Origin of the sequence: Streptomyces sp. NPDC088810 (assembly GCF_044750305.1) — a bacterium.
GTDB lineage: Bacteria > Actinomycetota > Actinomycetes > Streptomycetales > Streptomycetaceae > Streptomyces.
The window spans coordinates 69,113-125,437 of the sequence record NZ_JBIVJQ010000004.1; the positions used below are offsets into that span (position 1 = coordinate 69,113).

Sequence of the window (56,325 nt, forward strand, 5' to 3'; positions counted from 1 at the left end):
GCCTTCCAGGAACTGGTGACGGACGAGGAGATCCGGGTCTGCCTGCGCGCCGCCCGCGCGGCCCTGACGGACGGGGGACACTTCGTCTTCGAGACCCGCAACCCGGGCGCCCGCGCCTGGGAGCGCTGGACCCCGGACCGGGTGCACGAGATCACCGACACCGACGGCACCCCGGTGCAGGCGTGGCACGAGGTCCGAGGCGACGGCCCGGACCGGGGCCGGGTGCACTTCACGGAGACCTACACCGCCCCCCACTGGCCCGCCCCCCGGGTCGTCCCCGGCGTCCTCCGCTTCCTGGACGCCGACACCCTGAACACCTTCCTGGCGGAGGCGGGCCTGACCGTCGTCGAGCAGTACGGCGACTGGGACGGGTCCCCGCTGACCCCCGACTCCCCGGAAATCATCACGGTGACCCGCAGGGCCTAGGGGGCGGCCAGTGGGGGCCGGCCGAGCCGTGTCCTAGCCCTGGTCCTCCTCCAGTGCCGTCAGCGCCGGGTCCAGGATGATGTCCTCCTCGCGGGCGGTGGTCGGGTCCTCCGGGAAGTGGCAGGCCGTCAGGTGGCCGTCCCGGTTGCCGGAGAGCCGGAGCAGCGGGGGTTCCTCGGCCGCGCACCTGTCCTGTGCCTTCCAGCAGCGAGTGCGGAAGCGGCAGCCGGACGGCGGGGAGATGGGGGACGGCACGTCGCCGGCGAGGCGGATGCGCTCGCGCGAGGGCGCCTCCCCCTCCGTCAGAGTCACCTCGGGGACCGCGGACAGCAGGGCGTGGGTGTAGGGGTGGCGCGGGCGGGTGTAGATGGAGTCCCGGTCGCCCACCTCGATGATCTTGCCGAGGTACATGACGGCGACGCGCTGGGAGAAGTGCCGTACGACGGCGAGGTCGTGGGCGATGAAGAGGAACGCGATGCCCAGTTCCCGCTGCACCTGCTGGAGCAGGTTGACGACCTGGGCCTGGATGGAGACGTCCAGGGCGGAGACCGGCTCGTCGGCGACGATGAGCTTCGGTTCCAGGGCGAGGGCGCGGGCCACGCCGATGCGCTGGCGCTGGCCGCCGGAGAACTCGTGCGGGAAGCGGTTGTAGTGCTCCGGGTTCAGGCCCACGATCTCCAGCAGTTCGCGGACCCGCTTCTCCCGGCCGCCCTCCGGACTGATGCCGTTGATCTCCATCGGCCCGGAGATGATCTTGCCGACCGTCTGTCGCGGGTTCAGCGACGAGTACGGGTCCTGGAAGATCATCTGGATCTCGGAGCGGATCGGCGCCAGCTGTCTGCGGGTGGCATGGCTGATGTCCCGGCCGCGGTAGGTGATCGTGCCGCTGGTCGGTTCCATCAGGCGGGTGATGAGCCGGCCCGTGGTCGACTTGCCGCAGCCCGACTCTCCGACCAGGCCGAAGCTCTCCCCCGCGTGCACGGTCAGGTCGAGGCCGTCGACGGCCTGGACATGGCCGACCGTGCGGCGGATGGGGAAGCCGCCCTTGACCGGGAAGTGCTTGACCAGCCCCGAGACCGTGAGCAGCGGCTCCGCAGCCGCGTCGTCGCCGGCCTCGCGGCCGGCGGGGAGGACGAGGTCCTCTTTCATGACGGGTCCTCCTAGCCCAGTCGGGGCCTGATCTCGTCGACGAAGATGGTTCGCTTCTGCTCCGCGCTGAGATGGCACGCCGAGGAGCGGTCCGGCGCCAGCAGGGGGCGCTCGGTGGTGCAGCGGTCGCCGCCGACCCGGTCCCGGAAGGTGCACCGGGGATGGAAACGGCAGCCGGACGGCGGGGTGAGCAGACTCGGCGGGGTGCCGGGGATGGGCGAGAGCGGGGTGCCGAGGTCGGAGTCCAGCCGGGGCATGGAGTTCAGCAGACCCCAGGTGTACGGGTGCTGCGGGGAGCGGAGGACCTCGTCCATCGTGCCGCGTTCCACCGCCCGGCCCGCGTACATGACCATGATGTCGTCGGCCATGTCGGCGATGACCCCGAGGTCGTGGGTGATGAAGACGATCGCCGTGCCGAACTCCCGCTGGAGGTCCTTGAGCAGGTCCAGGATCTGGGCCTGCACGGTCACGTCGAGGGCCGTGGTCGGCTCGTCGGCGATCAGCAGGTCCGGGTCGCAGACCAGCGCCATGGCGATCATCGCGCGCTGGCGCATACCGCCGGAGAACTGGTGCGGGTAGTCCCGGGCGCGTTCCTTGGGGTTGGGGATGCCGACCTTGGCGAGCATCTCCATGGCCCGCTCCCAGGCGGCCTTCTTCGAGGCGCCGGTGTGCTTCATGTACGGCTCGGCGATCTGCCGGCCGATGGTGTAAAAGGGCGACAGCGCGGTGAGCGGGTCCTGGAAGATCATCGCCATCCGGTTGCCGCGGAGCTTCTCCATCTCCTTCTCGGTGGCGGTGATCAGTTCCTTGCCGTCGAGGACGACCTCCCCGTCGATCGTCGTGAACAGCGGGTCGTGCAGCCCGAGGATCGTCAGGTTGGTGACCGACTTGCCCGAGCCCGACTCTCCCACGATGCCGAGGGTCTTCCCGCGGTGCAGATCGAAGGAGAGGCCGTCGACGGCCTTGACCGGGCCGTCCTCGGTGGAGAACGTCACCTGGAGATCGCGCACCGAGAGGAATGCGTCCGGCCCGGTCGGGGCCGGTGCGCCCTCGGCCTTGGTCACTGTGGTCACGATGGCTGGTTCTTCCTAGGAGAGCCGGATGCGGGGGTCGATCCACGCGTAGGTGATGTCGGTCAGGATGTTGATGACGAGGATGAAGAAGGCGCCGAACAGCATGACCCCCATCGTCAGCGGCAGGTCCTTGTTGACCGCGCCGTCCACGGCGAGCCGGCCGATCCCCTGCAGGGAGAAGGTCAGTTCGGTGACGACGGCACCGCCCAGCATGGAGCTGACGTCGATGCCGAGCACGGTGACGATCGGGATGAGCGAGCCGCGCCAGGCGTAGCGCAGGAAGACGTACTTGCGTGACATGCCCTTGGCCCGGGCGGTGCGCACGTGGTCCTCGGCGAGCTGCTCGATCATCGACGAGCGCGCCATACGGGTGTACTGCGCGGTGAAGATCGTGGCCATCACGCACACCGGGATCGACATCCCGACGAACCAGCCGGCGGGGTCCTGGGTGAAGGGCACGTACTTCGGGTCCTCCATCCAGCCGGTGCCGTAGACGAGGATCGTCAGCACGACCGGGCCGAGGAAGTAGATCTGGAAGGAACTGAGCACCATGGACGCGCCGGTGGCGACCTTGTCGACCATCGTGCCGCGCCGGTACGCGGCGATCATGCCGGCGCCGACGCCGACGAGGAGGAAGACGATCGCACCGCCGGCAGTCAGGGTGAGGGTCAGCGGGAACCGGTCCATGATGGTGCTCCAGACCATGTCCCCCGAGTAGAACGACACGCCCAGGCAGGGGGCCGAGCAGTGCCCGGTCGGGAAGTCACGGCCCGTCACGATGCCGGTCATGAATTCCCAGAACTGCTGGGCGAGGGGCAGGTTGAGCCCCAGGGCCTCCCGGATGTCCGCCAGCCGCTGGGGCGAACAGTCCTTGCCACAGGCCAGGGAGGCGTAGTCGGAGGGTGCGGCCACGAAGAGGAAGAAGGTCGCCGCCCCGATGAGGAAGAGCGTGACGAAGGCGCCGACCGCGCGCCGGATGATGAACTGAAGCATGGCGGGCTGGCTGCTCTCTGCGGAGACGGTGGGTGGGGTGCGCTCGGAGCGGGGGCGCGCCCGCGGTCCGGGCGCACCCCCGTCGTCAGCCGCGGATCACGACTTCAGGAAGAGCCTGTTGATGTCGATGAGGCTGGACACCGAGCCGTAGCGGGCACCGCCCACGTTGGAGCCGGAGATCTGGAACTGCTTCGTGTACCACAGAGGGGCCGCCGGGATGACGTTCTCCAGCAGGTAGTGCTGTGCCTCCCGCCAGGTCTTCGCGGCCTCGGCCGGCGGCTGCGTCAGCGCCTTCTTGATGAGGGCGTCGACCTTCGGGTCCTTGACGTGCGAGTAGTTCGCGGAGCCGTCGAAGACCTGCGAGCCGTCGTAGATCGGTGTGACGACCGTGCCCGGGGACGGCCAGTCCTGGCCCCAGCCGGTGATGTAGATGTCGTACGGGTTCTTCAGCTTGCCGATCTGCTCGTAGTAGCTCGCCCCGTCGACCTCCTTGGCGACGACGTCGAAGCCGACCTTGGTCAGCGCGTCCTCGACGGCGACCTTGCGCCGCTGGCCCTGCTCGCTGTTGGCGTAGGCGAAGACGAGCTTCTTCTCGGCGGCCGGGACACCCTTGAGGATCTCCTGCGCCTTGGCGATGTTGCCCTGCGGGGTCTTCAGACGGCCGTAGGGGTCGTAGCCGGGCTCGTAACCGGGCAGCGTCGGCGCGAAGTAGTTCGGCGCGACGTCACCGCCGTAGGCACCGCCCTCGCCGGCGATGAGGGACTTGGAGTTGACCGCGTAGGTGACGGCCTCGCGGACCTTCTTGTCCTTGACCCGGTCGAGGTTGAAGGTGAGCGTCATCACGTAGGGCTGGTAGCCCTTGACCGTGCGCTTGCTGGCCTCCGGGTTGCTGATGACGTCCTGGATCTGGGTGGCGTCGACGCCCCCGGTGAGCTGGATGGCGTTCTTGTTGTCGCCCTCGTCCGCGATCAGCCGCTTGGTCTGGGTGGACTCGGTGACGCCGAACTGGAAGGTGAATCCGTCGGCGTACTGGTGGCGCACGGAGTCGGTCTTCGGGTCCCAGTTGGTGTTCTTCACCAGCTTCAGGGTCTTGCCGACCTTGTTCTCGACGATCTTGTACGGTCCGGTGGCGACCGGCTTCTTCTCGTACCGCTCCTTGGTGTCGCCCTTCGCCGGGACGACGGCGTAGCCGGCCATGGCGAGCGTCTGCGGCAGGTCCGGGCGCGGCTGGTCGAAGTGGAAGACCACGGTCTTGTCGTCCGGGGTGTCCAGGACGGAGGCCGGCAGGTGCTTGCCGTCGAAGCCGCCGCCGGGCAGGGCCTTGCGGTAGTCGGCGCCGCTCAGCCAGGTCTGCAGATAGGTCGGGCCGTCGAAGATGAACTTGGCGTACTGGCGCTCGATGGTGTGCCGGATGTCGGCCGAGGTCAGGGGGTTGCCCTTCTCGTCCTTGATGCCGTCCTTCAGGGTGAAGGACCAGGTCTTGCCGCCGTCGGTGGACTTGCCGGAGTCGGTGGCGAGGTCGCCGACGACCGAGACGTTGCCCTTGTCGTCCTCCCGGAACTGGGTCAGCCGGCGGAAGAGCAGGTTGGCGACCTGGCCGGCGTCGGAGACGTAGATCTGGCCGGGGTCCAGGTGGGTGAGGCCCGGCTCCTGGTACACCGTGATCGTGCCGCCGGGTTTGGCACCGGGCACCTCCTCGGCGCGGCCGGTCGATCCCGCGGCGCCGACATAGGTGACCGGCTTCGACTGGACCGCCGCCTGCTTCTGGTCCTTCTTGGTGTCCTTGCCGGATTTGCCGCCCTCGTTCTTCGAGCAGGCCGTGAGAGCCAGGGAGCCGGCCGCGATGGCGATCACGACGACGCGCGCTCCGCGGGCGCGATGAGACATCATGTGGCGAATCCACCTACCTGTCGGTTGTTATCCGTGAGATCTGCCGGGCGCCGGCCGCGCGGGCCGGCGGGGGCGGCAGCCACCCCCCACCCAACGGACGTCCTATCGCCCGGACTTGGGGTCGAACGCGTCCCGTACGGAGTCCCCGAGGAGGTTGAAGCACAGGACGAAGATCACCAGCGCCACCCCGGGGAAGAACATGAACGCCGGGTCCTGCTCGGCGTACCGGGCGCCGGCGGCGAAGAGACGTCCCCAGTCGGGCGTCGGCTCGACGAACCCGACGCCCGCGAAGGACAGGAAGGCGATGCTGAGGATGGTGCTGGGCAGTTGGTACGTGAACTGCACCAGGATCGGGGTGACGACGTTGGGCAGGATCTCCTTGCGCACGATCCGCCACGGGGAAGCGCCCGAGACCTTGGCCGCCTCCACGAACTCCCGTTCGCGCAGGGACAGTACGGTCGACCGCACCAGCCGGGCCATGCCCATCCAGCCCAGCACCCACAGCACGATGAGCATGGCCAGGGCACGGAAGTAGGTCGGCGTCTCCTCGCGGGGATCCACGAAGAACGACGTCACGACGGGCATGAAGGCGATGAAGAACAGCTGTTGCGGAAAAGAGAGGAAGAAGTCGGTTCCCCGGCCGATCCAGTAGTCCGTACGACCGCCGAAGTAGCCCCCGATCAGGCCGATCACGACACCGGTGACCATGATGAGGACGGTGATGCCGAGCGCCATGAACAGCGAGGTCCGCATGCCGTAGAGCAGCATGGCGTAGAGGTCGCGGCCGTACTGCGGTTCGACGCCGAACCAGTGGTCGCCCGAGACGCCTCCCAAGTAGCCGAGCGGAAGCCCGAATTCATCGACCACGGGCTTGTCGGCATAGGTGGGATCCTGGCCGTACAGCGTGTACGGATCGGTGCCCGGCAGCTTGGCGAGCAGCGGCGCGAGCAGGGCGACGACGAAGTAGCCGATCACCACCACGGCGCAGATGACGCCCGTGCGGTCGCGTTTGAAGCGCAACCACATCAGCTGGCCGGGGGACCGGCCCGTGAGCGTGACGGCTTCGGTTCTCGCCTCCGGCCCTGGTGCGCCGTCGACGACGACCGAAGCCCCGCCGCCCTCTATGTCGATAGGACTTGTCACGGTTCGTCCGTTTCACAGGTATGAGTGTGAGAGGTGCCCGCGTACTCCGAGGACGCGCGTGACCGCAGTCGGACGCGCGTAGTTACTGGGGTTCCCTCCTCATGACTCCACGTGTTCACCAATGAGAGGGGGTTTCCGTCCACCCTCCGACACCCCTGACGGAGGGTCAGACACCCCCTGGTGCTCGCGAGTCGGCACTGTCCCCACAGTGCGAGACCCATTGACCCGAGCGCTACGCGGCTAACTATCTGCCATGGGTCGACTACCGACCACTGCCCGTAGATCTCAATTCAGTCACAGCTCGCGCCTGCACCTTCCAAAATCTGGACAAACTGTTCGTCAGAAGAAGGCGCGAAACGGACGTGTTACATGGCTATCGGGCAGCGATCTCCGCATGTCGGACATGCCGCCGCCGAAAACGGGTTGCAAAAAGCCCGGGTGTCCCCACCATGGGGACACCCGGGCTCAAGTGCCGGGAAATCAGCTGTGCTTGGCGCGGCTCGCGGAGCGAGCGCGCTCCCGCTGGTCGAGCACGACCTTGCGAATGCGAACGGCCTCCGGGGTCACCTCGACGCACTCGTCGTCGCGGCAGAACTCCAGCGACTGCTCCAGCGACAGCTTGCGCGGCGGCACGATCGCCTCGAACGAGTCGGCCGACGACGACCGCATGTTCGTGAGCTTCTTCTCCTTGGTGATGTTGACGTCCATGTCGTCGGAGCGGGAGTTCTCACCGACGATCATGCCCTCGTACACCTCGGTGCCCGGCTCCACGAAGAGCACGCCGCGCTCCTGGAGGTTCGTCATCGCGAACGCGGTGACGGCGCCGGAGCGGTCGGCGACGAGGGAGCCGTTGTTCCGGGTCGTCAGGTTGCCGAACCAGGGCTCGAAGCCCTCGTGGATGGAGTGGCCGATGCCCGTGCCACGGGTCTGGGTCAGGAACTCGGTACGGAAGCCGATGAGACCGCGCGAGGGCACCACGAACTCCATGCGCACCCAGCCGGAGCCGTGGTTCGACATGTTGTCCATACGACCCTTGCGGACGCCCATGAGCTGCGTGACGGCGCCCATGTGCTCCTCGGGCACGTCGATCGTCATGCGCTCGACCGGCTCGTAAACCTTGCCGTCGATCTCCTTGGTGACGACCTGCGGCTTGCCGACCGTCAGCTCGTAGCCCTCGCGGCGCATCTGCTCGACCAGGATGGCCAGCGCCAGCTCACCACGGCCCTGCACCTCCCAGGCGTCGGGGCGCTCGGTGTCGAGGACCCGCAGCGAGACGTTACCGATCAGCTCGCGGTCCAGGCGGTCCTTGACCTGGCGGGCGGTGACCTTGCGGTCCTTCACGGCAGCCTTGGCGTCGGCGCCCTTGCCGGTGCCGCCGCGGCCGACCAGCGGCGAGGTGTTCGTACCGATCGTCATCGAGATCGCGGGCTCGTCGACCGTGATCAGCGGCAGCGGGACCGGGTTCTCGGTGTCGGCGAGGGTCTCGCCGATCATGATGTCCGGGATACCGGCGACCGCGCAGATGTCACCCGGGCCGGCCTTCTCGGCGGGCTTGCGGGTGAGCGCCTCGGTCATCATCAGCTCGCTGATGCGGACGTTGCTGATCGAGCCGTCGCGCTTGATCCACGCGACCGTCTGACCCTTGCGCAGCTCGCCCTGCTCGACGCGGAGCAGCGCGATACGGCCGAGGAAGTTGTCGGCGTCCAGGTTGGTGACGTGGGCCTGGAGCGGCGCGTCCTCGTCGTAGGTCGGGGCCGGGATGTGCTCCAGGATCGTGGAGAAGAACGGCTCCAGGCTGTCGCTGTCGGCCGGGACCGTGCCGTTGTCCGGCTTGGTCAGCGAGGCGATGCCGTCACGGCCGCAGGCGTAGACGATCGGGAACTCGATCTGCTCCTCGTCCGCGTCCAGGTCGAGGAAGAGGTCGTAGGTCTCGTTGACGACCTCGTCGATGCGGGCGTCGGGGCGGTCCGTCTTGTTGATGCACAGGATGACGGGCAGCCGGGCCTGGAGCGCCTTGCGCAGCACGAAGCGGGTCTGCGGCAGGGGGCCCTCGGAGGCGTCCACCAGCAGCACGACACCGTCGACCATCGACAGACCGCGCTCGACCTCGCCGCCGAAGTCGGCGTGGCCGGGGGTGTCGATGATGTTGATGGTGATCGGGTCCCCACCGTCCTTGGGGTGGTACTTCACCGCCGTGTTCTTGGCGAGGATCGTGATGCCCTTCTCACGCTCCAGGTCGTTCGAGTCCATCATGCGGTCGTCGACCGAGTCGAGCTGGTGGGCGGCGAACGCGCCGGCCTGCTTGAGCATGCCGTCGACGATGGTGGTCTTGCCGTGGTCGACGTGAGCGACGATGGCGACGTTTCGGATGTCGTGGCGCGTGGCCATAAGCTGCCGTACTCCCGGAGTGGTGAGGATCGCCCTGCGCGTACGTCCGTGTCGCGCGGGCCCTGCCGGGCTGGACACGCCACGGCCTCACCCCATGGTACGTGGCCTTTTCAGCCGGGGCTCGCCGGGCCGCCTAGCCCTTGTGCGGACCAGGCGAAACCTTCGCCCCCTTCTTCAGGAATCCCATGTCCTCGTAGACCGGTGTCTGGAACCCGAACGCACCCGCGTTGACCAGGTTCTTCCGCGCTCCCACCAGCTGGGGCCGCTGGTACAGCGGGATGGAACCCGCCGCCGCCCAGATACGGGAATCGGCCTTCCGGATCAGATCCCGTGCCTCGTCCTCGTCCAGCGTGGTCGCGGCCTGGTCGAAGAGCTGGTCGACCTGGTCGGTGCCGACCCGGGTGTAGTTCTGCTCGACGTTCACCGAGCCGTCCGCCGCCGGGACCGGCTTGGCGTAGACCGGCCGGGCGTCGGTCGCCGGGAAGGCGGAGGACGGCCAGGAGTACAGGGCGAGGTCGTAGTCGCCGGCGGCGATGTGGTCCTTGAAGTAGCTCTCGTCCGAGACCTTGGTGATCGTGGTCCGGATGCCGACCTGCTCCAGCATCGCCGAGATCCGCTCGGCGACCGAGTTCAGGGTCTCCGAGCCGGGCCCGGAGGGCAGGACGAAGCGCAGCGCGAGCGGTTTGCCGTCCTTGGCGAGCGGTCCGGCCGGCGCGGCGGCCGGGGCGGCCGTGCCCTTCGGGGCGTACGCGCCGGGCGCGCCGCCGTGCTTGCCCTCCTGCGCGAGGTGCTGGTCGCCGTGCTCGCGCTGGTCGCCGGTCGGCTCGTGCTGCTTGCCCTTGCCGTCGCCGTCCGTGCCGCCGTGGTCCCCGCCCGGCCCGTCGTCGTGGCCCTTGTCGTCCTCCCCGACGATGTACTCGCCGTCGTCGCCGCCGTTCGACACGTCCTCGCCGTCGTGCCCGGTGCCGTGCCCCGGGCCGTGCTCGGGACCGGCCGCCTTCTCGCCCTTCTTCTGCTCCTTGAGCGGGCCGCCGCGCACCCAGCCGGCGTCGGCGAGCAGCGCCTGTGCCTCCTTGGCGTCCTGGCCCCCGATCGCGCCGCTGCTGTCGGCGTAGGCGGCCTGCCCGGACAGGGCGAGGTGGCTGCCGACCGGGACGGCGGGCAGTCCCAGCGGGGTGAGCACCAGCCGGGCCAGCTCCACCCGGTCCAGGGCGCGGGCGACGGCCCGGCGGACCCGTTCGTCGGCGAGCGGGCCGGCGGCGCCGTTGAGGGCGAGCTGGGTGTAGGCGGGCTCCAGGGACTTGCGGACCTCGATGTCCCGCAGCGCCTGCTGCTGCTCCAGGTAGCGGGTGATGGCCTTGCGGAGCTTCTTCTTGCCGGCGTGCGCCTGGTCGGAGTCGAAGCCGTGGGCGAGCGCCCAGGCGCGCAGTTTCTTCACGGAGGTCTTGCCCCCGGCGCCCTGCAGCGGGGTGCCGGTGCCCTTCTCGCGGTGGGCGAGGCCGATCCGCTGGGCGTCGGCGGAGTCGATCTCGGCGAGGTCCACGCTGCCGTCGGCGAGCGCGGCGGCCCGCTTGTCGTGGGTCACGGCGTGCAGCACGATCTCGTTCAGCTTGGCGGGCCTGCCCCACCAGCGCGGGTTGCGGGTGAGGACGACGTCCTTCGTGGCGGTGTCGACCTTCTCGACCTTGAAGGGCCCGGCGGTGACCTTCAGCTTGCGGCGGGCGCCGTCGTTGAAGGCGTCCGGGGTGCCCATGACGTCCTTCGGGTACAGCGGGGAGAACAGCGACCGCCAGTCGGCGTACGGGCGGGAGAAGGTGACCCGGACCTGGAGGTCGTTGGCGCCGCGCTCGATCTTGGCGATCCGGTCGTATCCGGCGTTGCGGGCCGTCCAGTAGGCGCTGTTCTTGCCGGACAGGGCGCGCCACTGGGCGACGAAGTCGGCGGCGCCGATCTCCCGGCCGTCGCTCCAGACGGCCTGCTGGTTCAGCTTGTACAGCACCACCTGGCGCGGCTCGGTCTCGATGACCTCGGCCGACTCCAGGTAGGCCGCATTGGGCACCGGCCGGCCGGCCGCGTCCAGCCGGAACATGGACGGCAGCACGGCCTGGGCGATCCGGCCGGTGCCGGCGTCGGCGTCGGCCTGGAAGGTGTTCAGGGTCTCCGGTACGGCGTCCACGGCCCACTTCAGGGTGCCGCCGTCGGCGACCAGGTCCCGGGCGACCGGGGCGATGTCCTGCGGAGCGAGCGGGGTGCTGGCCACCTCCTCGTCCGCGCAGCCGGCGAGCAGCGGGACGGCCAGCGCGCCGGCGCTCAGGAGGGCGAGGGTGCGCTGCACGTGCCGCCGACGGGGGTGCCGCGATGTGCCGTCGTGCGGCTGCGGGCGCGGGTGCGTCGTGGCTCGTCGCGCAGTTCCTCGCGCCCCTTCGGGGCGCTGCCCAACACCGTCGTAGGACATCTCTGCTACCTCCGGGAAGCCACGGGCCTTATGCTCACATTTGTCGGCATATGGAGCTGATCACGTTCGGCGGTATATGGAGCTGATCAGATCTATGCGGCCACTGAAGAGGAAAGGATCCGGCAACAGCGGGCGACACGGCGACGACGGCCGGTAAGCCCACCCGTGCGGCGCAACACACCGGGCGATGCACCCGTACGCCCCGGCCAATCGCTGCACATCCCTTCACACCGGCGGGCGAGAGGCGCAACACTCCAAGGCGCATGCACGTTGCCGCCCATGGCCCGCCGGACCCGCGGAAGCGAGGGCAAGTCATGTCCGTGCACGACGACATCAACGCCGTACAGCGCTGTCTCGACGATCTCCACCGGTCGCTGGGCCGCCTGGAACACCAGCTCGGCAGCTCAGGCCTGGAGATGCGCCGGGTCCGGCTGGACGCCGACCATCTGCGCGAGAGCGTGGCACTCCTGCGGGAGGCAGCCGCCGCCCCGATCGCGTCGCACCGGCCCGACCTCGTCACCATCTCCGACACGCCCTACGACATCAGCCTGTGGACGGACACGGACGACGAGGGACTGGGCGCCCGCGACCGCCGCGCCCCCTGACCCACCCCTACCGACCGGAGTCCTGACTTGGCCACTGGTACGGAACCCCAACAGAACAGCAGCGGTGGCGTGCACACCCGTACGCGCGCCGCGATCGCCGCCCCGCACCTGCGGACCGACCGCTGGTGGCTGGCGCCTGCCGTCACCGCGGCCGGTCTGTTCGCGTTCGTCGTCTACTCGACCTGGCGGGCCTTCGCCAACGCCCACTACTACGCGGCGCCGTACGTCTCGCCGTTCTACTCGCCGTGCCTGGCGGAGAACTGCCGGACCATGCGCGCCGGGCCGAACGCCGACCTGCTCGGGGGCTGGTGGGGCATCTCCCCCGCCATCATCATCCTGATCTTCCCGCTCGGCTTCCGGCTGACCTGCTACTACTACCGCAAGGCGTACTACCGCGCCTTCTGGGCCTCCCCGCCCGCCTGCGCGGTCGCCGAGCCGCACCGCACGTACAGCGGCGAGACCCGCTTCCCGCTGATCCTCCAGAACGTCCACCGGTACTTCTTCTACGCCGCCCTGCTGGTGGCCGGCGTGCTGACGTACGACACCGTGCTGGCCTTCCGGGACACGCACTACCGCTGGGGCCACATGGGCCTGGGCACCCTGGTCTTCCTGGCCAACATCGTCCTGATCTGGGCGTACACCCTCTCCTGCCACTCCTGCCGGCACATCGTCGGCGGCAAGCTCAAGCACTTCTCGAAACACCCGGTGCGCTACCAGGCGTGGCAGTTCGTGGGCAAGCTCAACGCCCGCCACATGCAGCTGGCCTGGGCGTCGCTGCTGAGCGTGGCGCTCGCCGACTTCTACGTCTACCTCGTCGCGTCCGGGGTCTTCGACGATCCGAGATTCTTCTGATGAGTGAGGCCTTCTGATGCCCGTGGTCGACCGGCAGGAGTGGGACGTCGTCGTGGTCGGTGCCGGCGGCGCCGGGCTGCGGGCCGCCATCGAGGCGCGCGAGCGGGGCGCCCGTACGGCGGTGATCTGCAAGTCGCTGTTCGGCAAGGCGCACACCGTGATGGCCGAGGGCGGCATCGCGGCCGCGATGGCCAACGCCAACGAGCACGACAACTGGCAGGTGCACTTCCGCGACACCATGCGCGGCGGCAAGTTCCTCAACCAGTGGCGGATGGCCGAGCTGCACGCCCAGGAGGCGCCGGACCGGGTGTGGGAGCTGGAGACCTGGGGCGCGCTGTTCGACCGTACGAAGGACGGCCGGATCTCGCAGCGCAACTTCGGCGGCCACGAGTACCCGCGGCTGGCCCATGTGGGCGACCGCACCGGCCTGGAGCTGATCCGCACGCTCCAGCAGAAGATCGTCGCGCTCCAGCAGGAGGACTTCAAGGAGACCGGGGACTACGAGTCCCGGCTGAAGGTCTTCCAGGAGTGCACGGTCACGAGGGTCCTGAAGACTGTGCCAGACAGCGGCTCCGCCGCGGGCTCACGGGTGAGCGGTGTTTTCGCCTACGACCGCGAGACCGGCCGTTTCTTCGTCCTCGAAGCCCCCGCCGTGGTCGTCGCGACCGGCGGCATCGGCAAGTCCTTCAAGGTCACGTCGAACTCGTGGGAGTACACGGGCGACGGCCACGCGCTGGCGCTCCTGGCCGGTGCGCCGCTGCTGAACATGGAGTTCGTGCAGTTCCACCCGACCGGCATGGTCTGGCCGCCGTCGGTCAAGGGCATCCTCGTCACCGAGTCGGTGCGCGGGGACGGCGGGGTGCTGCGCAACTCCGAGGGCAAGCGGTTCATGTTCGACTACATCCCGGACGTCTTCAAGGACAAGTACGCCGAGTCGGAGGAGGAGGCCGACCGGTGGTACGAGGACCCGGACAACAACCGGCGCCCACCGGAGCTGCTCCCCCGCGACGAGGTGGCCCGCGCGATCAACGCCGAGGTCAAGGCGGGCCGGGGCTCGCCGCACGGCGGGGTCTTCCTGGACGTGTCCACCCGGATGCCCGCCGAGGTGATCCGGCGCCGGCTGCCGTCGATGTACCACCAGTTCAAGGAGCTGGCGGACGTCGACATCACGGCCGAGGCGATGGAGGTCGGGCCGACCTGCCACTACGTCATGGGCGGCATCGCGGTCGACTCCGACACGGCGGCGGCCCGCGGGGTGCCGGGGTTGTACGCGGCCGGTGAGGTGGCCGGCGGCATGCACGGCTCCAACCGGCTCGGCGGCAACTCCCTGTCCGACCTGCTGGTCTTCGGCCGCCGCGCCGGCTGGCACGCGGCCGAGTACGCACAGGGGCTGGCGGGCCGACGGCCGCCGGTGGACGACGCCCAGGTCGACACGGCCGCGGCGGAGGCCCTGCGGCCCTTCTCCGCCGAGGCGGAGGGCGACGGCACGGCGGGCCCGCCGGAGAACCCGTACACGCTGCACCAGGAACTCCAGCAGGCCATGAACGACCTGGTCGGCATCATCCGCCGCGAGGGCGAGATGGAGCAGGCCCTGCACAAGCTGGCCGAGCTGCGGACCCGGGCCCGGCGGGCCGGTGTCGAGGGCCACCGCCAGTTCAACCCCGGCTGGCACCTCGCCCTCGACCTCAGGAACATGCTGCTGGTCAGCGAGTGCGTGGCCCGGGCCGCACTGGAGCGCACCGAGTCGCGCGGCGGGCACACCCGCGAGGACCATCCGGCGATGGACCGGGCCTGGCGGAACGTGAACCTGCTGTGCACCCTCGCCGACCCCTCCGGCGGCCTCGCCGCGACCGACCCCGCCCGGGGCCAGATCCGCCTCAGCCGCGAGACCACCGACCCCATCCGCCCGGACCTGCTCGCCCTCTTCGAGAAGGAGGAGCTGGTCAAGTACCTCGCCGAAGAGGAGCTGTACGAGTGAGCAGCTACGAAGCCCGCTTCAAGGTGTGGCGGGGCGACGAACAGGGCGGCGGCCTACAGGACTTCACGGTCGAGGTGAACGACGGCGAGGTGGTCCTGGACATCGTCCACCGCCTCCAGGCCACCCAGGCACCCGACCTGGCCGTGCGCTGGAACTGCAAGGCGGGCAAGTGCGGTTCGTGCTCGGCGGAGATCAACGGCCGCCCGCGGCTGATGTGCATGACCCGCATGTCGGTCTTCGACCGGGCGGAGACGATCACGATCACCCCGCTGCGCGCCTTCCCGGTGATCCGGGACCTGGTGACGGACGTCGGCTTCAACTACGAGAAGGCCCGGGAGATCCCGGCGTTCGTGCCGCCCGCCGGCCTGGGGCCCGGCGAGTACCGCATGTACCAGGAGGACGTGGACCGTCCGCAGGAGTTCCGCAAGTGCATCGAGTGCTTCCTGTGCCAGAACACCTGCCATGTGGTGCGCGACCACGAGGAGAACAAGCGGGCGTTCGCCGGGCCGCGGTACCTGATGCGGGTCGCCGAACTCGACATGCACCCGCTGGACGCGGCGGCCGACACCGGCCTGGACCGCGGGCGCACCGCCCAGGACGACCACGGCCTCGGCTACTGCAACATCACCAAGTGCTGCACCGAGGTCTGCCCCGAGGGCATCAGGATCACCGACAACGCCCTGATCCCGCTGAAGGAACGCGCGGTCGACCGCAAGTACGACCCGCTGGTGTGGCTGGGCTCGAAGATCAGGAGGCGGTCCGCAGCGGACCGAGCGCCCGCTGAAGATCGAACTCCGCGATCCCCCGCATGACGTCCGGCTCCGGGAAGTCGCCGTAGAGCAGCCGCAGCGGCCCGGCGACCAGGCCGAGGTGCATCGCGAGCCGGTACAGCTCCCTGCGGTCGTCGTCGAGGCCGGCGGTGCGCAGCACGTGCTCACTCGGCGTCGAAGTACATCCGCCCTTCGATGTCGGTGAGCGCGGGATCGCCGTCCGGGGTCACCAGGACGTGGGCGGGCCGAGTTCGCCGTGCACGAGGGAGGTGCGGGCGCGCGGCACGACGGCGGCCCGCAGCTCCCGCACCCGCTCCGTCAGCGCCCGGCGCACCGCGCGCACCCGGGGGTCGCGCTCGGCGGCGGCCGCGATGTCCCTGGCCGCCCGGTCGGCGACGACCTGCTCGCAGGAGCCGCCGTACGCCGTCCCGCCCTGCTCCACCAGGGCGGCCTTGCCGTGCCCGGCGGCCGTGCACTCCCGCAGCGCGCGGAGGTCGGGCTCAGGCCCGCCCCAGTAGTCCTCCTCGGGGGGATCAGACGTACGCCGCGGTGGGCGTGGGCGGGTGTCATGGCGTACGGACCCAGTCCTTCCGATAGGCGGCCCAGTCATCCTCGGTGGCGGCGAAGTCGACGTACAGGGCGACGCCGAAGGTGCGCCGGTCCGCGTCCGTGCGGGACAGGCCCAGCCGTACGCCCCGCACGGCCGCGGGGACGGTCTCGGCGTGCGCCCAGTGCCCGAACCGGTTCTCGTGGTAGAAGGGCAGGCCCATCAGGAGGTCGGTGCCGTCCGGGGTGACCTCCAGGGCGAGGCTGGTCTGCTGCGCCACATAGCCGCCGTACAGGCTCTGCAGCGGCTGCATGGTGTCGTACGACATGACGGCGATCTGGTCCACGCGGCGGGCCACCTGCCCGAAGTACGCCTGCGACCACCACTTGGGGTGGCCGGTGGTGGCACTCCAGAAGGAGTGGAACGCCGGCAGCGGGTCGATCTGGTGGGCGGCGACGGAGAGGACGGCGCCCCGGGCGTGGGTGAGCGCGCGCAGGTCGTCGAGGAGACCCAGGTAGTCGCGGTCGCCGGAGTGCAGCGGTTCGAGGTCGAAGTGGGCGCCCTGGAAGCCGGCGGCGAGGACGCTGCGGGTGGAGTCGAGGATCGCCGCGCGGGTGGCCGGGCGGCCCAGACGCAGGCCGTCGGGGCCCTCGCTGGCCAGCTTGTCGCCGAGCCAGGCCTGGACGCGGACGCCGGGCAGCTCCCGGTGGACGGCCGCCGTCAGCCAACGGGCCTTCCGGTACGCCGACGCGGGCAGGGTGCCGTCGTGTTCCAGGGGGCCGGAGTGGACGTACAGATCACGGATGCCGGTGCCGCGCAGCCGGTCGGCGAGGGCCTCGACGTCCCGGTCGCTCTTCCGCCCGTCCACCCAGGCATGCCCCAGCCAGAGGGCGTCCCGGTGCCGGGTACGGGTGCCGGGGGCCGGATCGCCGGTGTAGTTCAGCCGGAGGGCCGTCTCGGCGGTGAGGAGCGGGAGCAGGAGGACGGCGAGGAGGAGAGCGGCGATGCGGAGGGAACGGCGCTTGCGGGAGGGGGGCTGGGGAGAGGGGGGCTGGGGAGAGGGCGGCTCTGGCTGCACCGCTGCCTGCTCCCCCGTCGCGTTCTCGTCCATCCCGCCCCCCTGTCCGTCTGGTCCCCCACCCGTATCCGTCCCGCTCGCGGAGCCGTCTACCTGCCCATACGCTCCGAAATGTGACGTCCTCCCTGATCCGGGGCCGGCCCCGGCGTGCCACCGCGCACATACCGGTGCGGGTGACGCAAGCCGTGCTGGGTGCCCTGGCGGGAGCCGGGTGGCTGGTGTTGCCGGTGATGACGGTCGAGGCCCATGATCCGGTTCCCGTGGCCTCGGCCGGCGCGGTGGCGGGTGCGGCCGCCCCGCAGCAGGACGGGACGTCGGCCGCCGACCTGGTGCTGCCGCTCGTTGCCGGGGTGACGGCCGTGGCCCTGGCCGGGTACGGCTACCTGCGGCGCACCCGCCGGGCCCGGACCCGGACCACTCCGGGGACCGTCTCGGCGCAGCCGCCCGTGCCCACCCCGGCCGACTCCGAGCGTCAGGCGCGGGCGGCACTGCGGCTGGCCGACGACTGCGTGCGGGCCGGCAGGGAGGAACTGTGCCTCGTCCGGGAGCTGTTCGGGGAGAAGCAGACCGAGCCGTTCACGCATGCGCTGCGGGCCGCCGAGACCGAGCTGTCCGCGGCGTTCGCGATCTGGCGGCGGTACGAGGAGGGCGTACCGGAGGAGGCGAGCGCCCGGCGCCAGGCGCTGGTCGGGGTGATCGGCCGCTGTGCGGAGGCCGGCCGCCGGCTGGACGCGGAGGCGGCGGCGCTGGACCGGTTGCGCGGGCTGGACGGGGCGGAGGAGGGCGGCGACCGGGGGGTGGAGGCGGCACTGGTGGTGGCCGAGGAGCGGTTCCGGGAGCTGGCGGCGCGGGCGGTGACCGCCCAGGAGAAGCTGGCGACGCTCCGGGAGCGGTACGCGCCCTCGGCCGGCGGGCCCGTCGCCGGGTACGTCGAACAGGCCAAGGACCGGCTGCTGTTCGCCACCGCGCGGCTCAACGAGGCCCGCCAGGCCGCCGACGCGGGCGACCGGGGGCGGGCGGTCCGGCAGTTGCGGGCCGGTGAGGGGGCGGTGGTCCAGGCGGGGGTGCTGGTGGACGGGGTGGAGCGGCTCGCGGCGCAGCTGCGGGAGGCGGCCGCACTGGTGCCGGCCGCGCTGACCGGCGCGGAGGCGGAGCTGGCGGCGGCCCGGGGCGGTACGGAGCGGACCACCACGGCTGAGCCGCACGCGCGGCCGGCGCACGCCGACGTGGTGCTGGCGGCGGTCCGCGAGGAGCTGACGGGCGGGCCGTACGATCCGCTGGACGCGCTGCGCCGGATCACCCGGGCCGCCCAGCGGCTGGACGGGGCGCGCTCGGGGGTGCTGGACACCGCGGCGCTGCTCGTGGCGCGGAGTTCCGTCGCCGGCGCGGAGGAGTTCATCGCCGTGCACCGGGGGGCGGTGGGCGCGGAGGCCCGGGCCCGGCTGGCGGAGGCGGTGCGGGAGCTGGGCGCGGGGAACACCGCCCGGGCCGATGCGGCGGCCGGGGAGGCACGGGAGCTGGCCGAGCGGGACGTACGGGCGTACGGCACCCCCTGCCTCGGCACCGAGGCGGCCACGGCCGGTCTGGCCGGCGCCGTCCTCGGCGGGATCCTCCTCGCCGAAACCCCGGACGCCGGCCCCCCGGCAAGCTACGGCGGCCCCCGAACCCGCTCCCGCCGTCACGCCTAGCCCCTGCGTGGGAGTCGAGGCAGGTCGTGGGCGGGGTCAGAACAGGCTCAGCAGGGCTTCTGCCGGGTCGGTCAGGGTGCCCTCGCCGCCCGGGAGGGGTAGCTCGAACCACACCGTCTTGCCTCGGGGGGTGCGCCGGGAGCCCCAGGCCGCGCTGAGCAGGCCGACCAGTTGCAGACCCCGGCCGCCCTCGTCGGTGTCCCGGGCCCGTCGGCGCCGGGGCTGGACGAGGCCGGCGTCCCAGACCTCGCAGACCAGGGTGCGGTCCAGCAGCAGCCGGAGCCGGATGTCCCCCTCGCCATACCGCAGCGCGTTCGTCACCAGCTCGCTGACCAGCAGCTCCGTGGTGTCGACCAGCGGCTCCAGGTCCCAGGAGAGCAGCTGGCCACGGGCGTACTCACGGGCCCGCCCGACACTGCGCGGCTCGCGCGGCAGCGTCCAGTCGCCGACGGACTCGGCGGGCAGCCCCTGCACCCGGGCCATGAGCAGGGCGATGTCGTCCTCGCCGTGGTGGGTGTCGAGGGTGTTGAGGACGTGGTCGCAGACGTCCTCCAGGGGCCGGCCGGGCTCGGTGAGCGCGCCCACGAAGGCCTGCAGGCCCTCGTCCAGCGGGTGGTCGCGGGACTCGACCAGGCCGTCCGTGTAGAGCGCGAGCAGCGCGCCCTCGGGGAGTTCGACCTCCACCTCCTCGAACGGCTCGCCCCCCACGCCGAGCGGCATGCCGGGCGGCACGTCGAGCATCAGCGCCGCCTCGCCGGGCTCCACCAGGACCGGTGGCAGATGGCCGGCGTTGGCGAACGTACAGCGTCGGGTGACGGAGTCGTACACGGCGTACACGCAGGTCGCCAGGTACACCTCGGAGAGGTCGGCGTCCCGGGGCTGGCGGGCCGTACGGGTGGCCTGCTGGACGCCGCCGGGCGTGCCGAGGCCGCGCGCGATCTCGTCCAACGCCGAGAGGACTTCCGCCGGTTCCAGGTCCAGCAGGGCCAGGGTGCGTACGGCGGTGCGCAGTTCGCCCATCGCGACCGCCGCCCGCAGGCCCCGGCCCATGACGTCCCCGACGACCAGGGCCGTACGGTGGCCGGGGAGTTCGATGACGTCGAACCAGTCGCCGCCCACCTCCGTGGCCGCGTTGCCGGGCAGATAGCGGCAGGCGATGTCCAGGCCGGAGGCCTCGGGGTCGCCGGGCGGCAGCAGGGACCGTTGCAGTATCAGCGCGCGTTCGTGTTCCCGGCGGTACAGGCGCGCGTTGTCGATGCAGACGGCGGCCCGCGCGGCCAGTTCGACCGCGAGCTCCCGGTCGCGCTCGCCGAACGGCTCGCTGCCCTTCGTACGGGCGAACTGCGCGAGTCCCACCACCGTGTCGTGGGCGACCATCGGCACGGCCAGCGTGGACTGCACGAGCCCGCCCTCCTCGGCGGGCACGTGCTGCGGCCGGGCGGTGCGCAGGGCGTCCGCGCAGGGCGAGTTGAACGGGAAGTGGTGGACAGCGCCGACCTCGACGGACTTGCCGGAGCTGCTGAAGGGCGCGCCGGAGACTGCGCTGGCGAAGGCGACGCGGCGCAGTTCGGCGCTGCCGTCGGCGAGACCGGGCGGGGTCTCGTCGCCGGCCAGCAGGCCCTGGTAGAGGTCGACGGTGGCGAGGTCGCAGAAGCCGGGGACGACCACGTCGAGGAGTTCGCGGGCCGTGGTCTCCAGGTCCAGGGAGTTCCCTATGCGGGCGCCGGCCTCGTTGAGCAGCGCGAGGTTGCGCCGGGCGGCGGCGGCCTCGCGGGCGGCGGCCCGGCGGGCGGTGATGTCGGTGCCGAGCCAGGCGATGCCGATGGGCCGGCCGCTGCCGCTGTGCACGCGGTAGAGGTTGACGGACCAGTGCCGGCGTTCCTCGGAGCCCGGGACGAAGCCGGTGACGTGCATGTCGGTGATGGACTCGCCGGACTCCAGCACCCGCCGCAGCGTGGCCGAGACCCGCTCGGCCTCGCCGCGCGGCAGATAGTCGTGAACTCCCTTGCCCCGGTGGTCGTCCGGGGTTCCGCCGAAGATGGAGGCGAACCGCATGTTCGCCCGGCGGACCCGCAGGTCGACGTCGATCAGCAGGAAACCGAAGGGGGATTGACCGAAAATCGCCTGCGAGGCGGCGAGGTCGGTCTCGATGCTGCGCAGCGTGCGGACGTCCACGACGATGCAGACGGCGGCCTTCTCGCCCTCGGCGGTGCGCGTCGGCATGACGTAGACCTCGGCCAGACCCTCCTCGCCCCGGCTGCCGTCCGGACCGCCCGGCACCCGGAACGGCACTACTCCGGTCCACTCGCGCCCGTCGAGGATTTCGGCCATCTTCCGCTGGCCGCGCTCGCGCAGGTCGGGGTCGATGAAAGCCTCTATCGGGTCCATGCCGACGGCGCGTTCGGCGGGGATCCCGAAGAGCTGCTCGGCGCGCAGGCTCCACTGCTCGACCAGCCCGCCGGGACCGATGGCGAAGGACGCGACCTTGATGTAGTCATAGATCGAACCGGGCGGACTGCTCTGCCACATGGCGTCACCGGACGCCGCGGAAGCCTCCACGGCCTGACTCCTCGCGCCGTCCGACGGGTCCTCGGACTCCGTGGCCTTCGCTGGTATCTCGCTCACGCGAACCGTCCCCTCCAGCTCACCGCGTCCGGCACCGGTCACCGGGGGCGGCTGCCCGCAGTATCCAGCACTACGGCGCCGCACGACACGGTGTTCACGATCACAGCTCGGTCCAGGTGGTTTTCGGACCGGTCCGTGACAACACTTCCACTCTTCTAACCAGGGAACACACCGCCGAACCACCCCTCGCCGGACCGCGTGCGCCCCCGGCGCGCACGACGGACGGCACGCCGACTGCCGTACACCCCCGTGCCCCTGCGGCTGCTGCGGCGTCACCCGGGTACCGCCAGTTCGAACCAGACGGTCTTTCCGCCCGCGCCGGGCCGGGTGCCCCAGCGCCGTGAGGAGCCCGCCACCAGCTGGAGACCGCGTCCGCTCTCGTCCTCGGGCTGCGCGACGCGCTCCCGCGGCGGGTCGGGGAGCGGGTCGGAGACCTCCACACGCAGGATGTCGGCGGGCTCGGCGGGGCGGACCAGCCGTACACCGATGGGGCCGGTGGCGTGCCGCAGCGAATTGGTGACCAGCTCGCTCACCAGCAGGGCGGCGAGATCGGCGAGGCAGTCCAGGCCCCAGCCGTGCAACTGGCCCCGGACCGCCGCACGGGCGCTGCGCACGGCGCCCGGTTCCGCGGGAAAGGACCACTCGGCGCAGTCGCCACCCGTGTCGATCACGCCGATCACTTCCCAGGCCAGCGAGCCCACCCATGTCCGGTTTCATGGGGTTAATGGGCACATACCCGATATCCGGGTGGCAGTACCGCGTGAGAGGGCGCACTGTGGCACGAACGGGCGCGCTCCGCTCGGGGGCCGTGCGTCCAGGCCGTGGCGTTCGGATCGGGCCGGCCGCGAGGGACGGCGCCTCGGGGTCAAGCCGAGCGGGGCCTGGTGCGTACAGCTGCAAGACGGAGGAGGGCGCCGACGCGAGGGCGATCCCCCGCGCGAGCACAGCCGAGCGTGGGGGAGTTGGCAACCGACGGCAACACGGCAGATGTGTGTGCCAGGCCCCGCGACGCCGGGATGATCCGAACGACAGGGCCTAGGGGCTTGCGGGGCTGCGGCCCGCACCCCATCGGGCGGACACCTCCCGCACGGCCGGGACGTCCTGGTCGAGCCAGTCGACCTCCCAGATCCGGTCCGGGGTCAGCCAGCGCAGCTCGTCATGGTCCTGGAGGGGGCTCGGCGCGGGCGAGCCGGGGCGCAGGCGGGCGGTCCACACCTGGAGGACGTACGGCGCCCGAAGCGGCCACTGCCCCGGCACCCGCCGGACCGGCTCGGCGTCGACGCCCAGCTCCTCGCGCAGTTCGCGCACCAGGGCGTCCTCGGGCCGCTCCCCCGCCTCGACCTTGCCGCCGGGCAGCTCCCAGCGCCCGGCCAGGTCCGCGGGGGCGCTGCGGCGGGCGGCGAGCAGCCGGCCGCCGTCGAGCAGGGCGGCTCCCACCACCACGATCCGGTCCGCTTCGGGAGTCATGCGCGTCATGGAGCGGAGCCTACGGGAGCCCGCGCGCGCTCAGTTCTGGGTGCCGTCCCCGTTCTGGCCGATGCGCTCGACCCAGTAGAGCTGCTTGTGCCCCCGGTCGTCGAGGCTGTCGGCGATCTTCTGCGCCTCCGCGCGGGTCGCATAGCGGCCGACCCGGTAGCGATTGCCGTTGTCGTCCTGCCGTATCACGATCCAGGGGAGGGAGACCGTGCCCTCACTCATGGCCCCCACCGCCCGCGTTCCTTCTCGCACCGCCCCGCCCTCCCCCACTCCGGGGCCCCCGCCGCGCCCCGCCTAAGGAAACCGCAATCCGCATATGCCCGAGCGTACGCCCAACCTTTACGCTGCGAATACGACTTTTCACAAAGAGGTACGCAACCAGCCAGAACGCCGGGGGCGCACGGGGCCGAATGCGCCGTCGCGAAGTCCGTTGCCGGGGGTCGGGGGCATGACAGGGGCACCAGGGACCACCTGCGAAAACGGCCGGATTGCTGCGGCTGGGGAGGAAGCGGACAGGGCCGGACGGCGGCGGGCGGCGCGTCAGGGTGTGCGCTACCTCACGCAAAGGGGCGCGCGAAGCACCCGCCGTCCGGGCGGGGGCGGTTACTTCACGGGCAGATGGTAGGAGACCTGGTAGCGGTCGGCCGGGATGACGACGTCGGCGGTCTCCACCGGGCGGCCGGAGGCGAAGTAGGTGCGCTGGACGACCAGAACCACGTGCCCGGGGACGCCGCCGAGCAGATGCAGTTCCTCGGCGAGGCCGGGGCGGGCGCCGACCTCCTCGGTGACGTTGTCCACGATGACGTCGATGGCCCGCATGCGCTCGACCACGCCCATCCCGCCGAGCGGCCCCTCCTCGGGCAGCATCACCGGGGTGCGGCCGGTGACGGCGAGGGGCTCCCAGGAGGTGGAGAGCATCATCGGCTCGCCGGCGTCCCGGAAGAGGTACTTGGTGCGCATGACCCGGTCGCCGGTCGGGATCGCGAGCCGCTCGGCGATGGCCGCGCCGGCCTCGGTCTGCTCGCTGCTGGACTCCCAGGTGCCGCGCACCGAGGCGTCGGACTGCTCCTGCCGGAACGGGGTGGCGCCGCCCGCGGGCCGGTATCCGGAGCGGGCCACCCGGCGGGGCACGGGCCGCTCGCGCACATAGGTCCCCGAGCCGGAGCGGCCCTCGACCAGCCCCTCGGCCATGAGCACCTTGCGGGCCTCCAGGGCGACCGTGTCCGAGACGCCGTACTCCTCGCGGATGCGGGCCTGGGAGGGGAGGCGGGTGTGGGGCGGGAGTGAACCGTCGACGATCTTCTTGCGGAGATCACCCGCGACACGCAGGTACGCCGGCTGCTCACCGAAAGTCACTGGCCGCTCCCATCAGGTTGTACAGACAGCAACACCCTGGCAACCGTGGGTTGTGCGGTGCAAGCAAAGGCCAGAGAATCACTCGATGTGATGACAAAGGGCCGGGGAGGGCTTTACCCAGGCACTTTCTCCCCCTTATAGGAGCCCTCACACCTGGAGGCCGGGACCGCCGGGAACTCCGGAGGGCCGCACGGCCGTTGACAGGAGTGACGGGCGGGGGCCGGCAGGCGGGGGGACGCACACCGGTACCGTCGACCGGACCGACGTACGACCGGCCGCATCGCAAGCGGCACATGAGCGGGGGGCGGAATGCGGGTGGAGACCGGGCCGGACGGCCGGGTGGGCGATACGGCCGTCCGCGCGGTGAACGGGCTCACCGCGCGGTGGGCGCAGGCCCTGCGCGAGGGCACGGTGTTCTCGGCGCCGGGCGTGTGGCCTCTGCTGGCCATCCTGGCCGACGGCGCGGCCGGGCCGGCGCGTGCGGAGCTGGCCGGCGCCCTGGGCGTGCCGGCCGAGCAGGCGGCCGGTGCCGCACGGGAGTTGCTGACGGGGCTGGCGTCGGTGTCCGGCCTGGACGCGGCGCTCGGCCTGTGGACGCACCACGGGCTGGCGCTGCGGGAGGAGTGGCGGGCCGGGCTGCCCGCCGGCACCCACGGAGTCTTCGGCGACGACCTCGTCACCGCGCAGGAGCGGCTGGACGCCTGGGCGGCCGAGCGGACCGGCGGGCTGGTCGAGCGCATGCCGGTGACGCTGACCCGGGACGCGCGGATGGTGCTGGCCACCGCTCTCGCGCTGCGCACGGACTGGCGGCAGCCCTTCACCGAGCGGCCGCTGCGGCCCGATGCCGGCCCCTGGCAGGGCCGCACCCTGCGCGGCCTGCACCGGCGCAGCGTGCGGCCGGACCGGGTGGGGGTGACGGGCACCCCGGACGGCTTCGTCACCGCGCTGACGGTGCCCGGGGACAACGGCGTCGACGTCCACCTGGTGCTCGGCGAGGAGCGCATGACGCCGGGTCAGGTGCTGGCGGCCGGCGTGGGCGTCGTGGAGCGCGGCCTGCCGCTGACCGGGGGCGGCGCGCTGCCGCACGGGCACGTGGGCCCCGGTCTGCACGTGGAGCAGCAGCCGGCCACCGCGCCGGAGCCGAGGACGCTGGACGTGACCACGGTGGCGTACGAGGTGCGGGCCGACCACGACCTGCTGGCGCTGCCGGGCCTCTTCGGCCTGACGACGGCGACCGACAAGGAGGCGGGCCACTTCCCGGGGGTGAGCCCCTATCCGCTGGCCGTCGGGGAGGCCCGCCAGTCGGCCGTGGCCCAGTTCGGCGCGCTCGGCTTCCGGGCGGCGGCGGTGACGGCGCTCATGCCGGTGGCGGCCGGCGCGGTCCCGCAGTACCGCTACGAGACGACGGTCGTCCGGGTCACCTTCGACCGCCCCTTCGCCTTCCTCGCCGTCGACCGCGAGTCCCGCCTGGTGCTGGCGGCGGGCTGGGTGACGGAACCGGCGCCGTACCCGGTCCCGGGCTTTTCGGGCGCCGTGCCGCCGGCCCCCTGACGGGGCGCCGACGCGGCGGGACCCGAGGGGCGCTAGCCCCCGAGTGCCGCTCCCCGTGGGACGTGGAACGGGACGGTGTGCCAGGGGCTGTCCGGGTGGGTGGCCAGGGTCCGGTGGGCGGCGAGCATCTCCTGGTACCAGCCGCCGAACTCCTCGTCGTCGAAGTGCAGGCAGCGGCCCAGCGCGTAGCCCGCGGAGAAGTCCTGCCACGAGGTGTGGGCCGACTGCGCGGCCTCGCTCGCCTCGACCACGGCCTCGCGCATCTCGGCGCGGGTGGCGAAGCGGGCGCCGTAGCCCCAGCGGGCCATCATCGAGGCGCGGCCGATGTCCCAGGCGGCGACCGAGCGCACCGCGGCGTCGGCCGCGAGCAGGCCGTCGGCGCGGAACCTGCCCTCGTAGCGCAGCACCTGCCCGACCAGGCCCACGACGTGCCCGACGAACTCCTCCCAGTCCGGGCCGATCCGGTCCGGCTGCTGCGCGGCGCGTTCGCGCAGCGTCCTCTCCACGGACTCGCGCCACGCGGTGGCGTCGACGGCCTGCAGCCGGCCGTCGGTGTGCCGGTGGGCGAGGGCGGTGCGCGTGTCGAGGACGAACTCCCAGTACCAAGGGGTGACCTCGCGGGCGAGGAGCCGCCGCTGGGTCTCCTGCCAGGAGGCCCGGTCGGTGACGCCCCACCACTTGGCGAGCCGCTCGTGCTCGATGGACAGGCCCAGGCCGTGGTAGTGCGGGTTGTTCCAGGCCTCGCCGTTGACGAAGCACATGTGGGCGCCGAGGGCCAGGCCGTGCAGCAGCGGGCCGAGGGGCGGCGCGCCGGTGCGCAGGGTGACGAGTCGTTCGGCGCGGCCGTCCTCGTCCCAGTGCTCGTTGTGCAGCGCCCGCCACACCCGGCGCTCCTCCGCGTCGGCCGCCATGAGCATCGGGCACGGGGTCTGGGTGTTCACCGCGATGCCGTCGACGTCACGGGGCAGGTCGTCGGCCAGTTCCCGCAGGGTGTACGCCTCGAAGACGAGGTGGGGGTGGGGACGCGGGAGCAGGCCGCGGGTGTAGACGGCGACGAGCCGCCCGACGGCGGTGTCGTGGACGTGGAAGGTGCGCCGGCCGGGATCGGGCGAGGTCTCCTCGCGGCGGAACGGCACGTACACGAGGTCGCCGGCGAGCGCCTCCAGGTAGGCGAGGGTCACGTCGCCCCGGGCCTCTTCCGCGGCCGCCTCGTCCGCCCACTCGCTCGCGGCATGGCGGGTCAGCAGGTCGTACAGGTGCTGTTCGAGCGCGTCGGGCGCCTGCCACGTGCCGGGCTCGGCGGGCGCGGGGACGTGCGGCAGCGCCTCGTCGTGATCGTCCAGTTCCCCGACGACGTACCGTTCCTCCGCCGGCCCCTCCCCCGCGTACCGCTCACCCCGAGCCGCCCGCTTCCGCCCTCCGAACACCCCACGCCCCCGCATCCGCGATCATGAACTACGGCCACTCTAACGGCCGCGGAATCGCACCCCGTTCGGGGCGATGTGCTTCTGTACGGGCATGACGGAACGCTTCTCTCCCGGACAGGTCATCGTGCGTCGCGAGGTGCTCGACGACCGGCCCTGGATCACCTACCCCGTGCGCGTGGTGGAGGACAGCGACGAGCTGTTGGCGCTGTACATGGCACAGCGCACGCCCATGACGTTCGGCTCGGATCCGTTCTCCTGGGGGCCGCATCCCTGGCAGGCCGTCGCGGACACGTGGCAGTCGCCCGGGGTGCTCCAGCTGCAGCGGCCCGGCGACCTGTACGCGGTGTGGGTCTTCTGGAACGACGACCGCTCCCGTCACGACTGGTACGTCAACTTCCAGCGGCCGTTCCGCAGGACGACCCTCGGGATCGACACCCTCGACCTCGAACTCGACATCCGGGTGCCCGGCGACGGCGGCCCCTACCGCTGGAAGGACGTCGACCACTTCGAGAGCCGGGCGGCGGCGGGCGGCTTCGCCGAGGGCGAGGCCGGCCGGGTACGCGAGGCGGCCCGTGAGCTGGCACGCGCCCTCGACCGGGGCGAGCCGTGGTGGGACCCGGCCTGGTCCCGCTGGCACCCGGATCCGGCCTGGACCGTTCCGGAACGCGTGCCGCAGACGCTGGCCGAGTCGGCGCGACCTGTTGACGATCTCGTGGCCCGGGTCCCGTCGAATGGCTACCGTTGACCCATGACCGCACTGCCCGACTGGATGCGCCCGCCGCGCGAGGAAGGCTGGTTCGCGGAGGACCTGGACCGCCTCCCCGAGGCACCACGCCACACCGAGCTGATCGACGGAGCCCTCGTCTTCATGATGTCGCCCCAGCGGTGGTGGCACGGCCACCTCGTCACCATGCTCACCGTCGCCCTGATGGAGCAGGCGCCCGGCGACGTCAGGGTCGGCCGTGAGATGACCATAAGGCTCGACGAACGGAACCGGCCGGAACCGGACCTGCTGTTGACGACGGCCGACTACGACGGAGACCGCACCTGGTTCACACCGGAGGAGGTACGGCTCGTGATCGAGGTGGCCTCCCCGGAGTCCGCGCACCGGGACCGCACGGTCAAGCTCCGCAAGTACGCGCAGGCGGGCATCCCGCACTACTGGTGCATCGAGGACGAGGGCGGCGCCCCCGTCGTGCACGTCTACGAACTCGACGGGCCGACCGGCGCCTACGCACCCGCCGGCATCTTCCGGGGCACCCTGAAGCGCCCGGTCCCGTTCGAGATCAGCCTGGATCTCGACAAGCTCGTCCCCCGGCGGGACGGCTAGGAGCCGGGACGGGAACGCGGCGGAGGCCGGACCCGACGGGGTCCGGCCTCCGCCGATCCGCGGGCGGTTGACCCAGCACCCCAGAGCAGCCATGAGCCATTGTGTACACATGAGACATTCGGTACTCTTGAGCGCATGACGCAGCCACTGCCCATAGAGTCCATTCGCGATGTCCGGGCGCACCTCGCCGAGGTCGTGGAGCGAGCCGACCGGGATGACCTCCCCACCGTGATCACCCGACGCGGCAAGCAGGTCGCCGCCGTCGTCTCCATCGAGGTGCTGCGCAAGTACCAGGAATGGGAAGAGCGCGAGATCAACCGGCTCATCGACGAGCGCATGGCCAACCGGGCCCCCGGCATCCCGATCGAGGACATCATGAGGGAGACGCTGGCACGCAGTGAGTGAGTACCGCACCGTCTTCCGACCCGAGGCTCAGGCCGAGCTCCGCAAGGTCCCGCGAGACACGGCCCTCCGAATTCTGGCCAAGCTGACTGAGCTGGAGAGCGACCCTACGGGCTTCAACACCACGGCCCTCGTCTCCCAGCCCGACCGGCGCCGCCTACGGGTAGGCGACTACCGCGTGGTCTACACGATCGACAACGGCGCGCTGGTGGTGTGGGTCGTGCACGTCGGGCATCGCTCCACTGTGTACGACACCTGAGCACGCCTGACGTCGGGTCAGAAGATCCAGCACCGATCCAGCACGGGATGGACGGAGGGGCCGGACTCTCACGAGTCCGGCCCCTCCTGACCTGCATGTTTGCCACGCCGAGCGACGTGGTGTTATTTCATCCGCTCACACGTTGAAGCGGAACTCCACCACGTCGCCGTCCTGCATCACGTAGTCCTTGCCCTCCATGCGGGCCTTGCCCTTGGCGCGGGCCTCGGTGACCGAGCCGGCCTCCATCAGGTCGGTGAAGGAGATGACCTCGGCCTTGATGAAGCCCTTCTGGAAGTCGGTGTGGATGACACCGGCCGCCTCGGGGGCCGTGGCGCCCTTCTTGATCGTCCAGGCGCGGGACTCCTTGGGGCCCGCCGTCAGGTACGTCTGGAGGCCGAGGGTGTTGAAGCCGACGCGGGCGAGAGTGGCGAGGCCGGGCTCGTCCTGGCCGACGGACTGGAGCAGCTCCAGGGCCTCCTCCTCGTCCAGCTCGGCGAGGTCGGCCTCCAGCTTCGCGTTGAGGAAGATCGCCTCGGCCGGGGCGACCAGGGCGCGCTGCTCGTTCTTGAAGTCCTCGTCGACCAGCTCGTCCTCGTCGACGTTGAAGACGTAGAGGAAGGGCTTGGTGGTGAGCAGGTGCAGGTCGTGCAGCAGCTCGGCGCGCTCGCTGCCCTGGACGATGCCGTGCGCGAAGAGCGTGTCGCCCTTCTCCAGGATCTCCTTGGCCTCCTCGACCGCCTTGACCTTGGGTGCGATGTCCTTCTTGATCCGCGACTCCTTCTGGAGCCGGGGCAGGACCTTCTCGATGGTCTGGAGGTCGGCGAGGATCAGCTCGGTGTTGATCGTCTCGATGTCGTCCTTCGGCGAGACCTTGCCGTCGACGTGGACGACGTTCTCGTCCTTGAAGGCGCGGATGACCTGGCAGATCGCGTCGGACTCACGGATGTTCGCGAGGAACTTGTTGCCCAGGCCCTCGCCCTCGGAGGCGCCGCGCACGATGCCGGCGATGTCGACGAAGTCGACCGTGGCCGGAAGGATGCGCTCCGACTTGAAGACCGAGGCCAGCTGGGCGAGGCGGGCGTCGGGCACGCCGACCACACCGACGTTGGGCTCGATCGTGGCGAACGGGTAGTTGGCCGCCAGCACGTCGTTCTTGGTCAGGGCGTTGAACAGGGTCGACTTGCCGACATTGGGCAGGCCGACGATTCCGATCGTGAGCGACACGTTGCGACTTCCCGTAGTTGAGTGGGCCAGGGGCTGCCAGGGGCCAGAGACCGACACTGGCCGATCCACCAGTTTACGGCGTCCCGGGCGCCCGCCTCGCGGGAGCGTCGAACGCCCGGCCAAGCTCCCGCCACCGGCGTGTCTGGGGGCCGATTGGGCACATAAACAGACCTAGGTTGGTCCCTGTGGAGCAACACAGAACGCGACCCTCGAACGACGGACCGCGACGCGGCACGCCCTCCTCGCCCCCGCTGCCGCCGCAGGCACGGCGCCGGCCGGGCGGCGGGCGCCGGCCCGCCCGGCCGGTGGGCGGGGTGCGGCCCGGCCCGGCGGCCCTCCGGCTGCCGAGCCCCCGGCTGACCGGACTCGGCAGCGGGCTGTTCTGCGCCGCGGCGATGTTCCTGCTCGGCTTCCTGGACCAGCTGCTGTTCGGCGCGTCCCTCACGGCCTACGGCGTGCTGTTCGTGCCGGTGTGCGTGCTGACCGCACTGTGGGTGCGCGCCGGGGACGTGCTGACCGCGCCCGTCGTCGCACCGATCGCCTTCGCCGTGGGCCTGCTGCCGGTCGCCGACGGCGGCGGGGGGCTGCTCGGCCGCATGCTGGGCCTGGTCACCGGCCTCGCCACCCAGGCGGGGTGGCTGTACGGCGGGACGCTCACCGCCGGGCTGATCGTGCTCGTCCGCCGGGTGCGCTGGGTACAGCGCCGCCGCCGACGAGGCTGACGTCGGCCCGGCCGGCCGGAGGAGGGAGCCGACGCCACGGGGCCGGCCCCTCCTCGCGCGAGCGCCGCCCAGGACCGAGGGCGGCCTCAGGCGTGCTGGGCCGCTCTCATCGCCGCCCCCACGATCCCCGCGTTGTTCTGCAGCTGCGCGGGGACGATCTCGGCCCTGATGTCCTCGATGAGGTGCAGGAACTTGTGGGCCTTGCGGCTGACGCCGCCGCCGATGATGAACAGCTCGGGGGAGAACAGCATCTCGACATGGGCCAGGTACTTCTGGACGCGGTGGGCCCACTGCTCCCAGCTGAGGTCGTGGTCCTCCTTGGCCTTGCTGGAGGCGCGCTTCTCCGCGTCGTGGCCGCTCAGCTCCAGGTGGCCCAGCTCGGTGTTCGGGAGCAGGGTGCCGTCCACGAAGACGGCGCTGCCGATGCCCGTGCCGAAGGTGAGCAGGATCACCGTGCCCCGGCGGCCGCGCCCGGCGCCGAACTCCATCTCGGCGACGCCCGCCGCGTCCGCGTCGTTGACCACGGTCACCGGGAGGCCGCCGAGTCTGCCGCTGAACAACGCGCGCGCGTCCGTGTCGATCCAGCTCTTGTCGACGTTCGCCGCCGTACGGACCGTAGCGCCGCCGGTGACCACTCCGGGGAAGGTCAGCCCGACCGGGCCGGTCCAGCCGAAGTGGTCCACGACCTGCTTGACCCCGTCGGCCACGCCGTCGGGCGTCGCCGGGTGCGGGGTGAGCACCTTGCAGCGCTCCTGGGCCAGGTCTCCCCGGTCCAGATCCACTGGGGCACCCTTGATCCCGGATCCGCCGATGTCCACGCCGAAGATCTGCATGGCTCCACGTTACGACGGGCCACCGACGGTCACGCCTCGGGTGTACCGCTTCCGCCGCGCTGGGCGACCAGGGCCGCCGCCTCCTCGCGCAGGTCACGGCGGAGTTCCTTGGGCAGCGAGAAGGTGATCGACTCCTCGGCGGCCTTGACCAGCTCCACGTCCGCGTAACCGCGCTCGGCGAGCCACTCCAGCACCTGCTCGACCAGCACCTCCGGCACGGAGGCCCCGGAGGTGACGCCGACCGTGGTCACGCCCTCCAGCCAGGCCTCGTCGATCTCGCTGGCGAAGTCCACCAGGTAGGCCTCGCGGGCGCCGGCGAGCTTGGCGACCTCGACCAGCCGCTTGGAGTTGGAGGAGTTGCGCGAGCCGACGACGATGACCAGCTCGGCCTCGGCGCCCATCTGCTTCACGGCGAGCTGCCGGTTCTGCGTGGCGTAGCAGATGTCGTCGCTGGGCGGGGAGACCAGCCCGGGGAACTTCGTCTTCAGGGCGTCGACGGTCTCCATGGTCTCGTCCACGGAGAGGGTGGTCTGGGAGAGCCAGACGACCTTCGACGGGTCGCGGACCTCGACCTTGTCGACGTCCGCGGGGCCGTCGACCAGCTGGATGTGGTCGGGGGCCTCGCCGGAGGTGCCGATGACCTCCTCGTGGCCCTCGTGGCCGATCAGGAGGATGTCGTAGTCCTCGCCCGCGTACCGGACGGCTTCCTTGTGGACCTTCGTGACCAGGGGGCAGGTGGCGTCGATGGTGGCGAGCCGGCCCTGCCGGGCCTCCTCGTGCACCACGGGGGCCACGCCGTGCGCCGAGAACATGACGATGTTGCCGGGCGGCACCTCCTCCGTGCGCTCGACGAAGACGGCGCCCTTCTTCTCCAGGGTCTGCACGACGTACTTGTTGTGGACGATCTCGTGCCGGACGTAGATCGGGGCCCCGTACTGCTCCAGGGCTTTTTCGACGGCGATCACGGCGCGGTCCACGCCGGCGCAGTAGCCCCGGGGGGCGGCGAGCAGGACACGGCGGCCAGACGAAGCGGTCATGCGTCCCATCGTAAGGCCGCGTTCGGGGGCCCGGAGATCGCGTGCCCGCGCACCGCCATGGCGTTCACCGCGTTCAGCTGCCGGTCGTCGTGGAGGCCGCGGGGGTGGCGCGGGTCGTCGGTGCCGCTTGGCTGGTGATCGGCTTGCTGGTGCCGGTGGGGCAGCGGGGGCGGCGGGACGTCCTTGGCAGCTGAGCTGCGGCACGATGCACGCGCGGCTCGCCGCAGCTCCTCAGGGACGCGGGGAACTGCGCGACCAGCCCCGCACCCACCCGCACCCGGCAACGCACCGAGCCTCTCTACGGCGCGCAGCCGCACTGTCGGCACCGGCCGTTAGGCTCGCCGCATGGCTGTGAACACCTCTCCCGAAACCCCGCTCCCCGTAGGCGAGGTCTCCCGTCTGATCGGGGGATGGATCGACCGGCTCGGCGCGGTGTGGGTGGAAGGACAGATCACGCAGCTGTCGCGCCGCCCCGGCGCCGGCGTCGTGTTCCTCACGCTGCGCGACCCGTCGTACGACATCTCGGTCAGCGTGACCTGCTACCGCCAGGTCTTCGACGCGGTCGCGGACGTCGTCGGCGAGGGCGCCCGTGTCGTCGTCCTGGCGAAGCCGGAGTGGTACGCCCCCCGGGGCCAGCTCTCCCTGCGGGCCGCCGAGATAAGGCCGGTCGGCGTCGGTGAGCTGCTGGCCCGGCTGGAGCAGCTGAAGAAGGCGCTCGCGGCCGAGGGCCTGTTCGCGCCGGAGCGGAAGAAGCCGCTGCCGTTCCTGCCGCAGCTGATCGGGCTGGTGTGCGGCCGGGCCTCCGCCGCGGAGCGGGACGTGCTGGAGAACGCCCGGCACCGCTGGCCCGCCGTCCGCTTCGAGGTGCGCAACGTGCCCGTGCAGGGGGTGCACGCCGTGCCCCAGGTGGTGCAGGCCGTCAAGGAGCTGGACGCGATCGACGAGGTGGACGTGATCATCGTCGCGCGCGGCGGCGGCAGCGTCGAGGATCTGCTGCCGTTCTCCGACGAGCAGCTGGTGCGGGCCGTGGCCGAGTGCCGCACGCCCGTGGTGTCCGCGATCGGGCACGAGCCGGACAACCCGCTGCTGGACCATGTCGCCGACCTGCGCGCGTCCACGCCGACGGACGCGGCGAAGAAGGTCGTACCGGACGTCGGCGAGGAGCTGGAGCGGGTGCGGATGCTGCGGGACCGGGCGCGGCGCTGCATGAACGCGTATCTGGAGCGGGAGGAGCGCGGGCTGGCGCACGCGCTGGCGCGGCCCTCGATAGAGGATCCGCACCGGATGCTCGACGAGCGCGCCGACCATGTGGTCTCGCTGCTGGAGCGCGGCCGGCGGACCCTGGGGCATCTGCTGGACCGCGCGGACTCGGAGCTGACGCACACGCACGCGCGCGTGGTGGCCCTCTCCCCCGCCGCGACGCTCCAGCGCGGTTACGCGGTGCTCCAGCGGGCGGACGGGCACGTGGTGCGCGGTCCGGCAGAGGTGACGGCGGGCGAGGCGCTGCGGGCCCGCGTCGCCGACGGTGAATTCACAGTGAAGGTGAGCGAATGACGAGCAAGGTGGACGAGGCGCTCTCGTACGAGCAGGCGCGGGACGAGCTGATCGAGGTGGTACGGCGGCTGGAGGCGGGCGGTACGACGCTGGAGGAGTCCCTGGCGCTGTGGGAGCGCGGCGAGGAGCTGGCCAAGGTGTGCCGGCGCTGGCTGGAGGGCGCCCGCGCGCGGCTGGACGCGGCGCTGGCCGAGGAGGAGGCGGAAGAGGAGGAGAGCGCCGAGTAGGCGCCCGGCCCCGTCGGCTGTGAGGCGGGTCACCGCGGCCCGGCTTTTGTTGAAGGTTGAACTTCGCTGGCGTAGTGTCGTCCCGTCAGCCGATCCGGACCGCGGTCCGGTACGTCGGATCAAGACGTCTACCAGGAAGTCCACGCATGTCTCTCGTTCTTGACCCCGCCGCCCAGGACCTGCTGTTCCGTGAGGCCCGCACCGCGAACACCTTCACCGACGAGCCGGTGACCGAGGAGCAGGTCCAGGCGATCTACGACCTGGTCAAGTACGGCCCGACCGCCTTCAACCAGAGCCCGCTGCGCATCACCCTGGTCCGCTCCCCCGAGGCACGTGAGCGCCTGGTGAAGCACATGGCCGAGGGCAACCAGCCGAAGACGGCCGCCGCCCCGCTGGTCGCGATCCTCTCCGCGGACAACGAGTTCCACGAGGAGCTGCCGGCCCTCTTCCCGCACTTCCCGCAGGCCGCGGACCTCTTCTTCAGCGAGCGTCCGGCCCGTGAGGGCGCCGCCGCGCTGAACGCCGCGCTGCAGGCCGCCTACTTCATCATCGGCGTCCGTGCCGCGGGCCTCGCCGCCGGCCCGATGACCGGCTTCGACTTCGAGGGCGTCCGCAAGGAATTCCTGGACGACGACCACACCCCGCTGATGGTCGTCAACATCGGCAAGCCGGGCCCGGACGCCTGGTTCCCGCGCTCGCCGCGCCTGGCGTACGAGGACGTCGTCACGACCGTCTGAGCGGATCCGCACGGCAAGAGGCCCCCGGCAACCGCCGGGGGCCTCTTCGCGTGCGCGCGGACGGTGCGGGTCACTCCATCTTCAGCGCGGCCGCCATCGTCGTCAGCTCCTCGAAGGAGCCGGTGCCGGCCACCACCGTGGTGGAGCCGGGGGTGTTCTGCAGGACCAGGGCGTCGTACCGGCCGCCGGTCCAGCGGGTCCAGGTGCGGCCGTCGATCGTCTCGGTCCGCTTCGTCGCCGAGCCGCCCTGGCTGGCCTGGTCGATGAAGTCGGCACGCTTCTGCGTGGACTGCTCGACCTGCACGTACTGGCCGCCCGGGGTCTGGAAGCCGAGGTGCCAGCGGTCGGAGTTCTCGCCCTGGAAGCGTACGGAGGTCGCCTTCCAGGTACTCGGCAGCCCCTCGGGCGCGGCCACCGGGTAGCTCGCCGCACGGCGGGCCGTGAGCAGCTCGACCCGGTAGTCGACCCGCTTGAGGTCGGGTGCGTGATCGTCGTGCGGGATGGTGAGGAAGTAGACGACCGCCGCCGCGATGCCGATCAGGGCCAGGGAGAGAACCATGTCCCGGGCCGTCTTCTGCTTGCCGTTCGAACCTGCCACGCCCTCTATCGTCGCAGGTGTCCCATGCGCTCATCCGTGGGGTCCCCTGCTCATTTTGTCTGTCCGGCGATAGAGTCAGGGTCCAATACCCTCATCCGGCCGTCGTCGTATCAGAAAGGTGCGCTCCGATGACCGAAAATCATCACCTGCCGTCCGAGCTCGATGTTCCCTCCGAAGCTCCCGACCGCAACCTCGCCCTGGAACTCGTCCGGGTGACCGAAGCCGCCGCGATGGCCGCGGGCCGCTGGGTGGGGCGCGGTGACAAGAACGGCGCCGACGGCGCCGCGGTGCGCGCCATGCGGACCCTCGTCTCGACCGTGTCGATGAACGGCGTGGTCGTCATCGGCGAGGGCGAGAAGGACGAGGCCCCGATGCTCTTCAACGGGGAGCAGGTGGGCGATGGCACCGGCCCCGAGGTCGACATCGCCGTCGACCCGATCGACGGCACCACGCTCACGGCCAAGGGCATGCCGAACGCGATCGCCGTGCTGGCCGCCGCCGAGCGCGGCGCCATGTTCGACCCGTCCGCCGTGTTCTACATGGACAAGCTGGTCACCGGCCCCGAGGCGGCCGACTTCGTCGACATCAACGCGCCCGTCGAGGTGAACATCCGCCGGATCGCGAAGGCCAAGCGGTCCGCGCCGGAGGACGTGACCGTCGTCATCCTGGACCGGCCGCGGCACGAGGGCCTGATCCGTGAGGTCCGGGAGGCCGGCGCGCGCATCAAGCTGATCTCGGACGGCGATGTCGCCGGCTCGGTGTACGCGCTGCGCGAGGGCACCGGCGTCGACCTGCTGCTCGGCATCGGCGGCACGCCGGAGGGCATCATCTCGGCCTGCGCCGTGAAGTGTCTGGGCGGCACCATCCAGGGCAAGCTGTGGCCCAAGGACGACGAGGAGCGGCAGCGGGCGATCGACGCGGGGCACGACCTGGACCGCGTGCTCACCACCGACGACCTGGTGTCCGGGGAGAACGTGTTCTTCGTCGCGACCGGCATCACCGACGGGGAGCTGCTGCGGGGCGTGCAGTACCGCTCGGAGACCGCGCTCACCGAGTCGATCGTGATGCGGTCGAAGTCGGGGACCGTGCGGAGGATCTATTCCGAGCACCGGCTGAGCAAGCTGCGGGCCTACAGCGCGATCGACTTCGACCGGGCCAAGTAGGCCCTGCGGGGCGTCCCGCGCCCCCGCATCACAGGAGCGCCCTCTGTGCGGAGAGGGCGCTCCTTGTCCGGCTTCTCAGCCCGCTATGCGGTTCGCCGCCGTCGCGCGTGCCGCCTTCTTCAGTTCCATCTCGCGCCTGCGGCGCCGCGCCAGCACCACCCGGCGTTCGGCTGCCGTGAGGCCGCCCCAGACGCCGTAGGGCTCGGGCTGCAGGAGTGCGTGTTCGCGGCACTCGACCATGACCGGGCAGCGGGAACAGACCCGCTTGGCCGCCTCTTCGCGGGACAGCCGGGCGGCGGTCGGTTCCTTCGACGGGGCGAAGAACAGACCGGCCTCGTCGCGCCGGCACACCGCCTCGGTGTGCCAGGGTGCGTCTTGATCCCTGTCTCGCGCTGGCACCCGCTGGGCCGGAACGGCAGCTACCTGCAGGGACGAATGCGGCGGTTGCAGCACGGTCTACTCCTGACGACGGCTTCGCGAGCGAGAGACGATGCAGCAAGGCCTACCCGCTGTGCGCGCGCCTATGCACAGCGTTCCCATCCGCAGGCGCGCGGCGCGTCGCTCACGCCCCCGGCGTCAGTGCCCCAGGTGTCTGCGCAGCTTGCGGTCGACCTTGTCGTGGACGCGCTCCAGGATGTCGGCCACCAGCTTGCCCCGCTTGGCCCGCGCCTCCACGTTGCCGAGGACGGCCCAGCCGTCGACGTAGACCACCGGCGCCTCGGGGTCGGCCGAGTCGAGCGGGCCGACCTCGAAGTTGCCGAGCACACCGCCCCCGGTGCCGCGCAGCGAGACGTTCTCCGGGACGCGGATCTGGACGTCGCCGAAGACGGAGACGGCCCTGATCACCACCTGCTGGTACTCGAAGACCGCCTCGCTCAGGTCGATCTCGACGCTGCCGAAGACGGCGTACGCGTGCAGCCGGCGTCCGGCCCGCCAGCGGCCCCGGCGCATGGCGCTGCTGAACACCGCCACCACGTTGGCGTCCGCCTCGGCCGGGATCGCGCCCGGGCTGGGGCGCGGCGGGGCGGGCATGGACGCGGGCCCGGCGGGGCGCCGGTGGCCGGCGGGCAGGTCCCGGATGAAGACCTCCAGTTCGCCCACCGTCTTGGCGTGCAGCACCCCGTCCACGCGCTCGGCGTGCTCGTCGGCGGTCAGCCGGCCCTCGGCGAGGGCCTCGCGGAGGATGTCGGCGACCCGGTCGCGGTCGGCGTCGGAGGCGCGCAGCTCGGCTGCGGGCGTGGGTGCGTTCTGCTTCTGAAGGTCCACGGCAGCAGGGTACCCAAACACGATAGATCGCGATACCCCTGACTGAGCCTTACCTCACAGGTTCGCCGTCGGCGGCAGGTTCTACCCTGGGGAGGCTCGCCAGCGTCGGCGGGCGGCCGTCCGTCAGAGTGAGGAATGGGCTGAGATGCCTGAGTTCGCGTACACCGATCTGCTCCCCCAGGGCGAGGACACCACCCCGTACCGGCTGGTGACGTCCGAGGGCGTGTCCACCGTCGAGGGACCGGACGGGCGGACGTTCCTCAAGGTGGAGCCGGAGGCACTGCGCAAGCTGGCCGAGGAGGCCATCCACGACATCCAGCACTACCTGCGCCCGGCGCACCTCGCCCAGCTCCGCCGGATCATCGACGACCCGGAGGCGTCGAGCAACGACAAGTTCGTCGCGCTCGACCTGCTGAAGAACGCGAACATCGCGGCGGCCGGCGTGCTGCCCATGTGCCAGGACACCGGCACCGCGATCGTGATGGGCAAGCGCGGCCAGAACGTGCTGACGGCGGGCCGCGACGAGGAGGCGCTCAGCCACGGCATCTACGACGCCTACACCAAGCTGAACCTGCGCTACTCGCAGATGGCTCCGCTCACCATGTGGGAGGAGAAGAACACCGGCTCCAACCTGCCCGCGCAGATCGAGCTGTACGCCACCGACGGCGGCGCGTACAAGTTCCTGTTCATGGCGAAGGGCGGCGGCTCCGCGAACAAGTCCTTCCTGTACCAGGAGACGAAGGCAGTCCTCAACGAGGCCTCCATGATGAAGTTCCTGGAGGAGAAGATCCGTTCGCTCGGTACGGCCGCCTGCCCGCCGTACCACCTGGCGATCGTCGTCGGCGGCACCAGCGCCGAGTACGCGCTGAAGACCGCGAAGTACGCCTCCGCTCACTACCTGGACGAGATCCCGGCGGAGGGCTCCGCACTCGGCCACGGCTTCCGGGACAAGGAGCTGGAGCAGAAGGTCTTCGAGCTGACCCAGAAGATCGGCATCGGCGCGCAGTTCGGCGGCAAGTACTTCTGCCACGACGTGCGTGTGGTCCGCCTCCCGCGGCACGGCGCGTCCTGCCCGGTCGCGATCGCCGTCTCCTGCTCGGCCGACCGCCAGGCCGTCGCGAAGATCACCGCCGAGGGCGTCTTCCTGGAGCAGCTGGAGAAGGACCCGGCGCGCTTCCTGCCGGACACCACGGACGAGCACCTCGACGAGGCGTCCGACGTGGTGAAGATCGACCTGAACCAGCCGATGGACACGATCCTCGCCGAGCTGACCAAGTACCCGGTGAAGACCCGCCTGTCGCTGACCGGTCCGCTGGTCGTGGCCCGTGACATCGCGCACGCCAAGATCAAGGAGCGGCTGGACGCGGGCGAGGAGATGCCGCAGTACCTGAAGGACCACCCGGTGTACTACGCGGGTCCGGCGAAGACCCCCGAGGGCTACGCCTCCGGCTCCTTCGGCCCGACCACCGCCGGCCGCATGGACTCCTACGTCGAGCAGTTCCAGGCCGCGGGCGGCTCCAAGGTGATGCTCGCCAAGGGCAACCGCAGCAAGCAGGTCACCGACGCGTGTGCCGCGCACGGCGGCTTCTACCTCGGCTCCATCGGCGGCCCGGCCGCCCGCCTCGCCCAGGACTGCATCAAGAAGGTGGAGGTCCTGGAGTACGAGGAGCTGGGCATGGAGGCGGTCTGGAAGATCGAGGTCGAGGACTTCCCGGCGTTCATCGTGGTGGACGACAAGGGCAACGACTTCTTCCAGGATCCCGCGCCGCAGCCGACGTTCACGTCGATTCCGGTCCGGGGACCGGGCCTGGCGTAGTACCTACGGCGCGGCGGGGGAGGAATGCCGCCCCCGCCGCCCGTACCCGTCCCGTCCCCCAGGGGCTCCGCCCCTTCGACCCCGCTGGGGCTGCGCCCCCAGACCCCGCTTCGGCCCTGAACCGGCCCTCGTCCTCGAACACCCGGCCCGCGGCCGACGTTCACGACGATCCCGGTGCGGGGGCCGGGCCTCGCCTGACCCCGTGACGGACGCCCGCCCCCGGTGAGCACAGGGGCGGGCGGCCGGGGCGCCTCGGAAGGGTCACCCCCCGGGTGGACCAGGGCCCGGAACATCGCCGGCCTTCCGATCGCTATACGGGTATGAGCGAATACCGGATCGAGCACGACTCCATGGGTGAGGTACGCGTCCCCGCGGAGGCCAAGTGGCGGGCCCAGACGCAGCGTGCCGTGGAGAACTTCCCCATCTCCGGCCAGCGCATCGAGCGGGCCCACATCGAGGCGCTGGCCCGCATCAAGGCGGCGGCGGCGAAGGTCAACGCCGAGCTGGGCGTGCTGGACAAGGACGTGGCCGAGGCGATCCAGGAGGCGGCAGGCGAGGTCGCCGCGGGCAAGTGGGACGAACACTTCCCGGTGGACGTGTTCCAGACCGGCTCCGGCACCTCGTCCAACATGAACACCAACGAGGTCGTCGCCACGCTCGCGACCGAGCGGCTCGGCCGGGACGTGCACCCCAACGACCACGTCAACGCCTCGCAGTCGTCGAACGACGTCTTCCCGTCCTCGATCCACATCGCGGCCACCGCCGCCGTCACCCACGACCTGATCCCGGCCCTGGAGCACCTCGCCGCCTCCCTGGAGCGCAAGTCCGAGGAGTTCGCGGACGTGGTGAAGTCGGGCCGGACCCATCTGATGGACGCCACCCCCGTGACGCTCGGCCAGGAGTTCGGCGGGTACGCGGCCCAGGTGCGCTACGGCGTCGAGCGCCTCAGGGCCTCCCTGCCGCGCCTCGCCGAACTGCCGCTGGGCGGCACGGCGGTCGGCACCGGCATCAACACCCCGCCCGGGTTCTCCGCCGCCGTCATCGAGGAGGTCGCCCGGGCCACCGGGCTGCCGCTGACCGAGGCCCGCGACCACTTCGAGGCGCAGGGTGCCCGGGACGGCATCGTGGAGGCCAGCGGGCAGCTGCGGACCATCGCGGTCGGCCTGACGAAGATCGCCAACGATCTGCGCTGGATGTCCTCCGGGCCGCGCACCGGCCTCGCCGAGATCCGGTTGCCCGACCTCCAGCCCGGCTCCTCGATCATGCCGGGCAAGGTCAACCCGGTGGTCCCGGAGGCCGTGCTGATGGTCGCCGCCCAGGTGATCGGCAACGACGCCACCATCACCACCGCGGGCGCCGCCGGCAACTTCGAACTGAACGTCATGCTCCCGGTCATCGCCAAGAACGTCCTGGAGTCGGTCCGGCTGCTCGCCAACGTCTCGCGGCTGCTGGCCGACCGCACGATCGACGGCATCACCGCCGACCGCGAACGCGCCCGCGAGTACGCCGAGTCGTCGCCCTCGGTGGTGACCCCGCTGAACAAGTACATCGGCTACGAGGAGGCCGCGAAGGTCGCCAAGAAGTCCCTCGCCGAGCGCAAGACGATCCGCGAAGTCGTCCTGGAGAGCGGGTACGTGGAGCGCGGCGACCTGACGCTGGAACAGCTCGACGCGGCGCTGGATGTCCTGCGGATGACGCGCCCGTAACCGCGAGCGAACCTTTCCGGCCAGGTGCGCACCGGGTGACGCGCACCGCAGCGTCGTATGCCCGTGGCACCTAATATCTGTCCATGACGGACGACGGACGGGTGACACGAGTGACGGCGGGAGCCGGGACGTACTGGACCCCCGGGACGCACATCCTGTGGCGCTACCGGGAGAACGGCGGCGAGCACTTCCACATCGCCCGGCCCGTCACCGTCGTACGTGACGACGCGGAGCTGCTGGCGGTGTGGCTCGCCCCCGGGACCGAGTGCGTGAAGCCGGTCCTGGCCGACGGTACGCCCGTGCACCTGGAGCCGCTGGAGTCCCGTTACACCAAGCCGCGCACCGTCCAGCGGGACCGCTGGTTCGGCACCGGCGTGCTGAAGGTGGCCGAGCCCGGCCGGCCGTGGTCGGTGTGGCTGTTCTGGGAGCCGGGCTGGCGGTTCAAGAACTGGTACGTCAACCTGGAGCGGCCACTGGCCCGTTGGGCGGGCGGGGTGGACTCCGAGGACCACTTCCTGGACATCTCGGTGCACCCGGACCGGACGTGGCACTGGCGGGACGAGGACGAGTTCGCGCAGGCCCAGCGGGACGGGCTGATGGACGCGGCGACCGCCGAGCGGGTGCGGGCGGCCGGACGGGAGGCGGTGGAGGTGATCCGCGCGTGGGGGTCGCCGTTCGCGGACGGCTGGCAGCACTGGCGCCCGGACCCGTCCTGGGCGGTACCTTCTCTCCCCGAGGACTGGCACCGTACTCCCGCGCATCTGTCCTCATGAGACCCTTGATGCGCCCCCAGGCAAGAAACGTAGGATCGTCCTCCGCAAGGGCGCGTAACTTCCGGAGCATGAGCCGGGCTTGACCGATCGTCACCGAGGGGCGGCAGGACGTGAGCGAGGGGTACCAGGGCACCACCAGGAAGGCCTGCCCCGCGGGAAATCCGTTCCCGGGGCACGTATTGCGGGTATCGGCATTTCGGCGGGACCAACTGCGCGCCCGGTACACCCGGCGCACAGCCCCGGACGGATGGATGCGACACGCGTGACGGAGCAGCCCACCTCCTACGAACGCCCCCAGCCGGGCGTCGACCCCGCGGAGGCCCGCGGGGCTCTCCTGCGTGCCCCGGAGCAGCCCGCGCAACACCTCGGCAACCCGGCCTTACCCGCGCAGGCCCGGGCCGACGGACCGCCCTCCGGCCCGGGCACGGCCACGCCCTGCGGCCAGGGAACGGACGGCAAGGGGAAGGAGCTCCCAGTCAACGGCCCCGAGCACTCCCAGCCCGCCACCACCGAACCCGACGCGCACCGCCCGCGCCCCGCGCCGGAGGCCATCCCGGCCCAGCCCGGCGCCGAGCAGGAGCGGACACCGGGCGGTGAGGAGCGCCGTACCGGGCGGGGGCTGCCGCCGGGGCGGCCGATGCCGATGCGGCGGGACGGGGACCGGCTCCGCTTCGTGGGCGCGGCCACCCGGCGGATCGCCCGCGGGCTCGACCTGGACGAGATCGTGATGGGGCTGTGCCGGGCCACCGTGCCGACGTTCTCCGACGCGATCCTGGTCTATCTGCGCGAACCGCTGCCGGTCGGCGACGAGCGGCCCAGCGGTCCGGTGGTACTGCGGCTGCGCCGTACCGACCGGATACCTCAGGAGCGGGACACCGACGGGGTGCTGCTGCCACCGGCGTTCGACCCGGATCCGGAGCCGTCCGTGCTGGCGGACCTGTCGTCGCTGACCACCGAGCTGTGCGAGGTGCGGCCGGGCGGCGCGCTGAACGAGGTGCTGCGCGGAGTGCGGCCGGTGTTCGCCGACGCGCCCGCCGCCCGGGCCGCCCTGCCGGAGCTGCTCGGCGAGGGCGGCGAGACGGTCGTACCGGGCGGGCAGCACGCGATCCTCGCGCCGCTGCGCGGCCGGCGCCGGGTGATCGGCGCGGCCCTGTTCCTGCGCCGCCCGGACCGGCTCGCCTTCGAGGCGGACGATCTGCTGGTGGCAGCGCAGCTGGCCACGCACAGCGCGCTCGGCATCGACAAGGCGGTGCTGTACGGGCGGGAGGCGTACATCGCCGACGAGCTGCAGCGCACCATGCTGCCCGAGACGCTGCCCCGCCCGACCGGGGTCCGGCTGGCGTCCCGCTATCTGCCGGCGGCCGAGACCGCGCGGGTCGGCGGCGACTGGTACGACGCGATCCCGCTGCCCGGCAGCCGGGTCGCGCTGGTCGTCGGCGACGTGATGGGCCACTCGATGACCTCGGCGGCCATCATGGGCCAGCTGCGCACGACCGCGCAGACGCTGGCGGGGCTCGACCTGCCGCCGCAGGAGGTGCTGCACCACCTGGACGAGCAGGCGCAGCGCCTGGGCACCGACCGCATGGCGACCTGCCTGTACGCCGTCTACGACCCGGTGACGCACCGCATCACGATCGCCAACGCCGGCCATCCGCCGCCCGTCCTGCTGCACCTGGGCGGCCGGGCCGAGGTGCTGCGGGTGCCGCCGGGCGCGCCGATCGGCGTCGGCGGGGTCGACTTCGAGGCGGTGGAGCTGGACGCGCCCGCCGGGGGCACCCTGCTGCTGTACACCGACGGTCTGGTGGAGTCCCGGCTGCGGGACGTGTGGACGGGCATAGAGCAGCTGCGGGAGAAGCTGGCCGCGACCGCGCAGCTGACCGGCCCGGATCATCCGCCGCCGCTGGAAGCGCTGTGCGACGAGGTGCTGGACATGCTCGGCCCGGGCGACCGGGACGACGACATCGCGCTGCTCGCGGCCCGGTTCGACGGGATCGCGCCGAGCGATGTCGCCTACTGGACGCTGGAGCCGGAGGACTCCGCCCCGGGCCAGGCCCGCCGGCTGGCCCGGCGGGCGCTCGCCCGCTGGGACCTGGAGGAGCTGACGGACTCGGTGGAGCTGCTGGTCAGCGAGGTCGTGACGAACGCCGTACGGTACGCGTCGCGGCCGGTGACGCTGCGGCTGCTGCGCACGGACGTGCTGCGCTGCGAGGTCGGCGACGACGTGCCGCAGCTGCCGCGGCTCAGGCAGGCCCGGGCCACGGACGAGGGCGGGCGCGGCCTGTACCTGGTCAACCGGCTGGCCCGGCGCTGGGGCGCGACCCGGCTGAGCACCGGCAAGGTGGTGTGGTTCGAGCTGAACCGCGGCTGAGCCCGGTACGGCACGGGAAGGGCGCCCGGTGTGCACCGGGCGCCCTTCCTGCTGTGCCTACTGGTCGTCCTGCGGGTCGAGCGGGTTCTCCGGAGTGATCTCGGTCGTCGGCGGCCGGCTCGTCGGGGTCTGGGTCGGCGGTGTCTGCGTGGGCGGGGTCTGGCTCGGGGTCCGGGACGGCGTCTGCGACGGCGTCTGGGACGGCGACTGGGACGTCGGCGGCTCGCTGGTCGGCGTCTGCGACGGCGTCCGGGTCGGCGTGTGCGTCCACGTCGGCGTCTCGACGGGCGCGACGGCCGCGCCCTGCGTGGTGTTCAGGTCGAACCTCGCCTTGTCCGTGACGCCGAAGGTGTACGCGGCCCAGATCTTTGCCGGGTAGCCACCGCCGTTGATCCGTCCCGGGGGCTTGAGCAGGCCGGTCGCGCCCTTCATGGACACGTGGGCCTTGGTCTTCGGGTCCTCGCCGAACAGCCCCACGGAGGTGACCAGGGTCGGCGTGTAGCCGGTGAACCAGGCCGACTTGTTCTCGTCGGAGGTACCGGTCTTGCCCGCGACCTGCTGGCCGCCGCGCAGCGGGTTGCCCGCGACCGACTCCTGGGCCGTGCCGTCGTCCACCACGCCGGTGAGCACCGAGGTGACCGTGTCGGCGGCGGTGCGGCTGATCACGGAGCCGCCGACCGGGTTGGGCATCTCCACGGAACGGCCCTTGTTCTCGGCCGACTTGATGATCGTCGGGGTCACCTTGTAGCCGTGGTTGGCGAAGGTGGCGTAGATCCCGGCCATCTCCAGCGGGCTGGCGCCCATCGAGCCGAGGGTCTGGGCGGGCACCGCCTGCATGCCCTCGGTGTCCATGCCGAGCTTGCCCGCGGTGCTCATCACCTTGTCCATCCCCACGTCCACGCCCATCTGCGCGAAGACGGAGTTGACGGACTTGTTCATGGCCTGCTGCACGGTGATCTTGTCGTAGTCGACGTCGTCCTCGTTCGGCGGGGCGAAGCCGACCGGGGAGCCGTGGTCCAGGACCTGGCGGCGGCTGGTGCCGTCGTAGACGGTGTTCGCGGTGATCGGCTTGCCGTCCTGGGTGGTGGCGTTCTGCTCCAGGGCGGCGGCGAGGATCACCGGCTTGAACGTCGAGGCGGGCTGGTAGTCCCGGCGGGTGGCGTTGTCGAAGTAGTGCTTGTAGTAGTCCTGGCCGCCGTAGAGCGCGACGATCCTGCCCGTCTTGGGGTCGACGGAGACGGCGCCGGCCTGGATGTCGCCGTCGACCTTGCGCTTCTTCGGGTCCAGCTTGCTGGTCAGCTGGGTCTTGACGGCCCGCTCCAGCGCGGACTGCTTCTTCCGGTCGATGTTGAGGGTGATGGTCCAGCCCTTGTCGATGACCGCGTTCTCCGCCTGGGAGGGGGTCAGGCCCTCCTGCGCCATGAGCTGCTGTTCCAGCTGCTGGTTGGCGAGTTCGACCAGGTAGCCCTTCTGCCCGCCGAGGCCGGGGGCGCCCTTGGGCTCCTTGGGGTAGGGGAAGTGCAGGCCGTCCCGCTTGGCCTTGGAGAGCCAGCCCTCCTCGACCATGTTGTCCAGGACGTAGTTCCAGCGCTGCTGGACCAGCCGCTTGCCGGTCTTCGTGGCGACGGCCCAGTCGTACTGGCTGGGGGCCTGGAGCAGGGCCGCGAGGTAGGCGCCCTGGGCGACGGAGAGGTCCTCTGCGTCCACGTGGTAGTAGGCCTGGGCGGCGGCCTGGATGCCGTAGGCGTTGCGGCCGTAGTAGCTGGTGTTGATGTAGCCGGCGAGGATGTCGTCCTTGGTCTTCTCGCGGTCCACCTTGAGCGAGATGACCAGTTCCTTCAGCTTGCGCGTGACGGTCTGGTCCTGGTTCAGGTAGTAGTTCTTGACGTACTGCTGGGTGATCGTGGAGCCGCCCTGCTTGCCCTTGCCGGACAGCGTGTTGATCAGGCCGCGGGCGGTGCCGCGGAAGTCGACGCCGGAGTCGTGGTAGAAGCTCTTGTTCTCCGCCGCCACGAAGGTCAGCTGGACCTTGCGGGGCACCTTGGACAGGTCGACGATCTCGCGGTTGACCTCGCCCTTGCGGGCCAGAATCGTTCCGTCACTGAACTTGTAGACGTTGCTCTGCTGCTGGGCGGCGGCGTTGCCCTCGGGGACGTCCACGTACAGGTACAGGCCGATGAAGCCCAGGATGCCCAGCAGGCACACCCCGAAGAAGGTGCCGAGGATCTTCTTCCAGCCGAAGATCCGGCGTATGAGGCTCTTGGCGGGCTTGCCGGCCGCAGCGGGCTGTGCGGCCGCCGCGGGGCCGCCCGCCTCGACGGGTAGGGGGCGGCGGCGCCTGGGCGCCGCGCGGCGGCCACCGCGCTGTCGCGCTCGTCTCTCTTCCGCTCGTCCCATGAGTCCCTACGCTCGCTTCCGTCTCGGGGTCAGCTCCGAAAGCTAACACCCCCCTATATGACAAAGGGCGTCCGATCCGTTCTTTTACGGACGTGACAATCAGCACCCGCCCCATCGGAACCGACGGCATTCACTGGTACAGGGTTGCTCGGTGCGTTAAAGTGATATCACTTAGCTAGAACAGAGCTAGGCGCTACGACAACGGGGGGAACACCCATGTCCGACATACCCGAGATGCCCGCCCCACGGGTCCGCGAGTTCACCGCCCACAGCATCGGCGGCGGGCTCGCCCTGCTGCTCGGCCTCATCGGGCTCGGCACCGCGATCGCGCTGTTCGGGGCCTCCGGGGCGGCGCACTCCTCCGGCGCCGAGGGCGGACTCATCGTCGCGGGTGTGGTCGTCCTGCTCGCGTCCGTCATCGGAATGCGCGGTCTGAACACGGTCGCGCCGGGCGAGGCCCGGGTCGTCCAGCTCTTCGGGCGCTACCGGGGCACGATCCGGCAGGACGGCCTGCGCTGGGTGAACCCCTTCACCTCACGGACCCGGATCTCCACCCGGGTGCGCAACCACGAGACGGCCGTACTGAAGGTCAACGACGCCTACGGCAACCCCATCGAGCTGGCCGCGGTCGTGGTGTGGAAGGTCCAGGACACCGCGCAGGCCACCTTCGAGGTGGACGACTTCGCGGAGTTCGTCGCCACGCAGACCGAGACGGCCGTGCGGCACATCGCGATCGAGTACCCGTACGACGCCCACGACGAGGACGGCCTGTCGCTGCGCGGCAACGCCGAGGAGATCACCGAGAAGCTGGCCGTCGAGCTGCAGGTACGGGTCGAGGCGGCCGGCGTGGAGATCATCGAGTCCCGCTTCACGCATCTCGCGTACGCTCCCGAGATCGCCTCGGCGATGCTCCAGCGGCAGCAGGCGGGCGCGGTCGTCGCGGCCCGGCGGCAGATCGTGGACGGCGCCGTGGGGATGGTCGAGGCGGCGCTGGCCCGGATCGCGGAGGCGGACATCGTGGACCTGGACGACGAGCGGAAGGCGGCGATGGTGTCGAACCTGATGGTGGTGCTGTGCGGGGACCGGGCGCCGCAGCCGGTCCTCAACACCGGGACCCTCTACCAGTGACGGACCCCGCCAACACCCCGCGGCGCCGGCCGCAGCAGCGCAAGCAGGTGCTGCTGCGGCTGGACCCGTCGGTGTACGAGGCGCTGGCGCGGTGGGCCGGGGACGAGCTGCGATCGGCGAACGCCCAGATCGAGTTCCTACTGCGCAAGGCGCTGGCGGAGGCGGGGCGGCTGCCGAAGGACACCGGTCCGCTGCCGCGGCGCGGCCGGCCGCCTGTGTCGGAACCGTGACAATCGGCCCCCACCTGCGGGGCCGCACCGCCTGCCACGATCCCTGCACGGCTCGTATACACCCCGCGTATACACCGTGTGTAGAGTGCTGCCATGTCCATCGGTCACACCCTTCTGGGACTCCTGGAGTCCGGCCCGCGCCACGGCTACGACCTCAAGCGGGCCTTCGACGAGAAGTTCGGTCACGACCGGCCGCTGCACTACGGCCAGGTCTACTCCACGATGTCGCGGCTGCTGAAGCACGGCCTCGTGGAAGTCGACGGCATCGAGGCCGGCGGCGGCCCCGAGCGCAAGCGGTACGCCATCACCGACGCCGGCGTCACCGACGTCGAACGCTGGCTCGCCACCCCGGAGAAACCCGAGGAGTACCTCCAGTCGACCCTCTACACCAAGGTCGTCCTCGCCCTCCTCACCCACCGCGACGCGGCCGACATCCTCGACGTCCAGCGGGCCGAGCACCTGCGCAGCATGCGCATCCTGACCGACCGCAAGCGCAAGGGCGACCTCGCGGACCAGCTGATCTGCGACCACGCCCTGTTCCACCTGGAGGCGGACCTGCGCTGGCTGGAACTGACGGCCGCGCGCCTCGACAAGCTCCGTGCGGCGGTGACCCGATGACCCCTCCGCCCGGCTCCCTGCTCACCGCCGAGGACCTGCGCAAGTCCTACGGCCCCACGGTCGCCCTCGACGGCGCCGGCTTCTCCATCCACCCCGGCGAGGTCGTCGCCGTGATGGGCCCCTCCGGCTCCGGCAAGTCGACGCTGCTGCACTGCCTCGCCGGCATCGTGCCGCCCGACTCCGGCTCCATCGTCTACAACGGCCGGGAACTGGCCGGCATGAGCGACGCCGAGCGCAGCGCGCTGCGCCGCAGCGAGTTCGGCTTCGTCTTCCAGTTCGGCCAGCTGGTCCCGGAGCTGACCTGCGTGGAAAACGTGGCGCTGCCGCTCCGGCTGAACGGCCGCCCCCGCAAGGAGGCCGAGCGGGCCGCGCTGACCTGGATGGAGCGGCTGGAGGTGGACGACCTCAAGGGCAAGCGGCCCGGCGAGGTCTCCGGCGGCCAGGGCCAGCGGGTCGCGGTGGCGCGGGCGCTGGTCACCGACCCGCGGGTGATCTTCGCCGACGAACCGACCGGCGCGCTCGACTCCCTCAACGGCGAACGCGTGATGGAGCTGCTGACCGACGCGGCCCGCTCCACCAACGCGGCCGTCGTGCTGGTCACGCACGAGGCCCGGGTGGCCGCCTACTCCGACCGGGAGATCGTCGTACGCGACGGCAGGTCCCGGGACATGGAGCGGGCCATATGAACGTGCGGCAGTGGAGCAGGGACCTGGGCCTGGGCGTCCGGTTCGCCTTCACCGGCGGACGCGAGGGCTGGGTCCGGATGCTGCTGACGGCGGTCGGCGTCGGCCTGGGCGTGGCGCTGCTGCTGCTGACGACGGCGCTGCCCAACATCCTGGCCGCACGGCACCGGGTGGAGGACGCCCGCCAGGACTACTCGGCCGCCTGGACCGTCGCCAAGGCGGACGACACCGTGCTGGTCGCGGTCACCGACACGTCGTGGCACGACAAGGACATCCGCGGCCGGCTGCTGGAGCCGGAGGGCGCGAAGGCCCCGCTGCCACCCGGCGTCGGCCGCTTCCCGGCGAAGGGCGAGATGGTGGTCTCGCCCGCGTTGAAGAGGCTGCTCGACTCGGACGGGGCGGAGCTGCTGCGCGAGCGGATCCCGTACCGGATCACCGGCAGCATCGGTGACAGCGGGCTGATCGGCTCGCACGAACTCGCCTACTACGCGGGCGCCGATGGCCTCGTGCCGCACTCGGGCGGCACCCGGGTCGACCGGCTGAAGACGTTCGGCAATCCCGATCCGATGCCGGAGAAGACCGACCCGGTGCTCATCATGATGACGCTGGTCGTGTTCGTGGTGCTGCTGATGCCGGTCGCCGTGTTCATCGCCGCGGCCGTGCGGTTCGGCGGCGAGCGGCGCGACCGCCGGCTGGCCGCGCTGCGGCTGGTGGGCTCCGACAGCCGGATGACCCGGCGGATCGCGGCCGGCGAGGCGCTGGCCGGGGCGCTGCTCGGACTGGCCGTCGGTACGGTGTTCTTCCTGATCGGACGCCAGGTGGCGGGCACCGCCGAGGTCCTGGGCCAGAGCTTCTTCCCGAGCTATCTGGACCCGTCCCCGGCACTGGCCGCACTGGTCGCGGTGGCGGTTCCGGCGTCCGCCGTGCTGGTGACGCTGCTCGCCATGCGCGGGGTGGTCGTCGAGCCGCTCGGTGTGGTGCGCACGGCCAAGCAGGCCCGGCGGCGCCTGTGGTGGCGCCTGCTGCTGCCGCTGGCGGGCCTGGCGATGCTCTACCCGATGACGGGCAACGGCCGCGACCACGGCGACTTCAACGAGTACCTGGTCGTCGGCGGCGTACTGCTGCTGCTCGTCGGCGTGACCGCGCTGCTCCCGTGGCTCGTGGAAGCGGTCGTCGGCCGGCTCGGCGGCGGTTCCGTCTCCTGGCAACTGGCCGTGCGCCGGTTGCAGCTGAGCAGTGGCACGGCCGCCCGCATGGTCAACGGCATCGCGGTGGCGGTGGCCGGTGCGATCGCGCTGCAGATGCTGTTCGCGGGCGTGGAGAGCCAGTACACCAAGGAGACGGGGAAGGACCCCAGCCGGGCACAGATGGAGGTCAGCCTGTCCGACCACGGCCGACTGTCCACTGCCCGCTCGGAGTTCGCCCGGACCAAGGGGGTACGGAAGTCGGTGACGCTGTCCAGCGCGCAGGTCGGTGCCAAGCGCCGGGACCCCGAGGTGACGGCCGGCTTCACGGTCGGCGACTGTGCCGCGTTGCGGGAGATCGCCGTCCTGCCCTCCTGCCACGACGGCGACGTGTTCGCCCTGGACAACCCGGGTTACGACCCCGAATACACGGGCGGCATCCGGCCCCTCATGCGGCCGGGTACGCGGTTGTGGATCGACCCGACCGAGGGCGAGGTGCACGGCCGGGAGATCCGCTGGACGCTGCCGGCCAGGATCCCTGCGGCTCCCGTGCGCAAGGACTCGCTGCAGAGCGACCCGACCGGCCTGCTGGTCACCCCCTCGGCCCTGCCCGCGAAGGCCACCCCCGTGCTGCACGGCCAGGTCTTCCTGCGCCTGGACGAGTCGGTACCGGACGCCGAGGAGTACGTGCGTACCACCGCCGCCCGCGTCGATCCCCTCGCCTACCCGTGGACCTGGGCGGCCACCGAGCAGTCCAACCGGTACACCTCCCTGCGCACCGGCCTGTTCATCGGCGCGGTCTGTGTGCTGGCGCTGATCGGGGCGAGCCTTCTGGTCTCCCAGCTGGAGCAGTTGCGTGAGCGGCGCAAGCTGCTGTCGTCCCTGCTCGCCTTCGGCACCCGGCGTCGCACACTGGGCCTGTCGGTGCTGTGGCAGACGGCGGTACCGATCGCGCTGGGGCTGCTGCTGGCCTCGGCGGTGGGCCTGACCCTCGGGGCGGTCCTGCTGAAGATGACGGATACCGCGGTGAGCGTCGACTGGGCGAGCGTGCTGTCGATGGCCGGCGCCGGCGCGGCGGTGGTCCTCGTGGTCACCCTGCTGAGCCTGCCGCCGCTGATCCGGCTGATGCGGCCGGACGGACTGCGCACGGAGTAGGGACGGGACGGAGGAGACGGCGGTGGCCTGGGCGGCGGACGAGTACTGCCTGCTCGTCAACGCCATCGAGGGCTCGCCCCTGTGGACCCGCCTGGCCGACTGGACGGGCGGCGAGGACGAGGCGGAGTGGCGGCGGCACGTCCCGCGCTTCGCCCCGCTCGTCGCGCACTGGCACCGGGCCGGCCTGGTCCGGCTCGTCCGGGCCGCGGGCTGGGCGTACCTCCCGGACACGCACCGGGTGGCCGCCGCGGACGTGCCGGACGTGCTCGCCGACCCGGACGCCTGGGCCCGGCGCGCGAGCGAGGAACAGGTGATCGGCGTGGGCCTGGCCACGGCCCGCACCGGCCTCACCGGACCACCGCCCAGGCAACCGGCCGCGTGCCCCCCTCACGCGCCCTCGTCCAGCACCCGCACCGGCAGCGCCCGCAACGCCTCCCGCAACGCCTCCGCCAACTCTTCGTACTCCGCGGCGCGCGCCGCGCCCGCGCGCATGGCGAAGGCGACCCGGCGGGTCGGGGCGGGCTCGGCGAAGTAGCCGGTCAGCAGCTGGCTGCTGCGGGCGGTCTCCAGTTTCAGCGCGGTGCGCGGCAGCAGTGTGCAGCCGAGGCCGCCGGCCACCAGCTGGACCAGCGTGGACAGTCCGGCGGCCGTGGTGGTGACCGGCGCGTCCTCGCGGCCGGCCTCCCGGCAGATGTCCAGGGCCTGGTCGCGCAGGCAGTGGCCCTCGTCCAGGAGCAGCAGGTTCAGCTCCTTCAGCGCCTCGCGCGGAATGCCCTCCCGGCCGCCTAGCCAGTGGTCGAGCGGGGTGACGAGCACGAAGTCCTCGTCGAAGAGGGGGAGTTCGACAACTCCGGGCACGCCGAGCGGTACGGCCAGCAACAGCAGGTCGAGCCGGCCGGAGTTCAGGCCGTCGATCAGGTTGGCGGTCTGCTCCTCGTGCACCTGGAGGTCGAGGTGCGGGTAGCGCTCGTGGACCAGCCGCAGCACGGCCGGCAGCAGGTACGGCGCCACGGTGGGGATCACCCCGAGGCGCAGCACGCCCGTGAACGGAGCCCGGACCGCCTCCGCCTCCTCCAGCAGCGCGCCGACCGCGTCCAGCACCGCCTTGGCGCGCACGGCGAGCCGCTCCCCCGCGGGCGAGAGCAGCACCTTGCGGGTCGTACGCTCGAGGAGGGTCACCCCGAGGGTCTCCTCCAGCGCCGAGACGGCACCGGACAGGGCGGGTTGGCTCATCCCGATGGCCGCGGCCGCGTCCCGGAAGTGCAGGTGCTCGGCCACCGCGGCGAACGCCCGCAGCTGCGCCAGGCTCGGCTGCCTCCGCTTGCCGTTACTCATGCTCACTGATAGCTACCTCCGATCAACACGACCGAGTGTAGCTATTTCCCTAATCAATGTGCCCTGTGCCAACATCGACAACGTCCAACCCATGGGAAACACCCCAAAAGGGAAGTTTCTTCGCTGCAAGGAGAGCGTGTGCTCACTGTCGGTGACAAGTTCCCCGAGTTCGAACTGACCGCCTGCGTCTCGCTGGAGAAGGGCAAGGAGTTCGAGCAGATCCACCACAAGTCCTACGAGGGCAAGTGGCTCGTGGTCTTCGCCTGGCCCAAGGACTTCACGTTCGTGTGCCCGACCGAGATCGCCGCGTTCGGGAAGCTGAACGACGAGTTCGCCGACCGCGACGCCCAGATCCTCGGCTTCTCCGGTGACTCCGAGTTCGTCCACCACGCCTGGCGCAAGGACCACCCGGACCTGACCGACCTGCCGTTCCCGATGATGGCGGACTCCAAGCACGAGCTGATGCGCGACCTCGGCATCGAGGGCGAGGACGGCTTCGCGCAGCGCGCCGTCTTCATCGTCGACCCGAACCGCGAGATCCAGTTCACGATGGTCACCGCCGGTTCCGTGGGCCGTAACCCCAAGGAGGTCCTGCGGGTCCTGGACGCCCTGCAGACCGACGAGCTGTGCCCCTGCAACTGGACCAAGGGCGAGCAGACCCTCGACCCGGTCGCGCTGCTGGCTGGTGAGTGACCCGTGTCGCTCGACTCCCTGAAGTCCCGTATCCCGGACTACGCCAAGGACCTGAAGCTCAACCTGGGTTCGGTCATCGGCAACTCGGAGCTGCCGGCGCAGCAGCTGTGGGGCACGGTGCTGGCGACCGCCATCGCCTCCCGTTCCCCGATCGTGCTGCGTGAGCTGGAGCCGGAGGCGAAGGCGAACCTCTCGCCGGAGGCGTACCAGGCCGCCAAGGCTGCCGCCGCCGTCATGGCGATGAACAACGTCTTCTACCGCACCCGGCACCTGCTGTCCGACCACGAGTACGGCACCCTGCGCGCGGGCCTGCGGATGAACGTCATCGGCAACCCGGGCGTGGAGAAGGTCGACTTCGAGCTGTGGTCGTTCGCGGTCTCCGCGATCAACGGCTGCGGCATGTGCCTGGACTCGCACGAGCAGGTGCTGCGCAAGGCCGGCGTGGAGCGCGAGACCGTCCAGGAAGCTTTCAAGATCGCTTCCGTGGTGCAGGCGGTCGGCGTCACGCTGGACGCCGAGGCCGTGCTGGCCGAGTAGGCCGTACGTCGAGGACCCCGCTCACCCTTGGTGGGCGGGGTCTTCCGCGTTCTCCGCCACTTCTTCTTCCGCGGGTCCGGCAGAGGTGTGCTGCTGGACCTCCAGCGAATACTGCCGCAGATACCCGACCACCGTGTTCGTCACCGCCACCAGCGGTACGGCCACCACCGCGCCGCCGATGCCGGCCACCATGCCGCCGGCGGCCACGGTCAGCACGACCGCCAGCGGGTGGACGCGGACCGCGCGGCCGAGGATGAACGGCTGCAGGACGTGTCCCTCGATCTGCTGGACCGCCAGGACGACGACGAGGGTCATGACGGCGGTGAAGACGCCCTGGGTGACCAGGGCCACGATCACCGCCAGCGCGCCGGAGGCGACCGCGCCGACCAGGGGGATGAACGAGAACAGGAAGATGAAGACGGCCAGCGGTACGGCCATCGGCACATCGAGGAAGTAGATGCCGATGCCGATGAAGATGGCGTCGATGAGGGCGACCAGGACCGTGCCGCGGACGTAGGCGGTCAGAGTGCGCCAGGCGCGCGGGCCGGCGCCGGCCACGCCCGGGCGGGCGGCCGCGGGCACCAGCTTCAGGAACCACTCCCAGATCCGCTTGCCGTCGTAGAGCAGGAAGAGCGTGGAGAAGAACACCAGCAGGATGCCGGTGAGCGCCTCGATGATGACCTGAACGCCCTCCAGGCCGGCGGAGGTGATCTGCTCGGTGTTGGCGCCGATCGCCTCGCGGAGGTTCTTGGCGATCTGGTTGATCTGCTTGTCGGTGACGTGGAAGGGGCTCTTCAGCAGCCAGTCGCGCAGGTCGTCGATGCCGGACTGGATCTGGCTCGCGAGCGTGTCGATGTTCTCCATGACCTGCCAGGTCACG

General features: G+C 71.3%; 52 protein-coding genes (2 of these 52 only partly in view). 27 read left to right on the forward strand and 25 right to left on the reverse strand.

The window, feature by feature from the left end; genetic code table 11:
* A protein-coding gene (locus ACIP4Y_RS14900; protein ID WP_401392689.1) for a class I SAM-dependent methyltransferase crosses the window boundary here: on the forward strand, positions 1-426 show its 3' portion. Its footprint begins 315 nt before the window's first position; 426 of the gene's 741 nt are visible here — the last part of the coding sequence; its start codon lies beyond the left edge, outside the window; its stop codon occupies positions 424-426.
* A gap of 33 nt (positions 427-459) precedes the next feature.
* On the opposite strand, the gene ACIP4Y_RS14905 is transcribed toward ACIP4Y_RS14900, so the two are convergent.
* From ACIP4Y_RS14905 to ACIP4Y_RS14935, 7 genes are all read right to left on the reverse strand, one after another.
* On the reverse strand, positions 460-1,575 hold the full coding sequence (locus tag ACIP4Y_RS14905; protein WP_401392692.1) for an ABC transporter ATP-binding protein: 1,116 nt from the start codon (positions 1,573-1,575) through the stop codon (positions 460-462).
* An 11-nt stretch (positions 1,576-1,586) separates the two neighbouring features.
* Positions 1,587-2,648, reverse strand: a complete 1,062-nt coding sequence (locus ACIP4Y_RS14910) for an ABC transporter ATP-binding protein (protein WP_401392695.1) — start codon at positions 2,646-2,648, stop codon at positions 1,587-1,589.
* Between the two features lie 15 nt (positions 2,649-2,663).
* Positions 2,664-3,641, reverse strand: a complete 978-nt coding sequence (locus ACIP4Y_RS14915) for an ABC transporter permease (protein WP_401392697.1) — start codon at positions 3,639-3,641, stop codon at positions 2,664-2,666.
* 96 nt (positions 3,642-3,737) lie between these two features.
* Positions 3,738-5,531, reverse strand: a complete 1,794-nt coding sequence (locus tag ACIP4Y_RS14920; RefSeq protein WP_401392700.1) for an ABC transporter substrate-binding protein — start codon at positions 5,529-5,531, stop codon at positions 3,738-3,740.
* 102 nt (positions 5,532-5,633) lie between these two features.
* Positions 5,634-6,674: an ABC transporter permease gene (locus ACIP4Y_RS14925; RefSeq protein WP_401392703.1), complete on the reverse strand. Its 1,041-nt coding sequence runs from the start codon at positions 6,672-6,674 to the stop codon at positions 5,634-5,636.
* Positions 6,675-7,154: 480 nt separating this feature from the next.
* Positions 7,155-9,062 carry a translational GTPase TypA gene (typA, locus tag ACIP4Y_RS14930; protein WP_358639150.1) on the reverse strand — a complete coding sequence of 636 codons (1,908 nt, stop codon included), beginning with the start codon at positions 9,060-9,062 and terminating at the stop codon, positions 7,155-7,157.
* Between the two features lie 133 nt (positions 9,063-9,195).
* Positions 9,196-11,517: an ABC transporter family substrate-binding protein gene (locus ACIP4Y_RS14935; RefSeq protein ID WP_401392708.1), complete on the reverse strand. Its 2,322-nt coding sequence runs from the start codon at positions 11,515-11,517 to the stop codon at positions 9,196-9,198.
* Between the two features lie 314 nt (positions 11,518-11,831).
* On the opposite strand from ACIP4Y_RS14935, the gene ACIP4Y_RS14940 reads away from it, so the two are divergent.
* Genes ACIP4Y_RS14940 through ACIP4Y_RS14955 form a run of 4 tightly spaced genes read left to right on the forward strand, consistent with a single transcriptional unit; the run spans position 11,832 to position 15,764 of the window.
* A complete protein-coding gene (locus ACIP4Y_RS14940; protein WP_401392711.1) occupies positions 11,832-12,122 on the forward strand; it encodes a hypothetical protein in 291 nt (96 codons plus the stop codon).
* 27 nt (positions 12,123-12,149) lie between these two features.
* Positions 12,150-12,974, forward strand: coding sequence for a hypothetical protein (locus ACIP4Y_RS14945; protein ID WP_401392714.1), 825 nt, complete (start codon positions 12,150-12,152; stop codon positions 12,972-12,974).
* 16 nt (positions 12,975-12,990) lie between these two features.
* Positions 12,991-14,952: a fumarate reductase/succinate dehydrogenase flavoprotein subunit gene (locus tag ACIP4Y_RS14950; RefSeq protein WP_401392717.1), complete on the forward strand. Its 1,962-nt coding sequence runs from the start codon at positions 12,991-12,993 to the stop codon at positions 14,950-14,952.
* A complete protein-coding gene (locus ACIP4Y_RS14955; protein WP_401392720.1) occupies positions 14,949-15,764 on the forward strand; it encodes a succinate dehydrogenase/fumarate reductase iron-sulfur subunit in 816 nt (271 codons plus the stop codon). Before ACIP4Y_RS14950 ends, ACIP4Y_RS14955 begins: the two co-directional genes overlap by 4 nt.
* Here the strand turns inward: ACIP4Y_RS14955 and ACIP4Y_RS14960 are convergent.
* The 3 genes from ACIP4Y_RS14960 to ACIP4Y_RS14970 form a co-directional block, all read right to left on the reverse strand.
* Positions 15,700-15,882: a hypothetical protein gene (locus ACIP4Y_RS14960; RefSeq protein ID WP_401392723.1), complete on the reverse strand. Its 183-nt coding sequence runs from the start codon at positions 15,880-15,882 to the stop codon at positions 15,700-15,702. The two genes, ACIP4Y_RS14955 and ACIP4Y_RS14960, sit on opposite strands and share 65 nt — an antisense overlap.
* Before the next feature lie 66 nt (positions 15,883-15,948).
* A complete protein-coding gene (locus tag ACIP4Y_RS14965; RefSeq protein WP_401392726.1) occupies positions 15,949-16,164 on the reverse strand; it encodes a hypothetical protein in 216 nt (71 codons plus the stop codon).
* A gap of 124 nt (positions 16,165-16,288) precedes the next feature.
* Positions 16,289-17,380, reverse strand: a complete 1,092-nt coding sequence (locus tag ACIP4Y_RS14970; protein ID WP_401392729.1) for a hypothetical protein — start codon at positions 17,378-17,380, stop codon at positions 16,289-16,291.
* An 80-nt stretch (positions 17,381-17,460) separates the two neighbouring features.
* On the opposite strand from ACIP4Y_RS14970, the gene ACIP4Y_RS14975 reads away from it, so the two are divergent.
* Positions 17,461-19,035 carry a hypothetical protein gene (locus tag ACIP4Y_RS14975; RefSeq protein WP_401392732.1) on the forward strand — a complete coding sequence of 525 codons (1,575 nt, stop codon included), beginning with the start codon at positions 17,461-17,463 and terminating at the stop codon, positions 19,033-19,035.
* 36 nt (positions 19,036-19,071) lie between these two features.
* Here ACIP4Y_RS14975 and ACIP4Y_RS14980 read toward each other — a convergent pair whose 3' ends face one another.
* The 5 genes from ACIP4Y_RS14980 to ACIP4Y_RS15000 all read right to left on the reverse strand — a co-directional run bounded on the left by ACIP4Y_RS14980 (position 19,072) and on the right by ACIP4Y_RS15000 (position 24,492).
* The gene (locus ACIP4Y_RS14980; RefSeq protein ID WP_401392735.1) at positions 19,072-21,660 is read right to left on the reverse strand and encodes a SpoIIE family protein phosphatase; all 2,589 of its coding nucleotides are present in this window, start codon (positions 21,658-21,660) and stop codon (positions 19,072-19,074) included.
* A gap of 272 nt (positions 21,661-21,932) precedes the next feature.
* Positions 21,933-22,361 (reverse strand): ATP-binding protein, encoded by a 429-nt coding sequence (locus ACIP4Y_RS14985; RefSeq protein ID WP_401392738.1) that lies wholly within the window; start codon positions 22,359-22,361, stop codon positions 21,933-21,935.
* A gap of 334 nt (positions 22,362-22,695) precedes the next feature.
* Positions 22,696-23,136, reverse strand: a complete 441-nt coding sequence (locus tag ACIP4Y_RS14990) for a (deoxy)nucleoside triphosphate pyrophosphohydrolase (protein WP_401392741.1) — start codon at positions 23,134-23,136, stop codon at positions 22,696-22,698.
* Between the two features lie 30 nt (positions 23,137-23,166).
* Complete coding sequence (locus ACIP4Y_RS14995; protein WP_030649874.1) at positions 23,167-23,358, reverse strand: SPOR domain-containing protein; 192 nt, start codon at positions 23,356-23,358, stop codon at positions 23,167-23,169.
* Between the two features lie 381 nt (positions 23,359-23,739).
* Positions 23,740-24,492, reverse strand: a complete 753-nt coding sequence (locus ACIP4Y_RS15000) for a GntR family transcriptional regulator (protein ID WP_401392744.1) — start codon at positions 24,490-24,492, stop codon at positions 23,740-23,742.
* Positions 24,493-24,801: 309 nt separating this feature from the next.
* Here ACIP4Y_RS15000 and ACIP4Y_RS15005 point away from each other — a divergent pair, with 309 nt between their 5' ends.
* Entirely contained in the window at positions 24,802-26,043 is a 1,242-nt protein-coding gene (locus ACIP4Y_RS15005) for a serpin family protein (RefSeq protein WP_401392747.1), read from the forward strand.
* A 32-nt stretch (positions 26,044-26,075) separates the two neighbouring features.
* Here ACIP4Y_RS15005 and ACIP4Y_RS15010 read toward each other — a convergent pair whose 3' ends face one another.
* Positions 26,076-27,470: a DUF1266 domain-containing protein gene (locus ACIP4Y_RS15010; RefSeq protein WP_401392750.1), complete on the reverse strand. Its 1,395-nt coding sequence runs from the start codon at positions 27,468-27,470 to the stop codon at positions 26,076-26,078.
* 91 nt (positions 27,471-27,561) lie between these two features.
* Here ACIP4Y_RS15010 and ACIP4Y_RS15015 point away from each other — a divergent pair, with 91 nt between their 5' ends.
* The 4 genes from ACIP4Y_RS15015 to ACIP4Y_RS15030 all read left to right on the forward strand — a co-directional run bounded on the left by ACIP4Y_RS15015 (position 27,562) and on the right by ACIP4Y_RS15030 (position 29,461).
* On the forward strand, positions 27,562-28,215 hold the full coding sequence (locus tag ACIP4Y_RS15015) for a DUF402 domain-containing protein (protein ID WP_401392753.1): 654 nt from the start codon (positions 27,562-27,564) through the stop codon (positions 28,213-28,215).
* A 3-nt stretch (positions 28,216-28,218) separates the two neighbouring features.
* Positions 28,219-28,800, forward strand: coding sequence for a Uma2 family endonuclease (locus ACIP4Y_RS15020; protein ID WP_401392756.1), 582 nt, complete (start codon positions 28,219-28,221; stop codon positions 28,798-28,800).
* A 135-nt stretch (positions 28,801-28,935) separates the two neighbouring features.
* Positions 28,936-29,205: a type II toxin-antitoxin system Phd/YefM family antitoxin gene (locus ACIP4Y_RS15025; RefSeq protein ID WP_401392759.1), complete on the forward strand. Its 270-nt coding sequence runs from the start codon at positions 28,936-28,938 to the stop codon at positions 29,203-29,205.
* A complete protein-coding gene (locus tag ACIP4Y_RS15030) occupies positions 29,198-29,461 on the forward strand; it encodes a type II toxin-antitoxin system RelE/ParE family toxin (protein WP_401392762.1) in 264 nt (87 codons plus the stop codon). The genes ACIP4Y_RS15025 and ACIP4Y_RS15030 overlap by 8 nt, the downstream gene beginning before the upstream one ends.
* A gap of 135 nt (positions 29,462-29,596) precedes the next feature.
* Here ACIP4Y_RS15030 and ychF read toward each other — a convergent pair whose 3' ends face one another.
* Positions 29,597-30,685 (reverse strand): redox-regulated ATPase YchF, encoded by a 1,089-nt coding sequence (ychF, locus tag ACIP4Y_RS15035; RefSeq protein WP_358639216.1) that lies wholly within the window; start codon positions 30,683-30,685, stop codon positions 29,597-29,599.
* Between the two features lie 185 nt (positions 30,686-30,870).
* Between ychF and ACIP4Y_RS15040 the strand changes: the two genes are divergently transcribed.
* Entirely contained in the window at positions 30,871-31,407 is a 537-nt protein-coding gene (locus tag ACIP4Y_RS15040; RefSeq protein ID WP_401392766.1) for a DUF6542 domain-containing protein, read from the forward strand.
* 86 nt (positions 31,408-31,493) lie between these two features.
* Here the strand turns inward: ACIP4Y_RS15040 and ppgK are convergent, their stop codons facing one another.
* The gene (gene ppgK / locus ACIP4Y_RS15045; protein ID WP_401392769.1) at positions 31,494-32,240 is read right to left on the reverse strand and encodes a polyphosphate--glucose phosphotransferase; all 747 of its coding nucleotides are present in this window, start codon (positions 32,238-32,240) and stop codon (positions 31,494-31,496) included.
* Between the two features lie 29 nt (positions 32,241-32,269).
* Positions 32,270-33,277, reverse strand: coding sequence for a 4-hydroxy-3-methylbut-2-enyl diphosphate reductase (locus ACIP4Y_RS15050; RefSeq protein ID WP_401392772.1), 1,008 nt, complete (start codon positions 33,275-33,277; stop codon positions 32,270-32,272).
* 345 nt (positions 33,278-33,622) lie between these two features.
* Here ACIP4Y_RS15050 and xseA point away from each other — a divergent pair, with 345 nt between their 5' ends.
* The 3 genes from xseA (at position 33,623) to ACIP4Y_RS15065 (ending at position 35,795) form a co-directional block, all read left to right on the forward strand.
* Positions 33,623-34,831, forward strand: coding sequence for an exodeoxyribonuclease VII large subunit (gene xseA, locus ACIP4Y_RS15055; RefSeq protein ID WP_401392775.1), 1,209 nt, complete (start codon positions 33,623-33,625; stop codon positions 34,829-34,831).
* Complete coding sequence (locus ACIP4Y_RS15060; protein ID WP_401392778.1) at positions 34,828-35,058, forward strand: exodeoxyribonuclease VII small subunit; 231 nt, start codon at positions 34,828-34,830, stop codon at positions 35,056-35,058. Before xseA ends, ACIP4Y_RS15060 begins: the two co-directional genes overlap by 4 nt.
* Before the next feature lie 146 nt (positions 35,059-35,204).
* Positions 35,205-35,795, forward strand: coding sequence for a malonic semialdehyde reductase (locus tag ACIP4Y_RS15065; protein ID WP_358639232.1), 591 nt, complete (start codon positions 35,205-35,207; stop codon positions 35,793-35,795).
* Between the two features lie 70 nt (positions 35,796-35,865).
* Here ACIP4Y_RS15065 and ACIP4Y_RS15070 read toward each other — a convergent pair whose 3' ends face one another.
* Entirely contained in the window at positions 35,866-36,393 is a 528-nt protein-coding gene (locus ACIP4Y_RS15070) for a DUF4245 domain-containing protein (RefSeq protein ID WP_401392782.1), read from the reverse strand.
* 128 nt (positions 36,394-36,521) lie between these two features.
* Here ACIP4Y_RS15070 and glpX point away from each other — a divergent pair, with 128 nt between their 5' ends.
* The gene (glpX, locus tag ACIP4Y_RS15075; RefSeq protein WP_401392785.1) at positions 36,522-37,556 is read left to right on the forward strand and encodes a class II fructose-bisphosphatase; all 1,035 of its coding nucleotides are present in this window, start codon (positions 36,522-36,524) and stop codon (positions 37,554-37,556) included.
* Positions 37,557-37,631: 75 nt separating this feature from the next.
* Here glpX and ACIP4Y_RS15080 read toward each other — a convergent pair whose 3' ends face one another.
* The gene (locus ACIP4Y_RS15080) at positions 37,632-38,009 is read right to left on the reverse strand and encodes a WhiB family transcriptional regulator (protein ID WP_208034030.1); all 378 of its coding nucleotides are present in this window, start codon (positions 38,007-38,009) and stop codon (positions 37,632-37,634) included.
* A gap of 123 nt (positions 38,010-38,132) precedes the next feature.
* Complete coding sequence (locus ACIP4Y_RS15085) at positions 38,133-38,822, reverse strand: DUF1707 domain-containing protein (protein ID WP_401392788.1); 690 nt, start codon at positions 38,820-38,822, stop codon at positions 38,133-38,135.
* Positions 38,823-38,967: 145 nt separating this feature from the next.
* On the opposite strand from ACIP4Y_RS15085, the gene ACIP4Y_RS15090 reads away from it, so the two are divergent.
* The 4 genes from ACIP4Y_RS15090 (at position 38,968) to ACIP4Y_RS15105 (ending at position 45,485) form a co-directional block, all read left to right on the forward strand.
* Complete coding sequence (locus ACIP4Y_RS15090) at positions 38,968-40,638, forward strand: fumarate hydratase (protein ID WP_401392791.1); 1,671 nt, start codon at positions 38,968-38,970, stop codon at positions 40,636-40,638.
* Positions 40,639-40,958: 320 nt separating this feature from the next.
* Positions 40,959-42,344 (forward strand): class II fumarate hydratase, encoded by a 1,386-nt coding sequence (locus tag ACIP4Y_RS15095; RefSeq protein ID WP_401392794.1) that lies wholly within the window; start codon positions 40,959-40,961, stop codon positions 42,342-42,344.
* Between the two features lie 83 nt (positions 42,345-42,427).
* Complete coding sequence (locus ACIP4Y_RS15100) at positions 42,428-43,117, forward strand: DUF402 domain-containing protein (protein WP_401392797.1); 690 nt, start codon at positions 42,428-42,430, stop codon at positions 43,115-43,117.
* A 262-nt stretch (positions 43,118-43,379) separates the two neighbouring features.
* Positions 43,380-45,485 (forward strand): SpoIIE family protein phosphatase, encoded by a 2,106-nt coding sequence (locus tag ACIP4Y_RS15105; protein ID WP_401392800.1) that lies wholly within the window; start codon positions 43,380-43,382, stop codon positions 45,483-45,485.
* 57 nt (positions 45,486-45,542) lie between these two features.
* Here the strand turns inward: ACIP4Y_RS15105 and ACIP4Y_RS15110 are convergent, their stop codons facing one another.
* The gene (locus ACIP4Y_RS15110) at positions 45,543-47,882 is read right to left on the reverse strand and encodes a transglycosylase domain-containing protein (protein ID WP_401392803.1); all 2,340 of its coding nucleotides are present in this window, start codon (positions 47,880-47,882) and stop codon (positions 45,543-45,545) included.
* Positions 47,883-48,098: 216 nt separating this feature from the next.
* Between ACIP4Y_RS15110 and ACIP4Y_RS15115 the strand changes: the two genes are divergently transcribed.
* The 5 genes from ACIP4Y_RS15115 to ACIP4Y_RS15135 all read left to right on the forward strand — a co-directional run bounded on the left by ACIP4Y_RS15115 (position 48,099) and on the right by ACIP4Y_RS15135 (position 52,880).
* Entirely contained in the window at positions 48,099-49,010 is a 912-nt protein-coding gene (locus ACIP4Y_RS15115; protein ID WP_401392805.1) for an SPFH domain-containing protein, read from the forward strand.
* Entirely contained in the window at positions 49,007-49,240 is a 234-nt protein-coding gene (locus ACIP4Y_RS15120) for a hypothetical protein (RefSeq protein WP_401392808.1), read from the forward strand. The genes ACIP4Y_RS15115 and ACIP4Y_RS15120 overlap by 4 nt, the downstream gene beginning before the upstream one ends.
* 93 nt (positions 49,241-49,333) lie before the next feature.
* A complete protein-coding gene (locus ACIP4Y_RS15125; protein ID WP_401392811.1) occupies positions 49,334-49,858 on the forward strand; it encodes a PadR family transcriptional regulator in 525 nt (174 codons plus the stop codon).
* On the forward strand, positions 49,855-50,544 hold the full coding sequence (locus tag ACIP4Y_RS15130) for an ABC transporter ATP-binding protein (protein ID WP_358639254.1): 690 nt from the start codon (positions 49,855-49,857) through the stop codon (positions 50,542-50,544). The genes ACIP4Y_RS15125 and ACIP4Y_RS15130 overlap by 4 nt, the downstream gene beginning before the upstream one ends.
* Entirely contained in the window at positions 50,541-52,880 is a 2,340-nt protein-coding gene (locus ACIP4Y_RS15135) for an ABC transporter permease (RefSeq protein ID WP_401392813.1), read from the forward strand. The genes ACIP4Y_RS15130 and ACIP4Y_RS15135 overlap by 4 nt, the downstream gene beginning before the upstream one ends.
* A gap of 387 nt (positions 52,881-53,267) precedes the next feature.
* Here the strand turns inward: ACIP4Y_RS15135 and ACIP4Y_RS15140 are convergent, their stop codons facing one another.
* Positions 53,268-54,215, reverse strand: a complete 948-nt coding sequence (locus ACIP4Y_RS15140; RefSeq protein WP_401393900.1) for a LysR substrate-binding domain-containing protein — start codon at positions 54,213-54,215, stop codon at positions 53,268-53,270.
* A gap of 138 nt (positions 54,216-54,353) precedes the next feature.
* Between ACIP4Y_RS15140 and ACIP4Y_RS15145 the strand changes: the two genes are divergently transcribed.
* Both ACIP4Y_RS15145 and ACIP4Y_RS15150 read left to right on the forward strand, forming a co-directional pair.
* Complete coding sequence (locus tag ACIP4Y_RS15145) at positions 54,354-54,908, forward strand: peroxiredoxin (RefSeq protein WP_030655541.1); 555 nt, start codon at positions 54,354-54,356, stop codon at positions 54,906-54,908.
* Between the two features lie 3 nt (positions 54,909-54,911).
* Positions 54,912-55,445 (forward strand): alkyl hydroperoxide reductase, encoded by a 534-nt coding sequence (locus ACIP4Y_RS15150; RefSeq protein ID WP_356342951.1) that lies wholly within the window; start codon positions 54,912-54,914, stop codon positions 55,443-55,445.
* A 21-nt stretch (positions 55,446-55,466) separates the two neighbouring features.
* Here ACIP4Y_RS15150 and ACIP4Y_RS15155 read toward each other — a convergent pair whose 3' ends face one another.
* On the reverse strand, positions 55,467-56,325 hold the 3' portion of the coding sequence (locus ACIP4Y_RS15155) for an AI-2E family transporter (RefSeq protein WP_401392818.1). 479 nt of this gene lie beyond the right edge of the window; the window shows 859 of its 1,338 coding nt (coding positions 480-1,338); the start codon falls outside the window, past its right edge; it ends in the stop codon at positions 55,467-55,469.

What these genes read in the sequence shown, in the direction of transcription:
- ACIP4Y_RS14905 (WP_401392692.1), bottom strand. Translation starts at nt 1,575, where the DNA reads ATGAAAGAGGACCTCGTCCTCCCCGCCGGCCGCGAGGCCGGCGACGAC.
- ACIP4Y_RS14915 (WP_401392697.1), bottom strand. Translation starts at nt 3,641, where the DNA reads ATGCTTCAGTTCATCATCCGGCGCGCGGTCGGCGCCTTCGTCACGCTC.
- ACIP4Y_RS14920 (WP_401392700.1), bottom strand. Translation starts at nt 5,531, where the DNA reads ATGATGTCTCATCGCGCCCGCGGAGCGCGCGTCGTCGTGATCGCCATC.
- typA (WP_358639150.1), bottom strand. Translation starts at nt 9,062, where the DNA reads ATGGCCACGCGCCACGACATCCGAAACGTCGCCATCGTCGCTCACGTC.
- ACIP4Y_RS14935 (WP_401392708.1), bottom strand. Translation starts at nt 11,517, where the DNA reads ATGTCCTACGACGGTGTTGGGCAGCGCCCCGAAGGGGCGCGAGGAACT.
- ACIP4Y_RS14940 (WP_401392711.1), top strand. Translation starts at nt 11,832, where the DNA reads ATGTCCGTGCACGACGACATCAACGCCGTACAGCGCTGTCTCGACGAT.
- ACIP4Y_RS14950 (WP_401392717.1), top strand. Translation starts at nt 12,991, where the DNA reads ATGCCCGTGGTCGACCGGCAGGAGTGGGACGTCGTCGTGGTCGGTGCC.
- ACIP4Y_RS14970 (WP_401392729.1), bottom strand. Translation starts at nt 17,380, where the DNA reads ATGGACGAGAACGCGACGGGGGAGCAGGCAGCGGTGCAGCCAGAGCCG.
- ACIP4Y_RS14990 (WP_401392741.1), bottom strand. Translation starts at nt 23,136, where the DNA reads ATGACGCGCATGACTCCCGAAGCGGACCGGATCGTGGTGGTGGGAGCC.
- ACIP4Y_RS14995 (WP_030649874.1), bottom strand. Translation starts at nt 23,358, where the DNA reads ATGAGTGAGGGCACGGTCTCCCTCCCCTGGATCGTGATACGGCAGGAC.
- ACIP4Y_RS15005 (WP_401392747.1), top strand. Translation starts at nt 24,802, where the DNA reads ATGCGGGTGGAGACCGGGCCGGACGGCCGGGTGGGCGATACGGCCGTC.
- ACIP4Y_RS15015 (WP_401392753.1), top strand. Translation starts at nt 27,562, where the DNA reads ATGACGGAACGCTTCTCTCCCGGACAGGTCATCGTGCGTCGCGAGGTG.
- ACIP4Y_RS15020 (WP_401392756.1), top strand. Translation starts at nt 28,219, where the DNA reads ATGACCGCACTGCCCGACTGGATGCGCCCGCCGCGCGAGGAAGGCTGG.
- ACIP4Y_RS15025 (WP_401392759.1), top strand. Translation starts at nt 28,936, where the DNA reads ATGACGCAGCCACTGCCCATAGAGTCCATTCGCGATGTCCGGGCGCAC.
- ppgK (WP_401392769.1), bottom strand. Translation starts at nt 32,240, where the DNA reads ATGCAGATCTTCGGCGTGGACATCGGCGGATCCGGGATCAAGGGTGCC.
- ACIP4Y_RS15050 (WP_401392772.1), bottom strand. Translation starts at nt 33,277, where the DNA reads ATGACCGCTTCGTCTGGCCGCCGTGTCCTGCTCGCCGCCCCCCGGGGC.
- xseA (WP_401392775.1), top strand. Translation starts at nt 33,623, where the DNA reads ATGGCTGTGAACACCTCTCCCGAAACCCCGCTCCCCGTAGGCGAGGTC.
- ACIP4Y_RS15060 (WP_401392778.1), top strand. Translation starts at nt 34,828, where the DNA reads ATGACGAGCAAGGTGGACGAGGCGCTCTCGTACGAGCAGGCGCGGGAC.
- ACIP4Y_RS15065 (WP_358639232.1), top strand. Translation starts at nt 35,205, where the DNA reads ATGTCTCTCGTTCTTGACCCCGCCGCCCAGGACCTGCTGTTCCGTGAG.
- glpX (WP_401392785.1), top strand. Translation starts at nt 36,522, where the DNA reads ATGACCGAAAATCATCACCTGCCGTCCGAGCTCGATGTTCCCTCCGAA.
- ACIP4Y_RS15090 (WP_401392791.1), top strand. Translation starts at nt 38,968, where the DNA reads ATGCCTGAGTTCGCGTACACCGATCTGCTCCCCCAGGGCGAGGACACC.
- ACIP4Y_RS15095 (WP_401392794.1), top strand. Translation starts at nt 40,959, where the DNA reads ATGAGCGAATACCGGATCGAGCACGACTCCATGGGTGAGGTACGCGTC.
- ACIP4Y_RS15100 (WP_401392797.1), top strand. Translation starts at nt 42,428, where the DNA reads ATGACGGACGACGGACGGGTGACACGAGTGACGGCGGGAGCCGGGACG.
- ACIP4Y_RS15110 (WP_401392803.1), bottom strand. Translation starts at nt 47,882, where the DNA reads ATGGGACGAGCGGAAGAGAGACGAGCGCGACAGCGCGGTGGCCGCCGC.
- ACIP4Y_RS15115 (WP_401392805.1), top strand. Translation starts at nt 48,099, where the DNA reads ATGTCCGACATACCCGAGATGCCCGCCCCACGGGTCCGCGAGTTCACC.
- ACIP4Y_RS15125 (WP_401392811.1), top strand. Translation starts at nt 49,334, where the DNA reads ATGTCCATCGGTCACACCCTTCTGGGACTCCTGGAGTCCGGCCCGCGC.
- ACIP4Y_RS15130 (WP_358639254.1), top strand. Translation starts at nt 49,855, where the DNA reads ATGACCCCTCCGCCCGGCTCCCTGCTCACCGCCGAGGACCTGCGCAAG.
- ACIP4Y_RS15135 (WP_401392813.1), top strand. Translation starts at nt 50,541, where the DNA reads ATGAACGTGCGGCAGTGGAGCAGGGACCTGGGCCTGGGCGTCCGGTTC.
- ACIP4Y_RS15140 (WP_401393900.1), bottom strand. Translation starts at nt 54,215, where the DNA reads ATGAGTAACGGCAAGCGGAGGCAGCCGAGCCTGGCGCAGCTGCGGGCG.